60 protein-coding genes and 1 pseudogene (1 of these 61 only partly in view) are annotated in these 54420 nt (G+C 69.3%); 25 read left to right on the forward strand and 36 right to left on the reverse strand.

The window, feature by feature from the left end; translation table 11 throughout:
- From V7D63_RS06985 to V7D63_RS06995, 3 genes and pseudogenes are all read left to right on the forward strand, one after another.
- Window positions 1-209: pseudogene (locus V7D63_RS06985) on the forward strand (F0F1 ATP synthase subunit beta); the annotation flags it as partial.
- A 3-nt stretch (window positions 210-212) separates the two neighbouring features.
- Window positions 213-482 carry an ATP synthase F1 subunit epsilon gene (locus tag V7D63_RS06990; RefSeq protein ID WP_333591545.1) on the forward strand — a complete coding sequence of 90 codons (270 nt, stop codon included), beginning with the start codon at window positions 213-215 and terminating at the stop codon, window positions 480-482.
- A 140-nt stretch (window positions 483-622) separates the two neighbouring features.
- Window positions 623-946, forward strand: a complete 324-nt coding sequence (locus V7D63_RS06995; protein ID WP_333591546.1) for a DMT family transporter — start codon at window positions 623-625, stop codon at window positions 944-946.
- 17 nt (window positions 947-963) lie between these two features.
- Here the strand turns inward: V7D63_RS06995 and V7D63_RS07000 are convergent, their stop codons facing one another.
- From V7D63_RS07000 to V7D63_RS07040, 9 genes are all read right to left on the reverse strand, one after another.
- The gene (locus V7D63_RS07000; protein WP_333591547.1) at window positions 964-1452 is read right to left on the reverse strand and encodes an RNA pyrophosphohydrolase; all 489 of its coding nucleotides are present in this window, start codon (window positions 1450-1452) and stop codon (window positions 964-966) included.
- 92 nt (window positions 1453-1544) lie between these two features.
- Window positions 1545-2747 (reverse strand): divergent polysaccharide deacetylase family protein, encoded by a 1203-nt coding sequence (locus V7D63_RS07005; protein WP_333591548.1) that lies wholly within the window; start codon window positions 2745-2747, stop codon window positions 1545-1547.
- Window positions 2748-2839: 92 nt separating this feature from the next.
- Complete coding sequence (locus V7D63_RS07010; RefSeq protein ID WP_333591549.1) at window positions 2840-4198, reverse strand: S41 family peptidase; 1359 nt, start codon at window positions 4196-4198, stop codon at window positions 2840-2842.
- 153 nt (window positions 4199-4351) lie between these two features.
- Window positions 4352-5419 (reverse strand): murein hydrolase activator EnvC family protein, encoded by a 1068-nt coding sequence (locus V7D63_RS07015; RefSeq protein ID WP_333591550.1) that lies wholly within the window; start codon window positions 5417-5419, stop codon window positions 4352-4354.
- On the reverse strand, window positions 5419-5883 hold the full coding sequence (rlmH, locus tag V7D63_RS07020) for a 23S rRNA (pseudouridine(1915)-N(3))-methyltransferase RlmH (protein WP_333591551.1): 465 nt from the start codon (window positions 5881-5883) through the stop codon (window positions 5419-5421). Before rlmH ends, V7D63_RS07015 begins: the two co-directional genes overlap by 1 nt.
- A 46-nt stretch (window positions 5884-5929) precedes the next feature.
- Complete coding sequence (gene rsfS / locus V7D63_RS07025; RefSeq protein ID WP_333591552.1) at window positions 5930-6328, reverse strand: ribosome silencing factor; 399 nt, start codon at window positions 6326-6328, stop codon at window positions 5930-5932.
- A gap of 116 nt (window positions 6329-6444) precedes the next feature.
- Window positions 6445-7044 (reverse strand): nicotinate-nucleotide adenylyltransferase, encoded by a 600-nt coding sequence (locus V7D63_RS07030; protein WP_333591553.1) that lies wholly within the window; start codon window positions 7042-7044, stop codon window positions 6445-6447.
- 118 nt (window positions 7045-7162) lie between these two features.
- Window positions 7163-8224: a GTPase ObgE gene (gene obgE / locus V7D63_RS07035; protein WP_333591554.1), complete on the reverse strand. Its 1062-nt coding sequence runs from the start codon at window positions 8222-8224 to the stop codon at window positions 7163-7165.
- A gap of 43 nt (window positions 8225-8267) precedes the next feature.
- Window positions 8268-8720, reverse strand: a complete 453-nt coding sequence (locus V7D63_RS07040; RefSeq protein ID WP_333591555.1) for a COG3650 family protein — start codon at window positions 8718-8720, stop codon at window positions 8268-8270.
- A 105-nt stretch (window positions 8721-8825) separates the two neighbouring features.
- Here V7D63_RS07040 and V7D63_RS07045 point away from each other — a divergent pair, with 105 nt between their 5' ends.
- Window positions 8826-9965: a DNA cytosine methyltransferase gene (locus tag V7D63_RS07045; RefSeq protein ID WP_333591556.1), complete on the forward strand. Its 1140-nt coding sequence runs from the start codon at window positions 8826-8828 to the stop codon at window positions 9963-9965.
- On the opposite strand, the gene V7D63_RS07050 is transcribed toward V7D63_RS07045, so the two are convergent.
- The 11 genes from V7D63_RS07050 to V7D63_RS07100 form a co-directional block, all read right to left on the reverse strand.
- Entirely contained in the window at window positions 9962-10237 is a 276-nt protein-coding gene (locus V7D63_RS07050; protein WP_333591557.1) for a hypothetical protein, read from the reverse strand. The two genes, V7D63_RS07045 and V7D63_RS07050, sit on opposite strands and share 4 nt — an antisense overlap.
- 22 nt (window positions 10238-10259) lie before the next feature.
- Window positions 10260-11153: an acetyl-CoA carboxylase carboxyltransferase subunit beta gene (locus V7D63_RS07055; protein ID WP_333591558.1), complete on the reverse strand. Its 894-nt coding sequence runs from the start codon at window positions 11151-11153 to the stop codon at window positions 10260-10262.
- A gap of 68 nt (window positions 11154-11221) precedes the next feature.
- Complete coding sequence (trpA, locus tag V7D63_RS07060; RefSeq protein WP_333591559.1) at window positions 11222-12052, reverse strand: tryptophan synthase subunit alpha; 831 nt, start codon at window positions 12050-12052, stop codon at window positions 11222-11224.
- 8 nt (window positions 12053-12060) lie between these two features.
- The gene (locus V7D63_RS07065; protein ID WP_333591560.1) at window positions 12061-12573 is read right to left on the reverse strand and encodes a hypothetical protein; all 513 of its coding nucleotides are present in this window, start codon (window positions 12571-12573) and stop codon (window positions 12061-12063) included.
- Window positions 12570-13784: a tryptophan synthase subunit beta gene (trpB, locus tag V7D63_RS07070; protein WP_333591561.1), complete on the reverse strand. Its 1215-nt coding sequence runs from the start codon at window positions 13782-13784 to the stop codon at window positions 12570-12572. The genes V7D63_RS07065 and trpB overlap by 4 nt, the downstream gene beginning before the upstream one ends.
- A 32-nt stretch (window positions 13785-13816) precedes the next feature.
- Window positions 13817-14455, reverse strand: coding sequence for a phosphoribosylanthranilate isomerase (locus tag V7D63_RS07075; RefSeq protein WP_333591562.1), 639 nt, complete (start codon window positions 14453-14455; stop codon window positions 13817-13819).
- Window positions 14452-14868, reverse strand: a complete 417-nt coding sequence (locus tag V7D63_RS07080) for a type II toxin-antitoxin system VapC family toxin (protein ID WP_333591563.1) — start codon at window positions 14866-14868, stop codon at window positions 14452-14454. The genes V7D63_RS07075 and V7D63_RS07080 overlap by 4 nt, the downstream gene beginning before the upstream one ends.
- Entirely contained in the window at window positions 14865-15122 is a 258-nt protein-coding gene (locus V7D63_RS07085; RefSeq protein ID WP_333591564.1) for a type II toxin-antitoxin system Phd/YefM family antitoxin, read from the reverse strand. Before V7D63_RS07085 ends, V7D63_RS07080 begins: the two co-directional genes overlap by 4 nt.
- 92 nt (window positions 15123-15214) lie before the next feature.
- On the reverse strand, window positions 15215-15946 hold the full coding sequence (locus V7D63_RS07090) for a 16S rRNA pseudouridine(516) synthase (protein WP_333591565.1): 732 nt from the start codon (window positions 15944-15946) through the stop codon (window positions 15215-15217).
- A complete protein-coding gene (locus V7D63_RS07095) occupies window positions 15943-16842 on the reverse strand; it encodes a class I SAM-dependent methyltransferase (RefSeq protein WP_333591566.1) in 900 nt (299 codons plus the stop codon). The genes V7D63_RS07090 and V7D63_RS07095 overlap by 4 nt, the downstream gene beginning before the upstream one ends.
- 7 nt (window positions 16843-16849) lie before the next feature.
- Entirely contained in the window at window positions 16850-18025 is a 1176-nt protein-coding gene (locus V7D63_RS07100; protein ID WP_333591567.1) for an acetyl-CoA C-acetyltransferase, read from the reverse strand.
- A gap of 223 nt (window positions 18026-18248) precedes the next feature.
- Between V7D63_RS07100 and trhA the strand changes: the two genes are divergently transcribed.
- From trhA to V7D63_RS07140, 8 genes are all read left to right on the forward strand, one after another.
- A complete protein-coding gene (trhA, locus tag V7D63_RS07105) occupies window positions 18249-18959 on the forward strand; it encodes a PAQR family membrane homeostasis protein TrhA (protein WP_333591568.1) in 711 nt (236 codons plus the stop codon).
- Between the two features lie 60 nt (window positions 18960-19019).
- The gene (gene phaR, locus V7D63_RS07110) at window positions 19020-19646 is read left to right on the forward strand and encodes a polyhydroxyalkanoate synthesis repressor PhaR (protein ID WP_333591569.1); all 627 of its coding nucleotides are present in this window, start codon (window positions 19020-19022) and stop codon (window positions 19644-19646) included.
- An 8-nt stretch (window positions 19647-19654) separates the two neighbouring features.
- Complete coding sequence (locus tag V7D63_RS07115) at window positions 19655-19960, forward strand: hypothetical protein (protein WP_333591570.1); 306 nt, start codon at window positions 19655-19657, stop codon at window positions 19958-19960.
- A gap of 248 nt (window positions 19961-20208) precedes the next feature.
- On the forward strand, window positions 20209-20547 hold the full coding sequence (locus V7D63_RS07120; RefSeq protein ID WP_333591571.1) for a hypothetical protein: 339 nt from the start codon (window positions 20209-20211) through the stop codon (window positions 20545-20547).
- Between the two features lie 59 nt (window positions 20548-20606).
- A complete protein-coding gene (locus tag V7D63_RS07125) occupies window positions 20607-21857 on the forward strand; it encodes a TolC family protein (RefSeq protein WP_333591572.1) in 1251 nt (416 codons plus the stop codon).
- A 32-nt stretch (window positions 21858-21889) separates the two neighbouring features.
- Window positions 21890-23017 carry an efflux RND transporter periplasmic adaptor subunit gene (locus tag V7D63_RS07130; protein ID WP_333591573.1) on the forward strand — a complete coding sequence of 376 codons (1128 nt, stop codon included), beginning with the start codon at window positions 21890-21892 and terminating at the stop codon, window positions 23015-23017.
- Between the two features lie 2 nt (window positions 23018-23019).
- Entirely contained in the window at window positions 23020-26241 is a 3222-nt protein-coding gene (locus tag V7D63_RS07135) for an efflux RND transporter permease subunit (protein WP_333591574.1), read from the forward strand.
- A 53-nt stretch (window positions 26242-26294) separates the two neighbouring features.
- Window positions 26295-27206, forward strand: a complete 912-nt coding sequence (locus V7D63_RS07140; RefSeq protein ID WP_333591575.1) for a cation diffusion facilitator family transporter — start codon at window positions 26295-26297, stop codon at window positions 27204-27206.
- A gap of 96 nt (window positions 27207-27302) precedes the next feature.
- Here the strand turns inward: V7D63_RS07140 and V7D63_RS07145 are convergent, their stop codons facing one another.
- Window positions 27303-27728, reverse strand: a complete 426-nt coding sequence (locus tag V7D63_RS07145) for a hypothetical protein (protein ID WP_333591576.1) — start codon at window positions 27726-27728, stop codon at window positions 27303-27305.
- Window positions 27729-27859: 131 nt separating this feature from the next.
- Entirely contained in the window at window positions 27860-28585 is a 726-nt protein-coding gene (locus V7D63_RS07150) for a glycosyltransferase family 2 protein (RefSeq protein WP_333591577.1), read from the reverse strand.
- Window positions 28586-28641: 56 nt separating this feature from the next.
- Here V7D63_RS07150 and V7D63_RS07155 point away from each other — a divergent pair, with 56 nt between their 5' ends.
- Both V7D63_RS07155 and V7D63_RS07160 read left to right on the forward strand, forming a co-directional pair.
- The gene (locus V7D63_RS07155) at window positions 28642-30303 is read left to right on the forward strand and encodes an ArnT family glycosyltransferase (RefSeq protein ID WP_333591578.1); all 1662 of its coding nucleotides are present in this window, start codon (window positions 28642-28644) and stop codon (window positions 30301-30303) included.
- Complete coding sequence (locus tag V7D63_RS07160; protein WP_333591579.1) at window positions 30300-31226, forward strand: hydroxymethylglutaryl-CoA lyase; 927 nt, start codon at window positions 30300-30302, stop codon at window positions 31224-31226. The genes V7D63_RS07155 and V7D63_RS07160 overlap by 4 nt, the downstream gene beginning before the upstream one ends.
- 7 nt (window positions 31227-31233) lie before the next feature.
- Here the strand turns inward: V7D63_RS07160 and V7D63_RS07165 are convergent, their stop codons facing one another.
- The 3 genes from V7D63_RS07165 to putA form a co-directional block, all read right to left on the reverse strand.
- The gene (locus V7D63_RS07165) at window positions 31234-31899 is read right to left on the reverse strand and encodes a class I SAM-dependent methyltransferase (protein WP_333591580.1); all 666 of its coding nucleotides are present in this window, start codon (window positions 31897-31899) and stop codon (window positions 31234-31236) included.
- Between the two features lie 93 nt (window positions 31900-31992).
- Window positions 31993-33462: a hypothetical protein gene (locus V7D63_RS07170; protein WP_333591581.1), complete on the reverse strand. Its 1470-nt coding sequence runs from the start codon at window positions 33460-33462 to the stop codon at window positions 31993-31995.
- 57 nt (window positions 33463-33519) lie between these two features.
- On the reverse strand, window positions 33520-36645 hold the full coding sequence (putA, locus tag V7D63_RS07175) for a bifunctional proline dehydrogenase/L-glutamate gamma-semialdehyde dehydrogenase PutA (RefSeq protein ID WP_333591582.1): 3126 nt from the start codon (window positions 36643-36645) through the stop codon (window positions 33520-33522).
- Window positions 36646-36761: 116 nt separating this feature from the next.
- Here putA and V7D63_RS07180 point away from each other — a divergent pair, with 116 nt between their 5' ends.
- Window positions 36762-37847, forward strand: a complete 1086-nt coding sequence (locus tag V7D63_RS07180; RefSeq protein WP_333591583.1) for a glycosyltransferase family 4 protein — start codon at window positions 36762-36764, stop codon at window positions 37845-37847.
- A 162-nt stretch (window positions 37848-38009) separates the two neighbouring features.
- Here V7D63_RS07180 and V7D63_RS07185 read toward each other — a convergent pair whose 3' ends face one another.
- The 3 genes from V7D63_RS07185 to phyR all read right to left on the reverse strand — a co-directional run bounded on the left by V7D63_RS07185 (window position 38010) and on the right by phyR (window position 40516).
- Window positions 38010-38417, reverse strand: a complete 408-nt coding sequence (locus V7D63_RS07185) for a MaoC family dehydratase (RefSeq protein WP_333591584.1) — start codon at window positions 38415-38417, stop codon at window positions 38010-38012.
- Between the two features lie 13 nt (window positions 38418-38430).
- Entirely contained in the window at window positions 38431-39450 is a 1020-nt protein-coding gene (locus tag V7D63_RS07190; RefSeq protein ID WP_333591585.1) for an NADP-dependent oxidoreductase, read from the reverse strand.
- Between the two features lie 271 nt (window positions 39451-39721).
- The gene (gene phyR, locus V7D63_RS07195) at window positions 39722-40516 is read right to left on the reverse strand and encodes an anti-anti sigma factor/receiver protein PhyR (protein ID WP_333591586.1); all 795 of its coding nucleotides are present in this window, start codon (window positions 40514-40516) and stop codon (window positions 39722-39724) included.
- Window positions 40517-40723: 207 nt separating this feature from the next.
- Between phyR and nepR the strand changes: the two genes are divergently transcribed.
- From nepR to rplS, 9 genes are all read left to right on the forward strand, one after another.
- A complete protein-coding gene (gene nepR / locus V7D63_RS07200; RefSeq protein WP_333591587.1) occupies window positions 40724-40912 on the forward strand; it encodes an anti-sigma T factor NepR in 189 nt (62 codons plus the stop codon).
- Window positions 40909-41511, forward strand: coding sequence for a sigma-70 family RNA polymerase sigma factor (locus tag V7D63_RS07205; RefSeq protein WP_333591588.1), 603 nt, complete (start codon window positions 40909-40911; stop codon window positions 41509-41511). The genes nepR and V7D63_RS07205 overlap by 4 nt, the downstream gene beginning before the upstream one ends.
- Before the next feature lie 3 nt (window positions 41512-41514).
- Window positions 41515-43284, forward strand: a complete 1770-nt coding sequence (gene phyK / locus V7D63_RS07210) for a sensor histidine kinase PhyK (RefSeq protein ID WP_333591589.1) — start codon at window positions 41515-41517, stop codon at window positions 43282-43284.
- A gap of 59 nt (window positions 43285-43343) precedes the next feature.
- Window positions 43344-43481, forward strand: a complete 138-nt coding sequence (locus V7D63_RS07215) for an entericidin EcnA/B family protein (RefSeq protein ID WP_333591590.1) — start codon at window positions 43344-43346, stop codon at window positions 43479-43481.
- Between the two features lie 130 nt (window positions 43482-43611).
- Complete coding sequence (locus tag V7D63_RS07220; RefSeq protein WP_333591591.1) at window positions 43612-45276, forward strand: MFS transporter; 1665 nt, start codon at window positions 43612-43614, stop codon at window positions 45274-45276.
- Window positions 45277-45280: 4 nt separating this feature from the next.
- Window positions 45281-46492 carry a DUF418 domain-containing protein gene (locus V7D63_RS07225; RefSeq protein WP_333591592.1) on the forward strand — a complete coding sequence of 404 codons (1212 nt, stop codon included), beginning with the start codon at window positions 45281-45283 and terminating at the stop codon, window positions 46490-46492.
- Between the two features lie 19 nt (window positions 46493-46511).
- Window positions 46512-47960 (forward strand): NAD-dependent succinate-semialdehyde dehydrogenase, encoded by a 1449-nt coding sequence (locus tag V7D63_RS07230; protein ID WP_333591593.1) that lies wholly within the window; start codon window positions 46512-46514, stop codon window positions 47958-47960.
- 38 nt (window positions 47961-47998) lie between these two features.
- Window positions 47999-48703 carry a tRNA (guanosine(37)-N1)-methyltransferase TrmD gene (gene trmD / locus V7D63_RS07235; protein WP_333591594.1) on the forward strand — a complete coding sequence of 235 codons (705 nt, stop codon included), beginning with the start codon at window positions 47999-48001 and terminating at the stop codon, window positions 48701-48703.
- 35 nt (window positions 48704-48738) lie between these two features.
- Window positions 48739-49164 (forward strand): 50S ribosomal protein L19, encoded by a 426-nt coding sequence (gene rplS / locus V7D63_RS07240; RefSeq protein ID WP_333591595.1) that lies wholly within the window; start codon window positions 48739-48741, stop codon window positions 49162-49164.
- A 53-nt stretch (window positions 49165-49217) separates the two neighbouring features.
- Here the strand turns inward: rplS and truA are convergent, their stop codons facing one another.
- Window positions 49218-49958: a tRNA pseudouridine(38-40) synthase TruA gene (gene truA, locus V7D63_RS07245; RefSeq protein ID WP_333591596.1), complete on the reverse strand. Its 741-nt coding sequence runs from the start codon at window positions 49956-49958 to the stop codon at window positions 49218-49220.
- A gap of 12 nt (window positions 49959-49970) precedes the next feature.
- Between truA and V7D63_RS07250 the strand changes: the two genes are divergently transcribed.
- Window positions 49971-50210, forward strand: a complete 240-nt coding sequence (locus tag V7D63_RS07250; protein WP_333591597.1) for a hypothetical protein — start codon at window positions 49971-49973, stop codon at window positions 50208-50210.
- On the opposite strand, the gene fmt is transcribed toward V7D63_RS07250, so the two are convergent.
- The 7 genes from fmt to V7D63_RS07285 form a co-directional block, all read right to left on the reverse strand.
- Window positions 50202-51137 carry a methionyl-tRNA formyltransferase gene (gene fmt / locus V7D63_RS07255; protein ID WP_333591598.1) on the reverse strand — a complete coding sequence of 312 codons (936 nt, stop codon included), beginning with the start codon at window positions 51135-51137 and terminating at the stop codon, window positions 50202-50204. The two genes, V7D63_RS07250 and fmt, sit on opposite strands and share 9 nt — an antisense overlap.
- 122 nt (window positions 51138-51259) lie before the next feature.
- On the reverse strand, window positions 51260-51493 hold the full coding sequence (locus V7D63_RS07260) for a hypothetical protein (RefSeq protein ID WP_333591599.1): 234 nt from the start codon (window positions 51491-51493) through the stop codon (window positions 51260-51262).
- The gene (def, locus tag V7D63_RS07265) at window positions 51493-52056 is read right to left on the reverse strand and encodes a peptide deformylase (RefSeq protein WP_333591600.1); all 564 of its coding nucleotides are present in this window, start codon (window positions 52054-52056) and stop codon (window positions 51493-51495) included. The genes V7D63_RS07260 and def overlap by 1 nt, the downstream gene beginning before the upstream one ends.
- A gap of 71 nt (window positions 52057-52127) precedes the next feature.
- A complete protein-coding gene (locus V7D63_RS07270; RefSeq protein WP_333591601.1) occupies window positions 52128-52526 on the reverse strand; it encodes an acyl-CoA thioesterase in 399 nt (132 codons plus the stop codon).
- Entirely contained in the window at window positions 52523-53083 is a 561-nt protein-coding gene (locus V7D63_RS07275; protein ID WP_333591602.1) for a hypothetical protein, read from the reverse strand. Before V7D63_RS07275 ends, V7D63_RS07270 begins: the two co-directional genes overlap by 4 nt.
- Window positions 53084-53087: 4 nt before the next feature.
- A complete protein-coding gene (locus V7D63_RS07280; RefSeq protein WP_333591603.1) occupies window positions 53088-54257 on the reverse strand; it encodes a polysaccharide biosynthesis/export family protein in 1170 nt (389 codons plus the stop codon).
- Between the two features lie 77 nt (window positions 54258-54334).
- Window positions 54335-54420, reverse strand: the 3' end of a protein-coding gene (locus V7D63_RS07285) for a glycosyltransferase family 4 protein (RefSeq protein WP_333591604.1). The gene runs 1174 nt beyond the window's last position; 86 of the gene's 1260 nt are visible here — the last part of the coding sequence; its start codon lies beyond the right edge, outside the window; its stop codon occupies window positions 54335-54337.

Raw genomic sequence — 54420 nt, forward strand, 5'->3', positions numbered from 1 at the left:
TCCAGCGCTTCCTGTCGCAGCCCTTCTTCGTGGCCGAACAGTTCACCAACTCGCCGGGCAAGTTCGTCGAGCTGGCCGACACCATCCGCTCGTTCAAGGGCATCGTGGCCGGCGAATACGACCACCTGCCGGAAGCCGCCTTCTACATGGTCGGCGCCATCGAGGAAGCGGTCGAGAAGGCCCAGAAGCTGGCCACGGACGCCGCCTGATCCATGGCCGGGAAACTCTCCTTCTCTCTCGTGTCGCCTGAACGCGAGGTCTTTTCGGGCCTCGTGGATCAGGTCGACGCGCCCGGCGCCGAGGGCGACTTCGGCGTCCTGGCTGACCACGCCCCCTTCATGACCGCCCTGCGCGAAGGCGTGGTGACGGTCATCGACGGTGGTTCGCGTCGCCGCTTCGAGGTGCACGGCGGCTTCGCCGACGTCACCCCGGCCGGCCTGACCATCCTGGCCGAACAGGCCTCGGAATTGACCGAGGCTTGAGACCCGTCGGCGGCTTGACCCGTCGCCACGCGGTCCTAAATTCATCGCAAGACGAGGCCACGTCCTCGCTCCCGCCCAGGCCCTGAGGTCCGGCGGGACCAAGTCCGGGACGGCCCGGCCCTTTGCAAGGAGGGCCGACCGTGGCCTGGATTCTTCTCTTTCTCGCCGGCCTGTTTGAAGTGGTCTGGGCCTATCTGATGAAACAGTCGGCGGGCTTCACCCGGCTGTGGCCGACGCTGGCCACCTTCGCCACCATGTTCGTCAGCTTCGGCCTGTTGTCGGTGGCGATGAAGACCCTGCCTCTGGGCACGGCCTACACCGTCTGGACCGGCATCGGGGCCGTGGGCGCCTTCATCGTCGGGGTGACGGTGCTGGGCGAGCAATTGTCGGTGATGCGGGTGACGGCGGCGGTGCTGATCGTCGCGGGCCTGGTGCTGATGAAACTGTCCGGCGACGGCCACTGAGCGCCGGACGCGGCGGATCAGCCCTCGGCCAACATCCGAGCCAGGCCCGTGAAGGCGGCGACGACCTGTTCATAGGCCGGGCGCTTGAACGGCACGATCAGGTCGCAGGCCTCGTCCAGACGGCCCCAGCGCCAGGCGTCGAACTCGATCTCGTCATGGGCGTCTAGGTCGATCTCCGACTCTTCACCCGTGAAACCGTAGGCGAACCATTTCTGTTTCTGCCCACGCCAGCCGCGCGCGGCCTTGGAGCCGATGTAGTCGGCCGGGAAGTCATAGGCGATCCAGCCGGGCGTGGCGGCCAGAAGCTCGACCGAGCGGACGCCGGTTTCTTCATGCAGTTCACGACGGGCGGCGGCCTCGAAATCCTCGCCCTCGTCGACGCCGCCTTGCGGGAACTGCCAGCCGTGCGGGTCTTTGGTTCCGGCCCGGCGCCCGTACCAGACCCGCCCGTCACGGTGGAACAGGACGACGCCGACGTTGGGGCGGTGCTGGGAGAGGTCGGTCATGGTGAGGCTTAGGTCTTAGAGAGCAGGGCTTAGGGCGTAGGGAGAGAAGCGAGTGCAGGCCCTAAGCCCTACTCCCTAAGCCCTACCCCCTTCTACCGTCCCGGCCGGGCCGTGATCGCCGACGCTGGGGCCAGTTGCAGGCCGCGCGCGTCTAGACCGGCGGTCCAGCGGGCGGCGGCCTCGACCGTCACTGGATAGCTGAAGCCGGTCCCCAGGGCCTGGCCGCGCGTCTTGGCGGCGGCCTCCAGGGCGTTGAGCTGGCCCATGATGGCGGCGGGGGTCTGGCTCTCGTCGATGATGCGGTCGGCGCTGGCGCGGGCGAAGGCGCCGGGCCGCCGCCGCATGGAGCCGTCGTCCACGAAGCTCAGACCGCGCTGGCGCAGCACGGCCAGGAAGGCGTTCATGCCGCTGTCCGAGGGCGCGAACCGGTCGCCCAGATAGTTGGTGACGCCGAAATAGCCGGTGGCGCGGCCCAAGAGCCAGGCCATGCGGGCCTGGATCTCATCGGGCGTCGAGGCGGCCAGCAGGGTCTGCGGGCCGGGATCGATCGTGTCGGGATAGCCGGTCGGCTCCATCGGGATCTCGATCATCACCTCATGACCCTGGGCGCGGGCCAGGTCGATCCAGCCTTGCAGGCCCTCGGCGTAGGGCACGAAGCTGAGGGTCACCTCGGCGGGCAGGCGCTCGATGGCGGCGCGGGTGGTGACCGCGTTCAGGCCCAGGCCGCCGACGATCAGCGCCACGCGCGGCTTGCCGTTGGAACGGAAGGGCCGGGCATAGGCCACGGCGGGGCTGCGGCCGTCCGGCGCGATGACCGGCAGGGGACCATTGGGTCCCGGCTGGCTGAGACCCGCGATCGGCGCGGCGGGCAGGGGCGACGCGGCCTGGCGCGGGGCGGCGACGGCCGCGCCACCGGCCATGGTGGCGCCGTCCGGCAGGGTGATCAGGGCCTCGCCCCCGGCCGCCCCCGCTAGGGCCGGATCGCCGGTCCCGGTCAGGTCCTGATACAGGTCCATGGCGCCCATGGAGAAGGCCTCGAAACCGGTCGGGGCAGGGGCCGTGGGCGCGGCGTCGCGCTTCAGGGCCACGCGGGCCGAGGGCGCGCCGGCGCGCGGGTCGCCCAGCACCACGACGAACAGGGCCACGGCCGCCAGCAGGAACAGGCCCGCGGCGCCGACGATGACCGGCGGCTTCCTGACCAGCGCCTTCAGCGCGCCGGGGGGCAACAGCGGGCCTTTCGGCGCGGGCGGCGCGCCGGCGGCGGCGGCGAGAGCGGACTGGCGTTTGGCGAACATGGGCGTACGGACGGACCTCTTGCGAGGTCAGTGTGCGGCAGCCCGGTTAAGAAAGCCTAACGGGCCGTTCACCACGTTGGACGTGGCGGCGCCTAGTGTTCGGCGGCGGGTTCCGTCGTGGTCTCGGGCGCGTTTCCGTCGATGACGATGTCGGCGCCCGGCGCGGGCAGGCGCGCCAGGTCGCCGCCGACGCGCAGCACCTCGAAGGCCCGTTCCAACTGATAGTCCTTGTCGGTCGGATAGTTCGCGCCCGGCGCCTCGTGCGCGGCGTGCGGCCCGCGCCGCTCGGCCCCGATCGAGGCGTCCAGGGCGGTGGCGTAGGCGGCTTCCGAATAGACGAAGTTGGAGCGCGAGATGATCCGCGCCTCGGCGGCCGAGCGCGACACCTCCAGATCCGGCTCGATGCCGATCTTCTGGATCGAACGGCCCGACGGCGTGTAGTAGCGCGCCGTGGTCATATACAGGGCGCCGTCCTGGCCGCCCCGCAGCGGGAAGACGGTCTGGACCGATCCCTTGCCGAAGCTGGTCAGGCCGACCAGGGTCGCGCGCTGATGGTCCTTCAGCGCCCCGGCCACGATCTCGGACGCCGAGGCCGAGCCGTAGTTGATCAGCACCACCATCGGCTTGCCGCCGGTCAGGTCGCCGGCGGTGGCGGCGTAGCGTTCGATCTGATCGGGACGGCGGCCGCGCTGGCTGACGATCTCGCCGCGCTCCAGGAAGGCGTCGGACACGGCGATGGCCGCGGGCAACAGGCCGCCGCCGTTGTTGCGCAGGTCCAGCACATAGCCGGTGATGTTCGGGTTCTCGCGCCGCAGCCGTTCGATGACCGTGGTCAGCTCCGTGCCCGTGTTCTGGTTGAAGCTGGAGACGCGGACATAGGCCAGGTCGCCTTCCAGCCGTCCGGTGACGGAATCGATGCGGATCACGTCACGGACCAGATCGACCTCACGCGACTCGGCGCCGTCGCGCAGGATCGTCAGCTTGACCGTCGTGCCCGCCGGGCCGCGCAGCTTGTCCGACACCTGGGAATTGGTCATGCCGGCGGTGTTGACCCCGTCGACCTGAGAGATGACGTCCCCGGCCTGGATGCCGGCCTTGACCGCCGGACCGCCATCCATCGGCGAGACCACCTTGATCAGGCCGCCCTCGGAGGTGATGACGATGCCGACGCCCGAATACTGGCCCTCGGTGCGCTCGCGCAGCTCGCCGTAGCCGGACGGCGGCAGATAGTCGGAATGCGGGTCCAGCGACGACATCATGCCGCGCAGCGCCGCCTCGATCAGCTTCTTGTTGTCGACCGGGACGACATAGGCCTGTTCGACCGCGCCGACGATGTCGCCGAACATCTCCAGCATGCGGAAGGTTTCGTTGCGGGGCGTCTGGCTCTGCACCGCGACGGCCGATCCGGCCAGCGCCAGCACGGCGGCGCCGACGACGAGCGATTTGCGCATTCGATCTCTTTCTTGGGTCCGGCGGGACCGACAGGCGGGCATCAGGCGAGGCGGTCGCGGCTGAATCGTGGCCGCGACGCCCCATGCGTCGATAAAATCAGCGTCGGGCGGGGAAGGAAAGCGGATTCCCCGACCGCAGGTCTCACGCGGGCGTCACGACAGCCAGGGCGCGGGATCGATGGGCCGCTCGTCGCGGCGCAGTTCAAAATAGACCTCGCCGTCCGGGCCGCTGCGGCCCAGGGCCTGACCTTCCTCGACCCGCGACCCGGCCGCGACGGTCAGGTCGTCCAGGCCGGCCACGACGGCGCGCCAGCCAGGGCCGAGATCCAGGATCACCACCTGCCCCCACCCCGCCAGCGGCCCGGCATAGGCCACGCGCCCGGCGGCCGGCGCCCCGGCCATGCGCCGGTCGGCCCGCCAGCGCCAGCCGGTCGAGCCGCCGCCGAACGTCTGGGCCGGTTCGCCCGTCAGCGGCCGGGCCAGGCGCGTGCGTCCGGCGGGCAGGCTCTGAACGGTTTCGTCGGCGGCGTCCGGCACGGCGGTGTCGCCGCCCAACGCGTTCAGTCGCGCCTCCAGAACGCGCGCGGCCCGTTCGGCCTCGGTCGCCTCGGCCTTGAGCACGGCGGCCAGGGCGGCGCGACGCGCGCCCAGGGATTCGATCTCGGCCAGGCGGTCGCCCTGTTCGCTCTCGGCGGTCAGCAGGGCCTCGCTGGACAGGACGGCCAGGCGGCGGATGCGGACCAGTTCGTCCTGGCGGGCGCGAAGAGCGCGGACGCGCGCTTCGATCTGCGGCGCCATGGCCTTCAGCAGGATGGCGGCGCGCACCGTGTCGACCGCCCGGTCGGCGGGGACCAGCAGGGGCGGCGGCGGGCGGCGGCTCATCATCTGCAAGGCCGACAGCATCCGCCCCTGACGCCCGCGTTCGCGGGTCAGTTCGGCGACCAGGGCCGCCTCGCGCGCGGCCAGTTCGTTCAGCCGGGCGCGCTGAGCCTGCATCCGCGCGTCGCCGCCGTCGGCCTCGGCCCGCAGGGTCGCCAGCCGCGCCTCAAGGCCCGCGATCTCACGCCCCGCTGCGGCGGCCTCGGCGCGCAGACGCCGGGCGCGCACGGTCTCGTCGCGATACTCGGCCTCCAGCCGACGCACCTCGGGGGCGGGGGACTGGCGCCCGACGGCGGGACCGGCCGCCAGGACCAGGATCAGGATGGGAAGCAGGGGGCGCATCAGTCCCGATGATAGGGCGATCCGGCCAATATGGTCACCGCTCGATATAGCTGTTCCGCCAGCATCGCCCGCGCCAGGGCGTGGGGCCAGGTCTGGGGACCGAAGGCCAGGGTCGAGGCGGCCGCGTCCCGCAGCCGCGCGTCCAGCCCGTCCGCCCCGCCGATGGCGAAGACCACGCGCCGCTCGCCCCGGTCGCGCAGCTCGGCGACGTGATCGGCGAAGGCGCGGCTGGAGAAGGTCTTGCCGCGCTCGTCGCAGGCGATCAGATGCGCGCCCTCGGCGGCGGCCAGGATCAGCTCGGCCTCGGGCGCCTTGCCCGGCTTGCGGGGGTCCAGGTCGATCAGCTCCAGCGGGCCGAGGCCCAGGGCCTTGCCCGCCAGGGTGGCGCGCCGGGCGTAGTCGTCGGCCAACGCCGCCTCGGGTCCGCGACCCGGCTTGCCGATGGCGATGATGGAGAGCTTCATCTTTGTGGCCCTAACGCTCGCGACGCGGTCGCTCGCTGCTTGAGGGCTAGACGCGGCTGTCGACGCGGTGGCCGCTGTCGACCGACCAGATCTTCTCGATGTTGTAGAAGCTGCGGACTTCCGGGCGGAACAGGTGGATGACCACGTCGCCCGCGTCGATCAGCACCCAGTCGCAGTGCGGCAGGCCCTCGACCCGCGCCTTGCCCAGACCGTGGTCCTTCAGCGTGCGCAGCAGGTGGTCGGCCAGGGCGCCGACATGGCGGTGCGAACGGCCCGAGGCCACGATCATGGCGTCGGACATCGGCGACTTGCCGCGCAGGTCGATCAGGACGATGTCCTGGGCCTTGTCCTCGTCCAGCTTGTTCAGGATGGCCTGTTCCAGCGGCGTGCCGCCGGTCGGCAGGGGGGCGCCGTCTTCGGTGTGGATGGACCCGGTCGGCTCCATCTCATGCGCCGTGTCGGAAACGGCGGCGTCATGCGCGTCGTGCGCGGGCGAGGGGGTCAGCTTACGGCTCCGAAGGACATACTAAAGCGGCTCCTTAGCACGGACGGGCCTGAAGGTCACGCCGAGGCGGCGGCGCGCCGGATGGCGGTCGAGGACTGGTGGTTCAGCGGCGCGGTCAGATAGGTCCAGCACGGCGCCTCGCACTCGGGCAGCAGGCGCGCCCGTTCGGGCGACAGGCGGGCGCGGGCGAAGCGGGCGGCGGCGGGCGCCGTGCGGCTGTCCAACAGCGATCCGGGCCGGGCCACCACGGCCACCGGCATCAGACGCATGATGTCGGTCCAGCCGCGCCAGTGGTGGAAACTGGCCAGATTGTCGGACCCCATGACCCAGACGAAGCGCACGCCCGGATAGCGGTCGGTCAGGGCGCGCAGGGTGTCGATGGTCCAGACCGTGCCCAGCCGCGTCTCGACGTCCGACACGACCATGCCGGGCGCGCGGGCCATGGTGCGGGCCGACGCCATGCGCGCGGCCAGGGGCGCGGTTTGGGCGGCGTCCTTCAGCGGGTTCTGCGGCGAGACCATCCAGACGATGCGGTCCAGCTCCAGCCGCTGCATGGCCGTTTCGGCGACGTGCAGATGGCCTTCGTGCGCCGGATTGAACGAGCCGCCGAACAGGCCGACCCGCATGCCGGGGGTCAGGGCCAGCCCGTCACGCACCCCGCCTGGTCGGGGGCCGAAGCGCCTGGGCGCGGGTCCGGCGTGGAAGAAAGACAAGTGGACGAGGCTCGCGCGGGCTTATGCTCAATGCGGACCTATCACGGGGCGATGCGCCAGCCTAGGGCCGCCAGCCGCCGGGGGTTTCGACCACGGTCGCTTCGTCGTCCTCCGCCGGAGCGGTCTCGCCGCGGGTCTTGCGCACCTCGGCCCAGGCGGCGCGCAGCAGTTCTGGCACGCCCTCGCCCGAGACGCCCGACACCAGCAGGGGGCGATGGCCGCAGGCGGCCTGAAGCTCGGCGGCCTTTTCCTCGCGCGCCTCGGGGGTCAGGGCGTCGATCTTGTTCAGGGCGACGATCTCGGGCTTTTCGCCAAGGCCGCCGCCATAGGCCTCCAACTCGTGGCGGATGGTGGCGTAGGCGCCCGCCACGTCGTCCTGGGTTCCGTCGACCAGATGGATCAGCGAAGCCGAGCGTTCGACGTGGCCCAGAAAGCGCGTGCCTAACCCCGCGCCCTCGCTGGCGCCTTCGATCAGGCCGGGGATGTCGGCGATGACGAAGCGTTCCGAGGGGCTGAGGTCCACCATGCCCAGATTGGGCGTCAGGGTGGTGAAGGGATAGTCGGCGATCTTGGGCCGGGCCGCGCTGACGGCGGCCAGGAAGGTCGACTTGCCGGCGTTGGGCAGGCCCGCCAGACCAATGTCGGCGATCAGCTTCAGCCGCAGCCAGATCCACCGCTCCTGGCCCTCCTGGCCCGGATTGGCGTGGCGCGGGGCCTGGTTGATCGGACCCTTGAAGCGGTCATTGCCCCAGCCGCCGTTGCCGCCCTTCAGCAGCAGTTCGACCTTGCCGGGCGCATCCATGTCCAGAAGGACGGTCTCTTTGTCTTCATCCAGCACCTGGGTGCCGACGGGGACCTTCAGCACCACGTCCTCGCCCTTGGCTCCGTGCATGTTGCGGCCCTGGCCGTGGGCGCCGGTCTGGGCCTTGAAATGCTGCTGATAGCGGAAGTCGATCAGGGTGTTCAGACCGTCGGCGGCCTCGATCCAGACATCGCCGCCCCGCCCGCCGTCGCCGCCGTCGGGACCGCCGTTGGGAATGAATTTCTCGCGCCGGAACGACACCGAACCGGCGCCGCCGTTGCCCGAGCGGATGTAGATCTTGGCCTGGTCGAGGAACTTCATCGCGGGCTTATGGCTGAAGACGACGGCGATTTACAGGCAGTGGTTACTGCACCGGCCCGGACTCGCCCGCGCCCATGACGGCGGCGGTGGTGGCGGCGCAGCCCTGCAGCGTCTCCTCGCCGATCACCACGCGCGCGGTCAGGGGATAGGTGCGGTCGCTCATGCCGTCCGAACATTCGGTGGCGATCAGGGTGATCTCCAGCTTGTTCCCTTGCACGGTCTGGGTCGTATAGGCCGCCACGGTGCCGGTGATCGTCGGGCCGGGGTTGGGCGCGGTCTGTTCGGGCCGGTCGACGCCCGAATATGTGATCCCGGCCGGGGCGATGTCGACGCCCCAGAACGGTTCGGTGCCCAGGGCGCGCACCGGCTGGCCCAGGTCGACCCCGCCCAGCACGGGCGGCGGCGCGGGCGGTTCGGGCCGGTCGGGACCCTGTGCAGGCTCCTGGGTGCAGGCGGCCAGCAGGGCCAGGACGGCGAGGGCGGGGATCAGGCGCATGGACCGAGGCTCCGATTTGCCGCGCATGGAAGGGGCGGCCGACGCGCGGGTCAAGAGCGTTCCATCGGGGGCGCCAAGAGACGCGGACTGCGCTAGCCTGTGCGCATGTCGAATCGATCCGCCCCGACAGCGTTCGAATTCTTCGCCGGCGGCGGGCTGGCGGGGTTGGGGCTGGCCGCCGGGGGGCGGGGGTTCCGCACGGTCTTCGCCAACGACCTGTGCCCGGCCAAGGCGCGCGGTTTCGCCGCCAATCACGACGTGGCGCCGGTGGTGGGCGACGTCTGGGACCTGACACCCGCCGATCTGCCGGGCCGTCCCGATCTGTGCTGGGCCTCCTCGCCCTGTCAGGACGTGAGCCTGGCGGGCGCGCGCGGCGGGCTGGAGGCGCGGCGTTCGGGGGCCTTCTGGGGCTTCTGGCGGCTGATGCGGGGGCTGGACGCCGAGGGGCGCGGCCCGCGCGTGGTGGTGGTCGAGAACGTCATCGGCCTGCTGACCTCGGGCGACGGCGCCGATTTCGCCGCCGTCTGCACGGCCATGGCCGAGGCGGGCTATCGCGTCGGGGCGCTGGAGATGGACGCGGCCCATTGGCTGCCGCAGTCCCGGCCGCGCCTGTTCATCGTCGGCGTGCGCGGCGACGGCGCGCCCGAAGGGACCGGGCCGGACGCGGTCTTCCATTCCGCGCGGCTGGTGGCGGCCCATGCGCGATTGCCTGGCGTCGCGAAGGACGCCTGGGCCTGGTGGCGCCTGCCCGCGCCGCCGCGCCGCAATCTGGATCTGGAGGCGGTGTTGCAGCCGGACGCGGCGGTCGACTGGTTCGCGCCGGACGAGACCCGGCGGCTGCTGACCCTGCTGGCCCCGCTGCATCGCGCACGGCTGGACGCCGCCGTCGCCGCGGGCCGCCGGACGGTCGGGGCGGCCTTCCGCCGCGTGCGGGTCGAGCGCGGCGAAAAGGTCCAGCGGCTGGAGCTGCGCTTTGACGGCCTGGCGGGCTGTCTGCGCACGCCGTCGGGCGGCTCGTCGCGCCAGTATGTGGTCGTGTGCCAGGACGGCGCGGTTCGCGCACGGCGGCTGACGGGACGTGAATGCGCGCGGCTGATGGGGGTGGGCGACGACTATGTGCTGCCGTCCTCGCAGAGCGCGGCGCTGAAGCTGATGGGCGACGCCGTGGCCGTGCCGGTGGTGCGCGCCCTGACCGAGGGACTGTTGTCGCCCGCGCTGGGCGACGGCGCGGAGCGGGCGGCCTAACCCTCTTCCCGATCCTCACGGCCGGGGTCCAGGCTGTTGTCGACGCGGTCGTCCCAGCCCTCGCGGCTGGATTTGAAGGCCAGGGCCATCAAGACCCAGGCCAGGCCGCAGGTTCCGAACAGGCCCAGGCCCAGGGCGATCCAGCCGTGGATCGTCATGTCCGCCCCGCCCAGGACGTCGGTCCAGACCCAGCTCAGGCCCAGGGTCGCCACGGCCGCGATCAGCAGGGCCAGAAGCAGGCTCAGCAGGAAACGGGCGACCTTGGACGGCACGGCGGCTCCTCCTCGCTCAGCCTCAGGCGGCGCGTGCGCGTCCGTCCATCAGCATGGACAGGATGCGGCCCAGGATGACCGGCATTTCGGCGCGGGTGACGACCCGGTCGACCATGCCCTTTTCCTGAAGATATTCGGCGCGCTGGAAGCCGGGGGGCAGTTTCTCGCGGATGGTGGCCTCGATCACGCGCGGGCCGGCGAAGCCGATCAGGGCGCCCGGCTCGGCCAGGTGCACGTCGCCCAGCATGGCGTAGCTGGCCGTCACCCCGCCGGTGGTCGGGTCGGTCAGGACCACCACATAAGGCAGTTTCGCCGCCTTCAGCTCCTGGATGGCCAGGGTGGTGCGGGCCATCTGCATCAGCGACAGGGCGCCCTCCTGCATCCGGGCGCCGCCCGCGGCGGTGAAACAGACCAGCGGCAGCTCGCGCTCGACCGCCGCACGGGCGGCGGCGATGAAGGCCTCGCCAGCCGCCATGCCCAGCGAACCGCCCATGAAGGCGAAGTCCTGGACGATGACCACGGTCTCGACCCCGTCGATCAGGCCGACGCCGATGGACATGACGTCGCGGGCGTTTTGGGCCTTGCGGGCGGCGGACAGGCGATCCTTGTACGGCTTGCCGTCCGAGAATTTCAGCGGGTCTTCGACGACCTCGGGCGTGTCGATCGCCTCGAACTCGCCGTCGTCGAAGGTGTAGCGCAGGCGCGCCTGGGCGCCGATGCGCATGTGGCGGCCCGTGGGCGTCACCCACAGCGAGGTCTCCAGGTCCGAACGGTACAGCATCTCGCCCGTGTCGGGGTCCTTGACCCACAGGTTGTCGGGCGTGTCGCGTCGGCTGACGATCTTGCGAACGCCGGGGGCGAAACGGCTGAGCCAGCCTCCGCGTTGGCGTTCCTGCGGCTTGTTCTTATCGACCATGGGCGGGTCTCTAGAGCATTTCCGGGCCGGATGCGAAGCCTCTGGTCCCAGAACGATGCGGGTTTGGGTCAGGCGGTTCGCGTGACGCGCGCATCCCGGACGGCGTCGCCCAGGGTCTTCACGCGATCCAGAACGCGGCGGACGGGATCGGCGTTCTGCGCCAGCGCCGCCGCCACCTCGTCGACTAGCACCGAACCGGCCACCACGGCGTCGGCGACCTGGGCCACCTGGGCGGCGCGTTCGGGCGTCTTGATGCCGAAGCCGACGGCGACCGGCAGGCCCGAGGCCTGGCGAACCCGCTCCACGGCCGGGGCGACCGAACCCGCGTCGGCCTCCTTGACCCCCGTCACGCCCGCCACCGAGACGTAATAGACGAAGCCCGAGGTGCGTTCGGCGATGATCTTCAGCCGGGCGTCGTCCGAGGTCGGCGTGGCCAGGCGGATCAGCGACACCTGGGCGGCGTCCAGCGCGTCGTTCAGCGGTCCCGCCTCTTCAGGCGGACAGTCGACCACGATCACCCCGTCCACGCCCGCCGCCGCCGCGTCGCGGGCGAAGGCCTCATGACCGTAGGTCTCGATCGGGTTCAGATAGCCCATCAGGATCAGGGGCGTGTCCATGTCGCCGTCGCGGAAGGCGCGGGCCAGGTCCAGCGTGCCCTTCAGCGTCAGACCGGCCTTCAGGCCGCGCAGGGCGGCGCGCTGGATCGGCGGCCCCTCGGCCATCGGATCGCTGAACGGAAAGCCCAGCTCGATGATGTCGGCCCCGGCGGCGGGCAGGCCGCGCAGAATCTCCAGCGCCTGGTCGCGCGTCGGGTCGCCGGCCATGACATAGGCGACGAAACCGGCGCGTCCGGCGGCGTTCAGCGCCGCGAAACGGGCGTCGATGCGGGCGGTGGTCACGGGCGCGCTTACTGGGCCGGAGCGGCCGCGGCCGCGGGGCGCGGGGCGCAGATGTTGCCGGGGATGGTCGCGAAACCCAGCCAGGCGGCCGATTCGGGCACGGCGGGCTTGGACGTGTCGTAGAAGGCGATCATCTGCACGCCGTCGCAGGCGCCGTCGCCGGTGCGCTTGATGAAGACGACGCGGTTGGCGTCGCCGTCGGCGACGATCCAGCCCATGCCTTGCAGCGAGGTGATGTAGGCCTCGGCCAGGGTCTCCATCTGACCCAGGGGCGCGGTGACGCAGAAGGCGCGTCCGGCCAGGTTGTGCAGATTGCCGCAATCGGGCGCGGCCGAGGCGCCGGTCAGGATCGGCGCCTCGGTCCAGGGGCGGCCCTGGGGCCGGGCGGCGGCGGCGGGCTGGGCCGCCGCCGGAGTCTGAGCCTGGGCGGGCGCGGCCGCCGCATAGGGCGTCTGGGCCATGGCGGCGCCGGTCAGGCCGAAGGCGGCGACGGCCGCGATCAGAAGGCTGTTGCTGTTCACAGTTCCACTCCCAGATGCTTCGCCACGGCGAAGATGTCCTTGTCGCCCCGCCCGCACATGTTCAGCACGACGTCGCCGCCCTTGCCCACTTCCCGCGCGATCTCGCCGACGCGGGCCAGGGCGTGGCTGGGTTCCAGCGCGGGGATGATCCCCTCCAGCTTCGAGCAGAGCTGGAAGGCCTCCAAGGCCTCGGCGTCGGTGGCGGCGCGATATTCGGCGCGGCCGATGTCCTTCAGCCAGGCGTGCTCGGGTCCGATGCCCGGATAGTCCAGGCCCGCCGAGATGGAGTGTCCCTCCAGAATCTGGCCGTCGTCGTCTTGCAGCAGATAGGTGCGGTTGCCGTGCAGCACGCCGGGGCGGCCGCCCTGGATGCTGGCGGCGTGATCCGGGCCGTCCAGGCCGCGCCCGGCGGCCTCGACCCCGATCAGGCGCACCCCCGCGTCCTCGATGAAGGGATGGAACAGGCCGATGGCGTTCGAGCCGCCGCCGATCGCCGCCACGCAGGCGTCCGGCAGTTTCTCCTTGCGGGCCAGCATGGAGGCGCGGGCCTCGCGGCCGATCACCGCCTGGAAGTCGCGCACCATGGCCGGATAGGGATGCGGTCCCGCCGCCGTGCCGATCAGATAATAGGTGTCTTCGACATTGGTGACCCAGTCGCGCATGGCCTCGTTCATGGCGTCCTTCAGGGTCGCCCGGCCGCTGGTGACGGGAATGACCTCGGCGCCCAGAAGCTTCATGCGGAAGACGTTGGGCTGCTGACGCTCCACGTCGGTCGCGCCCATATAGACGACGCACGGCAGGCCGAAGCGGGCGCAGACGGTGGCCGTGGCCACGCCGTGCTGGCCGGCGCCGGTCTCGGCGATGATGCGGGTCTTGCCCATGCGCATGGCCAGAAGGATCTGGCCCATGCAGTTGTTCACCTTGTGCGCGCCGGTGTGGTTCAGCTCGTCGCGCTTGAACCAGATGTCGGCGCCGCCGTGATGCTCCGTCAGCCGCTCAGCCAGATACAGGGGGCTGGGGCGGCCGACATAGTCGGTCAAAAAGCCGTCCAGTTCGGCCTGGAAGCTCGGATCGGCCTTGGCCGCTTCATAGGCCGCATCCAGCTCGTGGATCAGCGGCATCAGGGTCTCGGCCACGAACCGGCCGCCGTAGGGACCGAAGCGGCCCCGGGCGTCGGGCCAGACGTAGTCGTTGGGAAGCAGGGCGTTCACGGGCGAAGCTTTCACGCGGGGAGGCGTCGGAATTACGGCCGCCGCACCGCCTCCAGGAAGGCCGCGATACGGCCCGCGTCCTTAACACCGGGCGCGCTTTCCACGCCAGAGGACACATCGACCAAGGGCGCGCCGGTGACGCGGGCGGCCTCGGCGACGTTGTCGGGCGTCAGTCCCCCCGCCAGAAACCATGGCCGCTCGAACTGGCGGCCGGTCATCAGCGACCAGTCGAAGGCCGCTCCGACGCCGCCCGGCAGGACCGCGTCCTTGGGCGGCCGGGCGTCGAACATCAGGTGATCAGCGACCGGTTCCCAGTCGGCGGCGGCGGCGAAGTCCTCGGGGTTGGAGATCGGCAGGGCCTTGATCACCCCCGCGCCGGTCAACCGCCGCACCGCCTCGGCGCGATCCGGCGCCTCATGGCCGTGCAACTGAATGAAATCGGGCCGCACCTTCAGGCCGATCTCGGCCAATAGGACATCGTCGGGATCGACCGTGACGACGACCACTCCGGCCCGGCCGCGTGCGCGCTCAGCCAGGGTCGCGGCGGCGGCCAGCGACAGGTGGCGCGGACTCTTCGCAAACGACACCAGGCCGACATAGGCCGCCCCGCCGTCCAGGGCCGCGTCCAGCATCTCGGCCGTGGTCAGCCCGCAGATCTTGGCCCGTATCATGCGGACAAAACCACCAAGCCCAGACGCTCCGCGGCGCGCGCTTGGTTGATATCGAAGGTCGCGAAAGCCGTTCCTAGCCGCATTGCGATGGAGAGATGCAGGGCGTCCGGCGATCTTAACGACCGATCCCTAATCAAGAGCGCCCTAGCTTGGACAAGGTCGTCATTCTCAACCGCTTCCAGGCCGAATTCCTCCTGGACCAAACCCTGAAGCGCGGCCTCGGCTTGTTCAACCTCGGCCAAGCTCAAGCGCTGTTGCCGAAATTGCAGTCCGAGCGCGGAGCTGAACTCGGTCAAAACCCAGTGACTGACCACGATGTCATGACCTTGAACGAGCCAGCCTTCAACGGCGGCGGAATGGGCGTCGTCAGTCAGCAGCGCCACGACGGCGCTGGTGTCGAAATAGACGCTCAATAGCGCTCGTTCTCGCGCAATTCGCGGATCGTTTGGGATGCGTCTGTCGGAAGGCGCGGCTTGACGCGAATGCTGCGGAGCCAGTTCAGATCAACCGATTTCCGCTTCCCATGCGACGCCTTGGACGGATGCGCCGGCTCCAGATGCACGATGGGTTTTCCGCGACGGGTGATGGTCACGTCCTCGCCCGCCAGAACACGATCCAGCAGCCTGGACAACTGACCCCGAGCCTCTGCGACGGAATATTCGCTCATGCGGATAACATAGCCGTGTCGAGGGCTGTCAGCAATCTTGGGCGTCTAGAGGTTGCGGCTCGCATCTGTGTCTGTACGCCCCGCCCCCGCCGTCACGCGAAGACCGCCTCGATCTCTTCGGCCGTGGCCAGACGCCACTGGCCCGGCGCCAGGTCGGGCGGCAGGACCAGCCCGCCCAGGCTTTCGCGGTGCAGGGCCTCGACGTGGTTGCCGACGGCGGCGAACATGCGCCGCACCTGATGATAACGGCCCTCGGTCACCGTCAGGCGCGCCTCGGTCGGGGAGATGATCTCCAGCGTCGCGGGGGCCAGCGGCTTGTCCTCGCCCTCCAGCATCAGCGCGCCCGAGGCGAACAGGGCGGTCTCGGTCCCCGCCAAGGGACGGGCCAGGGTCGCGCGATAGGTCTTCTTCACATGCCGCTTGGGGCTGATGATCCGATGCAGCAGGTCGCCGTCGTCGGTCAGCAGCAGCAGGCCCGAGGTGTCCTTGTCCAACCGCCCGACGGTCGAGATCGCCGGGTCGCGCCGCCGCCAGCGGTCGGGCAGGACGTCATAGACCAGCGCCCCGTCCTCCTTGTGCGAACAGGTCATGCCCAGCGGCTTGTTGAGGATCAGCATCAGGCCCTGCGGCGGATCGACCGGGCGGCCGTCGACCGTCATCCGTCGCGGCAGGTCCGGCGTCACGGCGATGCGGGTCGAGGCGTCGGTGACGTCGACGCCGTCCAGCGCGACCCCGCCGACGCGCGCCAGCCGGGCGATCTCCTGGCGCGAGCCGTAGCCGAGCGAGCCGAGCAGCTTGTCCAGACGCGCGGTCTTGGCCTTCACCGCGTCGCCTCCAGCACCTTGTAGCCGCCCGCGTCGGCGACGGGCCTCATGCGTTTGAAAACGGCGTTGATCTCGTTCTCATAGGGCAGGTGACGGTTGGCGACGACCCATAGGACGCCGCCCGGTTTCAGCAGACCGGCCGCCTTGCGCACGAAGGCCTGGCCCAGTCGCCGGTCCTCGGCGCCGCCGTCGTGGAAGGGCGGATTGGCGACGACGAAGTCCAGATCGCCCGTGTCCGGCAGAAGCCGGGCGTCGGCCCAGTCGAAGGCCGCGCGCGGATCGTCGATGTTGCGCCGGGCCGCCTCGACAGCGCGCCGGTCCAGGTCGACCAGCCGCAGGGCCGTCACCCTGGATGAGACCAGCACGGCGCGCGCCAGGGCGCCCCAGCCGCAGCCCAGATCGGCGCCTGCGCCGGCCAGTTCCGGCAGATGTTTCAGCAACAGGGCGCTGCCGGGATCGACCCGGTCCCAGGCGAAGACGCCCGGCTGGGTCCAGGCGTCCAGCGTCGCGATGCGGCGCGGGCCGCCCGCCGTGACCGCCTCGTCCAGCCCCGTGAGCGTCTCAGGCCGCACGGCGAGGGCGCGGCGATGATGGGCCTTGGCCGTCTCCTCGAAGGTCAGGCCGAACGCCTGCAGCTCCTTCTTCAGACGCGAACCGCCCTTGTCCTTGGGGGCCATGACGTCCAGCCGCCCGCCGGGCTTCAGGGCGCGCAGGGCCAGAGCCAGCGTGTAGCGTCGCTCCACCACCCCGGGCGGGGCATAGATCATGGCCGTCTCGACCGAGCCGGGCGCCAGGTCTTCCAGCGCGGCCGAACCGGGGATCAGGGGCGAGGTCTGGGCCGCCCCCGTCGGCGGCTCGAACACCGCCGGCGGGCGGCCGTAGAGAATGCTTGTCACCGAGGCGTCAGGCCCGCTCGACGCACAGGGCCACGCCCATGCCGCCGCCGATGCACAGGGTGGCCAGACCCTTCTTCGCATCCGAGCGCTTCATCTCGTGCAGCAGGGTGGTCAGGATGCGCGCGCCTGAAGCGCCGATCGGATGGCCGATGGCGATGGCCCCGCCGTTGACGTTGACCTTGGAAGCATCCAGCCCCAGCTCGCGCAGCACGCACAGGCTCTGGGCCGCGAAGGCCTCGTTGGACTCCACCCGGTCCAGGTCGGCGACGGTCCAGCCCGCCTTGTCCAACGCCTTCTTGGAAGCCGGGATCGGACCCGTGCCCATGATCGCCGGATCGACGCCCGCCGTGGCCCAGGAGGCGATGCGGGCCAGCGGCTCCAGCCCGCGCGCCTTGGCCTCATCGGCGCTCATCAGCACCAGGGCGGCGGCGCCGTCGTTCAGGCCCGAGGCGTTGGCGGCGGTGACCGAGCCGTCCTTGGCGAAGGCGGGACGCAGCTTCTCCATGGCTTCGAGGGTGGCGCCGTGGCGGATGTATTCGTCCTTGTCGACGACCACGTCGCCCTTCTTGGTGCTGATCGTCACCGGCGCGATCTCGGCGTCGAATTTTCCGGCCTTCTGGGCGGCCTCGGCCTTGTTCTGGCTGGCGACGGCGAAGGCGTCCTGGTCGGCGCGGCTGATGTGGTCGCGGTTGGCGATGTTCTCGGCCGTCTGGCCCATGTGATAGCCGTTGAAGGCGTCCCACAGGCCGTCCTTGATCATGGTGTCGGTGAAGCCGACGTCGCCCATCTTGGTCCCGTTGCGCATCTGGGCCGCGTGGGGCGCCTGGCTCATGCTCTCCTGGCCGCCCGCGACCACGATCTTGGCGTCGCCCAGGGCGATCTGCTGATAGGCGATGGCGACGGCGCGCAGGCCCGAACCGCAGATCTGGTTCAGGCTCCAGGCCGGGGTCTCGATCGGCAGGCCGGCCTTGATCGAGGCCTGGCGCGCCGGGCCCTGGCCGGTCGCGGCCTGAAGCACGTGACCCAGGATGACCTCGTCCACCTCTTGCGGCTTCACGCCCGCGCGTTCGACGGCGGCCTTGATGGCGATCGCGCCCAGGTCGGCGGCGCTGAGACCGGACAGGGCGCCCAAGAATGAGCCGACAGGCGTGCGGGCGGCGGAAACGATGACGACGTCGGTCATGAGAAGCTCCGGGAGAAAGGCCTCAGATAGCGCGACGCGCGGCAGGCCGGAAATCAGCACCGGGTGAATACGCTCCGCGCCCGCCGCCCGCAAATCCGCCTGTTGCCGAATCGTCGCACCGGCCCGCGAACAACGCCGAATATCGTCCGTGTTCAGCGGATAGTCATCCAGCTTGCCTACATGTTTACGGGAACGATCACGCGCCTTCCGGTTTGGAGAAACCATGCTGAACGCGATGAAGAAGCTGTCCGCCCGGGTCTGTGTCGCCGACGCCCTGGACATGATCGAGCACTATACGTCTCGCGCCGAGCGGCTGGCCGACCTATGGGTGCATCTGATCGGCTTGGTTCTGGCCGGGATCGGCGGGATCGTGCTGGCGGTGCTGGCCGTGGTTTACGGCGGGATCGGCACGGCGGTGTCGACGGCGGTCTATGCATTGTGCCTGATCGCCATGCTGTCGGCCTCGACCGTGTACAATCTGACCCGGCCGTCGCCGGTGCGTCCGGTGCTGCGGCGGCTGGACGAGGCGGCCATCTTCCTGATGATCGCGGGCAGCTACACCCCTTTCACGACCCAGCGGTTCGAGGGTTGGTGGGCCATCGGCTTCACCCTGCTGGTCTGGGCCATCGCCCTGGGCGGCGTGGGGGCCAAGCTGGTGGCGCCGCGCATCTCGGACGGGTTCTGGAGCGCGATCTACGCCCTGTTCGGCTGGCTGGCGGTGATCGCCCTGAAGCCGATGCTGGACACGGTGCACCCCATCGCCCTGACCCTGCTGGTCGCGGGCGGGCTGATCTATACGGCGGGCGTCTTCGTCTTCATCAGCCCCAGGGTGAAGTTCCGGCGCGCCATTTGGCACGGTTTCGTCGTGACCGGAGCGGGCGTCCACTGGGCGGCGGTGCTGGTCGGCGTGGTGCTGGCGCCGGCGGCGGCCTGAAGAACGGCTGGCGCATCGGGCCGTGCTGCGGGATAAGGGCCGGGTCGCAACAGAACGAGCATGGGCGTGGCTGACAGGAAATCCGAAGGCGGCAAGACCGGCGACGGCGTCGTGATCATCAAGAAATACGCCAACCGGCGGCTCTACAACACGGCCACCAGCGCCTACGTCACCCTGGACGATCTGGCGGGCATGGTCCGCGAGGGGGTCGAGTTCCAGGTCTTCGACGCCAAGACCAATGAGGACCTGACCCGCCAGATCCTGACTCAGATCATCTTCGAGGAGGAAAGCCGGGGCGAAGCCCTGTTGCCGGTGCAGTTCCTGCGTCAGTTGATCGGCTTCTACGGCAATCCGGTGCAGGGGGTCCTGCCCAGCTATCTCGAAATGTCGCTGGAGAATTTCACCCGCCAGCAGGAACAGTTCCGCGGCCAGATGACCAAGGTGCTGGGCGCCACGCCCGGCGCCGGGATCATGGATGAGGCGATCAAGCGCAACATGGCCATGTTTGAACAGGCCATGCGCATGTGGCCCGGCATGACCCCGGCCCAACGCGCGGGCGAAGCGCCCCATGGCGCGTCCCAGACCGCACCCCAGAGCACGCCCAAGGCCTCGGACCCGCTGGACGAGATGCGCCGCCAGATGGATGAGATGCGCGCCCAGATCGACCGCCTCGCCGGGAAGGGCTGAGGGACCGGATGGACCAGGACGAACAGCGCAAGGGTGAACGCCGCCTGGTCCAGCGCCGGGGAAACAGCCGCGACCTGGTTCCGCTGGACGCCCCGGCCGAAGGCGCCGCCCGCCCGGCAAGCCCTGCCGCCCCCAAGCCGTCCGCCGACCCGGCCTTTTCGGTCCAACTGATGGGCCAGGATGGACAGAAGCGCGGCCTGAAGGGCGGGGCGCCGGTGCTGGACGCGGCCCGCTCGACCTATCTGGGCCGGGAATATTCGGGCGCGAAAGAGCGGCGCCCGCCCGCCGGAAAGACCACCAAGACCGAGATCTGACGCCGACGCCGTGACCGGCACGGGGCTTGCTGGAGCGAGGGAAGACCGTCGCTTCCCGGAACGCTCATGCCCCAGTTTCTCTCGCTCGCCGCCCGTGTCTTCGACGTCACCGTCGTGGCCCTGATCTTCACGGCGTTTTCCTGATCGCTTCATTCTCCCTCGCCGAGGTTGAGCCAAGACCTCGACGTCATGTCGGCTGCGTCATGACGTCAGTGACTTTCTGTCGTCAAATCTGATACGAGGCGGTGATGACGTTCGGCATGGCGAAAATTCGGTGGGTGACGGCGCTCTTTGCGCTGCTCGTCGCCATGTTCGCCCTGGCGCCCATCGCCGAGGCCGCCGAGTGCGGCGTCGAGCCGCCTTCGGCGCATCAGATGATCACCAGCGATCAGGATCATGAGCCGGACCCACAGCCGGTCCACGGCGCCTGCTCGCATGGTCATTGTCATAGTGCGGGATCGGCGGCGACGTCCGATCCCTCGCTGCGGGCGCCGTGTCTGACGGCGAACGCCGTGCTCGCCCCGCCGATGGACGACATGCGCGTCGCGCATGCGCCTGACGGCCTGGAGCGCCCTCCCAGAGCCTGACGCGACGTTCGCGCCGAATGACGGCGCACGCTCTCGTCACACCTCTGGAAAGATGAACCATGACATCCCTACATCGCCGTCGGCCGCGGTTCGCGGTCGGTTGCGCGTGGGCCGCGTTCGCGGTCCTGATCGCCGGTCCCGCGTGGGCCGATCCCGCTCCCGCGTTCGAGACCCTGCTCGACCGCATCGGATTGACCCCGTCCGCCGTTGAGGCCGAAGCCCTGCTCGACGCCGCCGAAGCGCGGGTGCGGCAAGCCGCCGTCCGGCCGAATCCCACGCTGGGACTGGAGGCGGAGAACGCCTTTGGCCGAGGTTCCTTCAGGGGCTACGCCAATGCCGAGACGACCCTGTCGTTCAGCCAAGACCTGGAATTGTGGGGCCGTCGATCGGCGCGTGTCGGCGCGGCGCGCGCCGATGCGGGCACGGCGGCGCTTCGCCGCGACCAGGCCGCGGTCGAGGCGGCCGCGAGACTGGCCCTGGCCTATGCCGAGGCGGAGGCCGCCGAGCGTCGCGCCGACCTCGCCGCCGAGGCCCTGACCGTCATCATCGCCGACACGCGCGCCGCCCTGGCGCTCGTCGAGGAGGGCCGCGAACCCCTGCTGCGCGGCATTCAGGGCGAAAGCGAAGCGGCCGCCGCCAAGGCGAGCCTCGATGAAGCCGAGGCGGAGCGGGACGCGGCCTTCGCGCGGCTGACCGCCATCGCCATGCTGTCGACGCCCGTGACCTCGATCGAAACGAGTCTGATCGACCGCACGCCTTCGACGACCGTCGGCGCGTCCGTGTCGCCCCAGGTCCGGGTGGCCGAGGCGGAACGGTCGGCGGCCGAGACGCGGATCGCCGTCGAACGCGTTCGCGCGACGCCCGATGTGACGGCGTCCGTGGGCGTGCGTCGTTTCGAGGAGAAGAATGAGACGGCCTTGATCTTCGGTCTCAGCCTGCCGCTGCCGCTGTTCGACAGGAACCGGGGAAACATCGAGGCGGCCCAGGCCGACTTCCGTGCGGCCGACGCCCGACTGGTCAGCGCGCGGCAGGACGCCGAGGCGGATCGCAATGCGGCCCAGGCCAGGCTTCGCGCCTCGGCCAGCCGGGTATCCGCGGCGGACGCCGGGGTGACCGCCGGCGAGGAGGCCTATCGGCTTTCGCGCATCGGATTTGAGGCCGGCCGCATCTCGCAGCTCGAACTGCGGTCCTCACGCACCGCCCTCATCACCGCCCGCAACGGCGCCGTGGACGCCCGTCTGGCGCGTGTCCGGGCCGAGATCGACCTCGCGCGCCTGCAAGGCCGCCTTCCCTTTGGAACCGCTCAATGAACCGCTTTCCTAAAATCAATCGACCCTGGCTCATGGCCGGGGCCGCCGTCATCGTGCTGGCCGCTGGCGGTGCGATCTACGCCGTCACCCGGCCCTCGCCGCCGCCGCCCGCCGCCGAAGCCGAAGCCGGCCATGCCGAGGAGGCGAGCGCCGAGGGCGAGGTCGTTCTCACCGACGCCCAGATCGAGGCTGCGGGGATCGGCGTGGTTCCCGTCACGGCCGGAGGCGGCGGCGAGACCCGCCTGTCGGGTCGCGTCGAGCCGATGGTCGACGCCCGCGCCGCGGTCGCCGCTACGGTGAGCGGACGGGTCGAACGCGTCCTGGTCGCCACGGGGCATTCGGTTGGCGCCGGACAGGCGCTCGCCGTTCTGGTCAGCGGCGACGCCGCCAGCCTGCGCGCCGACGCCGACGCCGCCCAGGCCAACGCCGTGGCCGCCCAGCAAGCCCACGCCCGCGAGGAAAGCCTCGCCGATCAGGGGGTGGTCGCCCGTCGCGACGCGGAGATCGCCCATGCCCAAGCCCTCGGCGCCGAAGCCGCCGCGCGCGCTGCGCGCGCGCGCGCCGCGGCCGCGGGCGCGCCCAACGCCGCCGGCCGGGTCAATGTCACAAGCCCGATCTCCGGGGTCGTGACCACCGTGCGGGTCGGGCCGGGCGGCTTCGCCGCCCAGGGCGAGGTGATCGCCGAGGTCACCAATCCGGCCCGGGTCGAGATCGTGTTCAACGCGCCGCCGGCCTTGGCCGCGCAGGTGCGCACCGGCTCGTCGATCCGCGTCCAGGGTTCGGCCGGAGAGTTCGAGGCGCGAGTGACCGGCGTCGCCGCCGGGGCGGGCGCGCAAAGCGGAGCGACCATTATCCGGGCGCATCCGATCGGGACCGTGCTTCCGCCGGCGGGGTCCGCCGTCACGGGGGCGGTGGTCACCGGCGAGGCGGCCGGCGGCATGACCGTGCCGTCCGAAGCCGTCCAGACCGTCGAGAACGCCGCCGTGGTCTTCGTGCGCACGCCCACGGGCTTTCGCATGACGCCCGTCCTGGCGGGGCGTTCGGCCAGCGGCCGCACTGAGATCCTGCGGGGCCTGTCGGCGACCGACCGCGTCGCGGGGGCGAACGCCTTCCTGCTCAAGGCCGAAATGGCCAAGGGCGAAGCCGAGCACGGTCACTGATCATGTTCAAAGCCCTGATAGAAATCTCCGTCCGCTTTCGATGGTTCGTGGTCCTGGTCACGGCGCTTGTCGCCGCCCTGGGGCTGTTGGAGCTGACGAAGCTTCCGATCGACGCCGTGCCGGACATCACCAATCGGCAGGTCCAGATCACCACCGTCGCTCCGGCGCTCGCGCCCGAGCAGATCGAAAGACAGGTCACCTATCCGCTTGAGACCGCCATGGCGGGCATCCCCGGTCTGACCTCGACCCGATCCCTGAGCCGCAACGGCTTCAGCCAGATCACCGTCATCTTCACTGATCAGACCGACATCTATTTCGCCCGTCAGCAGGTCGCCGAGCGCATGGCCCAGGCGCGCGAGAACCTGCCGGAAGGCGTCGAGCCGAGCCTGGCGCCCATCACGACGGGACTGGGCGAAGTCCTGATGTGGACGGTCGACTATAAGCCGTTCAAAGCCGCCAACATCGCCAAGCCCGGACAGGCCGGATGGCAGGCGGGCGGCGGCTATCTGACGCCCGAGGGCGATCTCCTGACGACGCCTCAGGCGCGTGCGACCTATCTGCGCACCGTCCAGGACTGGATCGTCGCGCCGCAGATGCGCACGGCGCCGGGTCTCGCGGGCGTCGACACGGTCGGCGGCTATGTGAAGGAGTATGCGGTCAGGCCGGACGCGGCGCGGATGTCGTCCTACGGTCTCAGCCTGAACGACCTGATCCAGGCCCTGGATCGCGCCAACACCCAGGCCGGGGCCGGCTATGTCCAACGGGCGGGTGAGGCGTTGACGGTTCGCACCGACGCCCTGGCCTCGACCATCGAGGACCTGGCCCAGGCGCCCGTGGTCAATCGCGGCAATCTGGTCGTTCGTGTCGCGGACGTCGCGACCGTGGAGATCGGCCAGGCGCCGCGTCTCGGCGGCGCCAGTCGCGACGGGCACGAGGCCGTGCTCGGCACCGCCCTGATGATCGCGGGCGGCAACAGCCGCACGGTGGCGCAGGCGGCGGGCGAACGTCTCGACGCCATCCGCTCGACCTTGCCGCCCGGCATAGAGGCCGTGACGGTTCTGGATCGCAGCGCCCTGGTCAACTCGACCATCGCGACCGTGGCCCGCAACCTGACCGAAGGCGCCCTGCTGGTGATCGTCGTCCTGTTCCTGTTGCTCGGGAACATCCGCGCCGCCTCCATCACGGCCCTGATGATCCCGCTCAGCTTCCTGTTCGCGGTCATCGGCATGAACCGCTTCGGCATCAGCGGAAACCTAATGAGCCTGGGCGCCCTCGATTTCGGCCTGATGGTCGACGGCGGCGTCGTGGTCATCGAGAACACCCTGCTGTTGCTGACGCAGAGGCGGGCGGCCCTGGGCCGAATGCTGACGCGGCGCGAGCGTCTGGACGTGGCGATCCTGTCGGCCCGCCAGATGGTCAAGCCGGCGGCCTTCGGCCAGTTGATCATCCTGTTGGTCTTCACCCCCCTGCTGATGTTGGAGGGGGTCGAAGGCAAGACCTTCGTGCCCATGGGCGCGACGGTCATGCTGGCCCTGGTCGGCGCCTTCATCTTCTCCTTCACCTTCGTCCCGGCGATGACGGCGTTGCTGGTGCGTGATCCCAAGACCGTCCACCTCGACAAGGACGGTCACGCCGAGGAGCATGAGACCTTCATCCTGCGCTTCGCCCGTCGCTGGATCGAGCCGGCGATCCGCGCGGCCGTCGGCCACGCGCGCATCGTCATCCTGTCGGTCGTCGGCGCCCTCGTCGTCGGCGGCGCCGCCTTCTCGACCCTGGGCCGGGAGTTCATCCCGACCCTCGACGAGGGCGACATCGCCATGCAGGCCCTGCGCGTGCCCTCCGCCTCGCTGGAGCAATCGCTGGCGATGCAGATGGCGCTCGAACGGGCCATCAAGGCGCAGCCCGAGGTCGAGACCATGTTCTCGCGCACGGGCACGGCCGAGGCCGCCGTCGACCCCATGCCGCCGAACATCTCCGACAGCGTCATCGTGTTGAAGGACAGGAAGGACTGGCCCGACCCCAACCTCGAAAAGGAGGAACTGCTCGAACGCATCGAAACGGTCGCCAGTCGTCAGATCGGCAACAATTTCGAGTTCAGCCAGCCGATCGAGCTGCGGTTCAACGAACTGATCTCGGGGGTCCGCACCGACCTCGCCGTCCTGGTCTATGGCGACGACTTCGACACCTTGCAGAGGGTGGCGGATCAGGTCGCCGGGGCCTTGCGCGAAACGACCGGCTCGGCCGATGTCCGCGTCGAGCAGGCGTCGGGCCTGCCGACCCTGACCGTCACGGTCGACCGGTTCGCGGCGGCCAATTACGGCCTGTCCGCCGCCGACATCTCGGAAACGGTCTCGGCCGCCATCGGCGGCGCCGAGGCCGGACGCATCTTCGAGGGTGATCGTCGGTTCGATGTCGTCGTCCGTCTGCCGGACGAGACCCGTAACGATCCGGCGAGCCTCGCGGCCTTGCCGATCGTCTCGCCCTCGGGGGTGATCGTGCCCCTGTCCTCGGTCGCGCGCATTCAGATCGCCGAGGGACCGAACCAGATCAGCCGCAATGACGGAAGCCGGCGCATGGTCGTCCAGGCCAACGTCCGGGGCCGTGACCTGGGCGGCTTCGTCACGGATGCGCAAGGCAGGGTCGGCGAGATCACCCTGCCGCCGGGCGTGCGCCTGGACTGGGGCGGACAGTTCGAGAACCTGAAGCGGGCCGAACAACGCCTGGGCCTGGTCATCCCGATCGTCTTCGTCCTGATCGGCGTCCTGCTGTTCATGGCGCTCGGCTCCTTCGCCGAGGCCGGTCTGGTGTTCGCCTGCGTGCCTTTGGCCCTGGTCGGGGGCGTTCTCGCCCTCGTGCTTCGCGGGATGCCGTTCTCGGTCTCGGCGGCGGTCGGCTTCATCGCCGTCTCCGGCGTCGCCACCCTGAACGGCCTGGTGCTGATGCAGGCCATCCGCGAGCGGCTGGCCGCCGGTCTGGCGCCACGCGAAGCGGCGATCGAAGGCGCCTTCAGTCGGCTTCGCGCCGTGCTGACCACGGCGCTGGTCGCCATCGTGGGCTTTATTCCGATGGCCTTGGCCCACGGCGCCGGTGCGGAGGTGCAAAAGCCCCTCGCCACCGTCGTGATCGGCGGTCTGTTGACCGCGACGGCCCTGACCCTGCTGGTCCTGCCGACCTTCGCGGCCAAGGCCGTCAAGCACAGGTCGTCGGAAGGCATGGACGACTGACGACAACGAGGCCCGAGTCCGAGACTCGGGCCTCATCATTTCCAGAGGACGCCATGTCTGCCCATTCCCACGCCGAAGGCGACAAACATGACCACGCCGCCGGGGCGAACGCCCGGCAACTGACCATCGCCCTGGTGCTGACCGGCGCGTTCCTGGCCGTTGAGGTCGCGGGCGGCCTCTATTTCAACAGCCTGGCGCTGCTGTCCGACGCCGCCCATATGTTCACCGACACGGCGGCCCTGGCGCTGGCGCTGACGGCCATTCACATCGGCAAGAAGGCCGCCGACGACAGGCGCACCTTCGGCTATCGCCGCTTTGAAATCCTGGCCGCCGCCTGCAACGCCGTGCTGCTGTTCCTCGTCGCCGGCTATGTTCTCTACGAGGGGATCAAACGCATTTTTGAACCCGAGCCGGTCGGGTCCATCGGAATGCTGGCGGTGGCGGCCGTCGGCCTGATCGTCAATCTCATCGCGATGCGGGTGCTGGCCGGCCGCAAGGACGCCAGCCTGAACGTCAAGGGCGCCTATCTGGAGGTCTGGGCCGACATGCTCGGCTCGCTCGGCGTCATCGTCGCCGCCATGGTCATAACCCTGACGGGCTGGCGCTGGGTGGATCCTATCGTCGCCATCGCGATCGGCCTGTGGGTCCTGCCCCGCACCTGGGTGCTGCTGCGCGACGCGACCCATATTCTGTTGGAAGGCGCGCCGCGCGGTCTGGTCCTGGCCGAGGTCAGGGCCGCCATCCTCTCCGTGCCGGGCGTCGCCGACCTGCATGACCTGCATGTGTGGATTTCAGGCGCCGACCAGTCGAGCGGCACGGTCCACCTGGTGCTGACGGACGGCGCGGATGCGGACCATGTCCGGCGTGAGACGGCGACGATGCTCGAAACCCGCTTCGGGCTTCACCACACCACGATCCAGACCGAAGTCACGTCGTGTGACGACCCCTCCGAACTGCATGCCTAGGCGGCCGGCCGGAGCGGCGCGATCGAGGTTCCGCCCGCCTCGTCGCCCGCCCGCCTTGCCACGCGGAGTCGTTTCAGCCGTCCTCGCCCAGAGGGGTCAGGCTCCGCCGAAATCCAGGTCTTTGCGGGCCGAGATGATCGTCACGATGAACCCGGCCAGGACGTCCAGCATGACCATGGTCACGATCAGGAAGAAGGTCGAGGTGGCGAAGCCGCGCACCAGCAGGAACTCGACCAGGCAGACCACAAACAGGATCATCGACAGGGCGTGATTGACGATCGCCACCTTCTGACTCGACGTCGATTTCAACAGTTCAAAGAACAGCAGGATCAGCGATAGGAACAGGATCAGGTCGCCCGATCCGACGTTCCAACTGGCGCCCGAAGCCATGGGCAGCGAGAACATCGGCTCGCGCAGGGCGGCGTCGGCCGCCACCACGCCGGCCCCGGACAGGCCGTTGGTCAGCACCACGATGTTGTAGAGCACCACCGGAATCAGCAGCAGCGGCAGGGCGATCAGCATGGGTCGATCCTTCGCGACACGCGGCGTCGGAACAGCCGCGCTTGTTAACCCTGAATACCCCCGTTCGCGCCCTGCCGCTACGTCCGCTCGCGCTCCAGGCGAATTGGCCGAGGCGGCCGCCGGGCCGCGGCTCAGAACTCGTTGATCGATCCCGGCTGACGCGACCGGGACTTCAGCCACATCACGCCCATCAGGTCCGAGAACGACGCCGTCAGCCGACCCCAGTTGGTGTATTTCGAGCGGCCCGTCTCGCGGTGGCGGTGATCGACGTCGAGATAGCGGTTCTCATAGCCCTCGCGGATCGTCAGGGCCGGCAGATAGCGGTGCACGTGATCGAAATAGGGCAGGCGCAGAAAGACGTCGCGGCGAAAGGCCTTCAGCCCGCAGCCGGTGTCGTCGGCGTCGTCCTTCAGCAGCCGCTTGCGGATGCGATTGGCCCAGCGCGAGGCCCAGCGCTTGGCCTCGCTGTCCTGGCGCTTGGCGCGGCGGCCGCCGACCAGGGCGACGTTCGGCGGGGCGGCGATCAGGGCGTCGGCCAGTTTCGGCGCGTCGGCGGGCGGGTTCTGGCCGTCCCCGTCCAGCGTGACCACGACGGCTCCGCGCGCCGCCAGCACGCCGGTGCGCACGGCCCGGCTCTGGCCCGCATTGGTCGAATGGCCGAGCACCCGCAGGGTCGGCAGCTCGCCCATCAGGGCGCGCAGCTCGGCCAGGGTCGCATCCTTGGAGGCGTCGTCGACGAAGATCATCTCGTACGATCGTCCGGCGAAGGCGGCGGCGATTTCTCGTGCCAGGGGACCTGCGGCGCCGGCTTCGTCATGCACGGGGACGACGACGGAGATGTCGGGGATGTCTTCCATGCGCCGATCTCTAGCAGCGGCTGACGCCCGGGAAAACGCCGTGGTAGGAAGACCGGATGAACCGACCTGATCTCGACCGGCATATCCAAGGCTGGCGCGGCCCCGTGATGGCGGCGCTGGTGGCCCTGATCGCGGGTCTGCCGGGTCTGTTGCTGATGCCGCCGCTGGACCGCGACGAGAGCCGATTCGCCCAGGCCACCGCCCAAATGCTGGAGAGCGGCGACTTCGTCGACATCCGCTTCCAGGACGAACCGCGCTGGAAGAAGCCGGTCGGCATCTATTGGCTGCAGGCGGCGGCGGTTTCGGCGACCTCCAAGGTCGAGAACCGCGACATCGCGCCCTACCGCATCCCCTCGCTTCTGGCGGCCATGATCGCGGCGGCGGCCTGCGCCTGGGTGGGCGCGGCCCTGTTCGGGGCGCGGGCGGGCTTTCTGGCGGGCGCCATATTGGGCGGCTGTTTCCTGCTGTCGACCGAGGCCGGGATCGCCAAGACCGACGCCGCCCTGTGCGCCGCGACCACCGTCGCCATGGCCGCCCTGGCGCGTCTCTATATGGCCGCCCGCGCGGGCGAGAAGGGCGCGCGGCCGCACAAGCTGATGTTCTGGAGCGCGCTGGGCGTCTCGGTCCTGATCAAGGGACCGATCGGGGTGCTGGTCGCGGCCCTGACGATGATCGCCCTGTCGCTGTGGGACCGGGACTGGAAGTGGATCAAGGGGCTGGGTTGGGGCTGGGGCCTGCCGCTTCTGGCCCTGATCGTCGGGCCGTGGGCCATCGCCATCACCATCGCCACCGACGGCGGCTTCTGGCGCGAGGCGATCATGGGCGATCTGGCGCCCAAGGTGGCGGGCGGCCATGAAAGCCATGGCGCACCGCCGGGATACTATCTGCTGGCCGCGCCCCTGCTGTTCTTCCCGGCGGCCCTGATGCTGCCCGCCGCCCTGTCCGGGGCGTGGAGCCGGCGGGCCGAACCGGCGATCCGTTTCCTGATCTGCTGGCTGGTTCCGGCCTGGCTGATGTTCGAGCTGACGCCGACCAAGCTGATCCACTACACCCTGCCGACCTTCGGGGCGCTGGCCCTGCTGGCCGCCGCTGCCCTGACCCAGCCGATCGGCGCGGTTTCACGGCGCGCGGGCGCGCTCTTGGGCCTGTTCGCGGCGGGTCTGATCTGTCTGATCGTGCTGTACGGCCTGACCCATTTCGGCACCTCGACGGCCCAGACCTGGGCGGCGATCACCATGTTGGGCGCGGTCGGCGCGGCCTTGTTCGGCGGTTTCCTGCTGCTGAACCGAGCGGCCGTCACGGCGGTGCTGTTCGCCCTGGCCTTCGGCGTCGTCTCGCATGCGGCCCTGGCCGGAACCATACGTCAGTTGCGGCCCCTGTCGGTCTCGGTCCAGTTGGAGAAGGTCCTGCGCGCCGCCGAGCTGCACCCGGACCAGGGCCGCACGCCGGGACCGGTGGCGATCACCCGTTTCCATGAACCCAGCTTCGTCTTCCTGACCGGAACCACGACCCAGTTGACCGACGCCGCGGGCGCCGCCCAGGCTCTGGCCGAAGGCCGTCCCGCCGTCGTCGAGGGCGCGGACGACGCGGCCTTCCGCCTGGCCGCCGCCGCGCGCGGCGTGACCGGCCGCGCCGTGGGCGAGGTGCGGGGTCACAACTATTCAACCGGCGACGACGTCGATCTGACCGTCTACGCCCCGCCCGGAGCCGACCGATGAAGCCGTTCATCGAAATCGTCGAGGTCGGTCCCCGCGACGGCCTTCAGAACGAGAAGGTCGTGCTGGAGCCGGCCGTCCGCGCCGATCTGGTGCGGCGGCTGGAGACGGCGGGCGCGCGCCGCATCGAGGCGGTCAGCTTCGTCCATCCCAAATACGTGCCCCAGATGGCCGGCGCCGAAGAGGTGATGGCCGAGCTGCCGCCCGCCCAGGGCCGCAGCCGCATCGGCCTGGTCCTGAACGGCAAGGGCTATGACCGCGCCCTGGGCACGGCGTTGGACGAGGTCAATATGGCCCTGAGCGTCACCGACGGCTTCGGTCTGAAGAACCAGGGCCTGACGGTCGACCAGCAGGTCGACATGCTGGCCGCCGTCATCGCCGGGCGGGCCAACGCCGGAGCCGAGTCCGGCGCCGCGCCGAAACTGTCGGCCACCCTGTCGTGCGTCTGGGGCTGCCCGTTCGACGGCGAGGTCGGCGTGGAGCAGGTGTCCGACCTGGTCGGCCGGATTGCGGCCTTGGGCGTGCGCGAGATCGCCCTGGCCGACACCATCGGCGCCGGGGACCCCTGGGCGGTGACCCGCAAGGTCGAGGCGGCGCGGAAGGCCGCGCCCGACGCCGCGCTGCGCCTGCATTTCCACGACACCCGCAACACCGGCCTGGCCAACGCCCATGCCGGGATCGAGGCGGGCGTCACCGTTCTGGACGCCTCGGTCGGCGGCATCGGCGGCTGCCCCTTCGCGCCCGGCGCCACGGGAAACATCGCCACCGAGGATCTGGTCTATATGCTGGAGCGTGCGGGTTTCGAGACCGGCTATGATCTCGACGCCCTGATCGGAACGGCCCGCTGGATCGGCGAAAAGATCGGCCGCCCCGCGCCGAGCGCCCTCAGCCGGGCGGGCGGCTGGCCGAAACGTCTGAACGCCTGACCCCAGTTCAGGCCGTCTTGCGCGTTGCCAGACGGCGCTCGATGTCCTCGCGACGCCACAGGACGAAATAATGGTCGCCGTAAATCGGCGTGGGCAGCGAGAAGGGAGCCGCCTCCAGGTCGAGATGGCGCGAGGCGTGCGATTGGCTCCGATCCAGTTCGACGTTCTCGAAGCCCTTATTGGTGGTCAGCAGCAGGTATTTCGGCTTCGAGGCGACGATATTCTCGAGCGCCGCCCAGACGTCGCCCAAAGCGAGATGATTGAACATGTCTTTGGAGAAGACGAGGTCGGCCCGGGCCGGGGACTTCTGGGTGATGTCCAGAACCTCGAACCGGCGACCGGGGAATTTTGCGCGGTTCTCGGCGACCAGAGCGGGCACCACGTCATAGCCGACGTAGGCTACCTCGGGATGGGCGTCGAGGTACAGCGGCATCCAGTTGAAGTCGCCGCAAGGGATGTCGGCGATTGAGCGAATGCCCAGTTCGTCGGTGAAGCGGTTCAACAACTCCATGGCGTGGCGAACCTGCCCGGACTCGCGTTCGGACCCCAGGCCGGACACCGACTCTTCAGACTGCCACAGCCGTTGCTCGTAGACCTCAGTGAAACGCGCGCCGAGATCGACGCCGTCGCGCGTCTTGTCGCCGAACAACAGCGAAGCCAGCCGATCCCACATCACTCGATCTCCTCTGACTCGCTGTGACCGGCGCGTCTCTAACATCCGGGATCGGGCCGGAGAAGTGCGCTCTAGACCAATCTTCGTCCGGCGCTATGGAGCGATGTAGGCGCCCGTCGCCGCGACCCGGACGCCGGTGGTCTGCGGGTAGTAGGCGAAGACGATGTCGGCCGCATTGGCGTGGCGCACAAAGGTGCTTTGGAAGACCCGGGGCTGATCCGTGAGGTTCGCCGTGATCGCCGTCTGGGCGATAATCGTCGCCGAACTGTCCCGTTGCATGATGACGATGTTCACTGCGCCCGTCGCGGACGACGGGTTCACCGTCCAGAGCATGGCACCGAACTTGTAGGTTGTTCCTGCTCCCGGAGGCGCCGGAATGACCTGATAATAGTCGCCTGCCGGGAACGCCGAGATTTCCATTGTTCGGACGCAATTCCCACCGCTCTCATAGGGCTGTGACGCGGCGGTTCCAGAATAATAGCCGAGCGTTATCGGTGCGGGGGAGTTGAACACTGCCCAGCCCGTATCCGTGCAGGTGCCTTTCGGTGCCCCCGAGTACGGCCCGCCGATGTGAGTGTTCTGGAGATAGTTGGTCGATGTGTAGAGCGGATCGACCGGCCACCTGAGGACAAGTGGATCTGAAGACGATGCGCCATCAGGATCCCATGCGCCGCCGGAAGGCTGGATCAGGGTCGTCCAGTTTCTGCAGTCATTGAGGTAGTAGGTCGCTCCCCGCATGCTGACCGTGTGGCTCATGCCCGGGCAACGCGAGAGCAGGGACGTCGCCAGGGCGGACCCCGGCGCCGTTTGTCTCCACGACTCCCAGCGAGTGAAGCCGTATTCCTGCGTGAAGAAGCTGATCTCCAGGTCACCGAATGCACCATTGTTGTAAACCCAATGGTAGCTGGCCAAGGTGTCCAGAGTGCGATTCTTGGTCGGATCGGACGTCGAAACAACATAGGTGTAGGTCGAATACCTGTTCCACTCAACTATGCTGCCATTGACCGATATGGATCCGGGACAATCGGGAGCGAATTCGGTATCAGAATAGTCCCATCCATAAGAAAAGGCAGAAGAGGTATTCGGGAACAGGCGCCAGCCTTTGGTCTCGCAACCGGCGGTCCACCAGGGAGCCCAATAGGTTCCGCTGTCGCCCGTCCCCCGGAAGAACACATAGCTGCTGTCTGCCCCCATGATATTATACCCACCTCTCCATGTGTAATGGGGCTGGTTGGGGAACAGAGAATCGATATTGTAATCTTGGGTGAAGAAATAGCTATTTGCTGCTAGCGTTTGACCACTCGTACTCGCAAGAGGAAAACTATCACTTATCTGATAATTTCCCGTATCAATCTTGTGATAAGGCAGGGGCTCGCCCACTTGCAGCTTCCGCCGGCTCGAAGGACATGACACAGGGTCCGCGAAATAGGGCGTATTGCTGCCGTCCACGCAGACCATTTGCACGAGATAGTCGGTCGGGACCTGCGCTCGGGCAGGTCGGGCGTCGGCCCAGACAAACAGTGCAAGGCCGGATGCGACTGTAGCGAACGCTCTCGTGCTCATATTTCCCTCCCGCTTTGAGGGAGGCACGCTAACATTGCATCCTTGAGGGCGTAACCCCTACAGGTTCAACAACGCCGGGTCTCCGCCCTGGGCGGAAATGTTGTTCGAGATGGCTTTTTCGGCCGCGAAGCGGATCAGGCTGTAGGGGCCGCCCGCCTTGGGACCGGTGCCCGACAGGCCCTCGCCGCCAAAGGGCTGGACGCCGACCACCGCGCCGATGATCGAGCGGTTGATGTAGACGTTTCCGGCCGGGACCAGGCGCGTCACCTCCTCGGCGAAGGCCTCGATGCGGCTGTGCACGCCCAGCGTCAGGCCATAGCCGCGCGCGGCCAGCTTGCTCGCGACCGTCTTCAGCTCCTTGGGGTGATAGCGGCAGACGTGCAGGACCGGGCCGAACACCTCGCGCTCCAGATAGTCGGGGGTCGGGATCTCGGCGATGGTCGGGGCGAAGACATGACCCTTGTCCGCCTCGGCGGGCAGGGCGGCGCGGGCGATGATCCTGGCGTCGCCTTCCAGCCGCTTCAGATGCGCGTCCAGCATGGCCTTGGCGTCGGCGTCGATGACCGGGCCGATGTCGGTCGAGGGATCGGCCGGATCGCCCAGCACCTGGGCCGCCAGGGCGCCCTTCAGCCCCTCGATCAGGGCGTCGGCGGAATCGTGCGGCACATAGAGCAGACGCAGGGCCGAGCAGCGCTGCCCGGCCGAGCCGAAGGCCGACAGGATGACATCGTCGATCACCTGTTCGCGCAGGGCCGTGGTGTCCACGAACATGCCGTTCAGCCCGCCCGTCTCGGCGATGAAGGGGATGATGGCGCCCGGCCGCGCGGCCAGGGCGCGGTTGATCGCCGCCGCCGTATCGGTGCCGCCGGTGAAGGCCACGCCGTCGATCAGCGGATGCGAGACCAGGGCCGCGCCCACCGTCTCGCCGCGCCCCGGAACCAGGGCCAGCAGATCCGGGTCCAGACCGGCCTTGTAGAACAGGCGCACCGCCTCGGCGGCGATCAGCGGCGTCTGTTCGGCGGGCTTGGCCAGCACGCCGTTGCCGGCGGCCAGGGCCGCGCAGACCTGGCCGGTGAAGATGGCCAGGGGGAAGTTCCACGGGCTGATGCAGGCGAACACGCCCCGGCCGTGCAGGACCAGTTGGTTGATCTCCCCCACCGGGCCTTCCAGCGTCCTCGGCCCGCCGAAGTCACGCTCGGCCAGCATGGCGTAGTAGCGGCAGAAGTCGGCGGCCTCGCGCACCTCGGCGACGCCGTCGTTCAGCGTCTTGCCGGCCTCGCGGCTGAGCAGGGCGACCAGGCGGTCCAGGTCGGCCTCCAGGGCGTCGGCCATGGCGCGCAGCACCGGCGCGCGGCCCGCGCCGCCCTTGCGGTCCCAGGCGGTCTGGGCGCGGTGGGCGGTCTCGGCGGCGGCGTCCAGGTCGCCCAGGGACGCCTCGGACACATGACCCAGCAGGCGGCCGTCCCACGGACTGCGGACCTCTTGCGCATTTTCACCGGCGCGCAGCTTGCCGCCGATGATGGGACCCGAGGTCAGGGTTTCGGAATCCGCCTTGGACAGGGCGGCGGCGTGGCGCTCGCGGTCGGAGCCTTGCGAATAGTCGCGGCCCAGCGAGTTTTGGCGGTCCATATAGATGTCCTTGGGCGTGGGGATCTTGGCGTGACGGTCGGGGTGCGCCTCGACGGCGGTGATGGGATCGGCGGCGACGGCGGATGCGGGCACCCGCTCGTCCAACAGGGCGTGGACGAACGATGAGTTGGCGCCGTTCTCCAGCAGGCGGCGGACGAGGTAGGGCAACAGGTCCTCATGCCCGCCGACGGGGGCGTAGGCGCGCACCGTGACCGGGCCGAAGGCGTCGCGGGCGGCGTCGTACAGGGCCTCGCCCATGCCGTGCAGGCGCTGGAACTCGATCTTCACGCCCGCGTCCTTGGCCATCTTGTGCACGGCGGCCAGCGAATGGGCGTTGTGGGTGGCGAACTGGGAATACAGATACGGCGCGGCCGCGATCATGGCCTTGGCGCACACCAGATAGTTCAGGTCGGTCGCCGCCTTGGTGGTGAAGACCGGATAGTCGACGCGTCCGCCGATCTGGGCGCGTTTGACCTCGGTGTCCCAATAGGCGCCCTTGACCAGGCGCACCATCAACCGGCGGCCGCTGGTCCTGCCCAGTTCGGCGACGCGGGCGATCACCTCGGGTCCGCGCTTCTGATAGGCTTGGACGGCCAGGCCCAGCCCCTTCCAGTCGCCCAGTTCCGGCTCGCGCGCCAGGGCGTCCAGCAGCTTCAGCGACAGCGCCAGGCGATCCGCCTCTTCGGCGTCCATGGTGAAGTTGATGTCGTGTTTCGCCGCGATCAGGGCGAGGCGCCTTACGCGCGGATAAAGCTCGCTCCAAACACGGGCCTCGTGCGTCGCCTCATAGCGCGGCGACAGGGCCGACAGCTTGACCGAGACGCCGTGGCCGGCCTCGGGGCCCTGGCCCTTGGCGGTCTTGCCCACCGCCTCGATGGCCTCGGCGTAGATGCGCTCATAGCGTTCGGCGTCATGGGCGGTGCGGGCGCCCTCGCCCAACATGTCGAAACTGCACAGCCAGTCCTCGCGGTCGGCGCGTTTCAGAGCCGCGTCGATGGTGCGGCCGACCACGAACTGCTCGCCCATGATCTTGACGGCGGTGGCCACGGCCTGGCGGATCACCGGCTCGCCCAGCCGCCCGGCGATGCGTTTCAGAAAGCCGGGCAGGTCGGTCTTGGCCTGGTCGTCGGCGTCGACCAGCTTGCCCGTCAGCATCAGGCCCCATGTCGAGGCGTTGACGAACAGGCTGTCGGACTGGCCCAGATGGCTGGCCCAGTCGGCCGAGCCGATCTTTTCGGCGATCAGCCGGTCGCGGGTGTCCTCGTCGGGCGTGCGCAGCAGGGCCTCGGCCAGGCACATCAGGGCCAGGCCTTCGCGGGTGCCCAGCGAGAATTCCTGCAGGAAGCTTTCGACCACGCCCTGTTTCTTGACGCTGGCCCGCGCCCGCTCGACCAGGTCGATGGCCTGGTCCAGCACCGCCTTGCGGCCGTTCCCGTCCAGCGGGACGTTGCCGAGCAGGGCGCGCACCACGGCGGTCTCATCGGCGAATTTGCCGTGATCCAACGCGTCCCAGTCCTGGGTGAGGGCGACGGGCGGGGCGACGTATGCGTTCATGGCGCGCCTCTTAGACCCTTCCGCGACGGAACGGGAGAGGTCATCGCCGCTCTCGCCATCGTCACTTTGAAGCGCTAGAGCATCCTGCTGATCAACGGCGAGGTTCTGCGCCCTCCATGCGTATCGTTCTGGCCACCGACGCCTGGGAGCCCCAGGTCAACGGCGTCGTCCGCACCCTGACCAAGACCGTGGGCGAATGCCGCGCCATGGGCCATGAGGTCGAGGTCATCGAACCCAGCCAGTTCAAGACCATTCCCTGCCCGACCTACCCGGAGATCCGCCTGGCCCTGGGCGCGGAGGAAGAGATCCGCGAACGGCTGCGCGCCTTCGAGCCGGAGGCGGTGCATATCGCCACCGAAGGTCCCATCGGCATCGCCACGCGCCGCATCTGCGTGGAATGGAAACTGCCGTTCACGACCAGCTATCACACCAAATTTCCCGAATATGTCTCGGCCCGGTTCCCGATCCCGGTGGGGGTCGGCTACGCCTATATGAAGTGGTTCCACAAGCCGTCGGGCCGGTTGATGGTCGCCACTCCGACCCTGCGCGACGAATTGGTCGAGCACGGCTTCCGCAACGTCTCACCCTGGTCGCGCGGCGTCGACACGGACCAGTTCAACCCCGACCTGCCGCGCATCTATGACGAACTGGGCGGCAAGGACTGGCCCCGGCCCTTCTTCCTGAACGTCGGCCGGGTGGCGGTCGAGAAGAACATCGAGGCCTTCCTGGAGACCGACCTGCCGGGCACCAAGATCGTCGTCGGCGACGGTCCCGCCCGGGCCGAGCTGCAAGAGAAATACCCCGAGGCGAAATTCCTCGGGGCCAAGTTCGGCGATGAGCTGGCGCGCTGTTTCCGCGACGCCGACGTCTTCGTCTTCCCGTCCTGGACCGACACCTTCGGCCTGGTGATCCTGGAGGCCATGGCCACCGGCACGCCGGTCGCCGCCTATCCGGCGCACGGGCCGATCGACATCATTCCGGGATCGAACGCGGGCGCCATCGACGACGATCTGCGCACCGCCTGCCTGAAGGCGCTGGAGATGGATCGCGCCGACGTGCGGGCCTATGCCGAGAAATTCAGTTGGCGCGCCTCGGCCGAACAGTTCGTCGAGAACCTGGAACCCTATCCCGAGGCGGAGGGCGGCAAATTCTGGCGGCGTCTGCGCCGGATCGCACGTCTGCGGCGGCGGGCCGCAGCGTAACATAATTCCCTTCTCCCCTTGGGGGAGAAGGTGGCTCGCGGAGCGAGACGGATGAGGGGTAAGCCTGATCCGTCCCGGATGTCAGTCGACCAGCCCGTCTGACACAGCCCCCGCATCCGAGCGCCTTTGGCGCCCACCTTCTTCCCCGAGGGGAGAAGGGAACTACCTGCGGGTCAGCACCGTCCGCATCAGGCAGGAAAAGACCAGGCGGCCGCCTTCGTCCAACAGGTCGTGCTGGGCGATGACGATGCCCTTTTCGTCGCCGACCGGGTCCTTGCCCATCACCGTCAGCCGACCGCGCAACAGCTCGCCCACGGGCGGATTGCGCATGAAGCGCAGGCCGTCGACGGCCAGCACCTTGGTCTGCGCCCAGCCGGCGGCCTTTTCGGAGGCCAGGCGGCTCCACAGCGCATAGACCATGGCGTCGGGCGCGCCATAGGCCGGGTCCCAACCGGGCGCGAACCGCTCGATGAAGACGTCCAGCGACGCCTGATCGACGGCGCAGGCGCCCAGGGGCACCACCTGGCCGACGCCCAGGTCTTCAAAATGGACGTTCAGGGATTCGCTCATCGACCTTCCCGGATCAGGCGGGTTCTTCCGACACCCGCACCAAGAGCTTGCCGTCGTGATCGCCGGTGAACAAGCGGTTCAGCGAGGTCAGGGCGCCCTCCAGCCCGTCGTCGACATGCGCCTTCCACTTCACCTTGCCCTCGGCCAGCCAGGGACCCATTTCGGCGACCATCTCCTTGGCGCGCGGGGCGTAGTCCAGCACCAGGAAGCCCTGGACGTGCATCCGATGGGTGATCAGCCGGGCGAAGTTGGGCGAAGGCGGCATCCGCGTGGCGTTATAGGCCGAGACCATGCCGCACACGGCCATGCGCGCGCCGATGTTCAGCCGGTTCCAGACGGCGATCATGATGTCGCCGCCCACGTTCTCGAAATTGAGATCGACGCCGTTCGGCGCCAGCCGGTCCAGGGCCGCGCCGACGTCTTCGTTCTTGTAGTCGATGGCGGCGTCGAAGCCGAGTTCGTCGGTCAGCCAGGCGCATTTCTTGGCGCCGCCGGCGATGCCGATGACCCGCGCGCCCCTCTGTTTGGCGACCTGGCCGGCGATGGAGCCGACGGCGCCGGCGGCGGCGGAGATGACCATGGTCTGGCCCGGCGTCGGCTTCAGCACGTCGGTGACGCCGAAATAGGCGGTCATGCCGGTCATGCCCATGACCGACATATTGGCCGTCAGCGGCAGGCCCGGCGCGCGATGCACGCGCGACACCGCCGCCTCATTGACCACGCCGTAGTCGGCCCAGCCCCCGGCGGCCGTCGAGACGATGTCGCCCACGGCCCAGCGGCCCGATTTCGTCTCCTCGACCACGCCCAGGGTCAGGCCGCGCATCACGTCGCCCAGACCCACCGGCGGCAGATAGCCCTCGGAATCGTTCATCCAGGTGCGGTTGGTCGGGTCCAGCGACAGATAGATGGTGCGGATCAACACCTCGCCGTCCTTCAGATCGGGCAGGGGCGAGGCGACCAGCTCCAGATCGCCGTCCTGGATGTCGCCTCGCGGCCGCTGACGCAGCACCCACTGACGGTTCATCCGGCTCATGGCGGCCTCCACAATTGCTTTCGGGCGTTTTCTTTCTGGACGCGCATAGGATCGAAGGCGCGCGGCCGTGTCGAGGGGCGGGCGAAGAAAAAGGGCGGGCCGTGAGACCCGCCCTTGAAGTGGCGTCATCGAGAATGAGGCGCGGAGGCGGCTGACCGGCTGCGGCCGGTCTCAAGTCGGGGGGCGTCGCCGTCTCCGCGAACCCGATAACCGGCGAGGCGGACCAAGGTTCCCGAACCAGGCGAAAAAATCACGGGCCGGAGGCGGGGCGTCACGCGGCCCGTCTGCGCCCCGCCGGGTGGAAGAACAGGGCCTGGCTGATCGCCGCCTTCACCGTTTCCGGCTGGAAGGGCTTGGTGATCAGGAAGGTCGGCTCGGGCCGTTCGCCGGTCAACAGCCGCTCGGGGAAGGCGGTGATGAAGATGACCGGCACGTCGAACCGTTTCAGGATGTCCTTGACCGCGTCGATGCCCGACGACCCGTCGGCCAGTTGGATGTCGGCCAGCACCAGGCCGGGCCGGTCGTGGGCGACGGCGGCGACGGCCTCGTCGTGAGTGGTGGCGGTGGCGACGACCGTGTGGCCCAGTTCACGCACCAGGCTTTCGATGTCGGCCGAGATGATGGCCTCGTCCTCGATGATCAGGACGTCGGTGGCCAGTTCGGCGTCGATGTCGGCCTGGGCGTCGGCGATCAGGCGTTCGACCTCGGTCGGGTCGGCGTCCAGGATCTGGCTCGCCTCGGTGGGGGTGAAGCCCTCCAGCGCCGTCAGCAGGAAGGCCTGGCGCGAGCGCGGGGCGATCCGCATCAACCGCCGCGTAGCCTCGTCGCGAACCTCGCCGCCGCCGGTCTCCTCCAGTTGCGCGCCGGTCGCGGTCCAGATGGAGTGAAAGACGTGATACAGGGCCACGCGCGGCGTCATGTCCGGCGGCAACTGCCGGTCGCCGGCCGCCAGCGCCTCCAGCGCGACGCGGACATAGGCGTCGCCCGACGTCTGATCCCCCGTCAGAGCGCGCGCATAGCGGCGCACATAGGGCAGGTGCGGTGCGAGTCTGGCCAGAAGGCTCATGTGGATCGTCCCCGACGTAAGCGGCCGCGCCCCGCTTGCGCGGAACGTCCTACCGTCAAGCTCAACGCCCCGTCCCCGTCGCGGTTCCCGGCGCCTTAGCAAGCTTGAGCATATTTTTCACCCGATCCAGGAACCGCCGCCTCTTTTTGGCGTTGCAGGCTCGGAGTATGGGCCGAAGGGACAATTCGGGGTGGCGACGTCCGACTGATGGCGAACGAGAGCGAGAGACGGCGCAAGCCGGATGGCGGACCCGCGCTGGAAGAGGCGCGTCTGAGGCAACAGGCCATCGGCGTGAGACTGCGCCACCTCTTCGACGAAGTGGTCAACGAACCGGTGCCCGACGAGTTCCTGGACATCCTGAGACGCGCCGACGAGAAACGCGGTAGCGGCGCATGAGCGAGGGTCCCGCGGCCAAGCCCCCGTCTTCCGACGACGAAGGCTTCAAACGCGAGCTGGTGACGCTGATCCCCCATTTGCGGGCCTTCGCGCGCACCCTGACCGGCGATCCGACCGCTGCCGACGACCTGGCCCAGGACGCCATGATGAAGGCCTGGGACGCCCGCGCCAGCTATCAGATGGGCACCAATATGAAGGCCTGGACCTTCATGATCCTGCGCAACCAGTTCTATTCCGAGAAGCGCCGCTCCTGGCGCCAGTCGCAACTGGATCAAGAGGCCGCCGAACGCACCCTGGTGGCCGTCGACGACCCCGAGGCGCCGGTGGCCCTGGACGAGCTGCGCCAGGCCCTGAAGACCCTGCCGGAAGAACAGCGCGAGGCCCTGATCCTGGTCGGCGCCGGCGGTTTCGCCTATGAAGAGGCGGCCGAGATCTGCGGCTGCGCCGTCGGCACGGTGAAGAGCCGGGTCAGCCGCGCCCGCAAGGCGTTGCTGGCGACGCTGGAGCGCGGAGGCTACGATCGTGACGGCAAGTCGGCGGGCGACGCCATGCGGACCATCCTGGGCGAGGCCGACCGCCTCAGCGGCCGACAGGGCTGAGGCATGATGGGTCTGGGGCGGTCGCTGGGCCGCGGCCTGGCGCGGCCCAGGTTCCAAGGCATTCGTTTCCGGCTCGGCGTGGCCATGGCCTTCGCCCTGCTGCCGGTCATCGCCCTGTCGATCGTCCAGATGCAGACCGGTTTCCGTAAACAGGCCGAAGACCGCGCCCAGTCGCTGCAACTGGCGGCCAGCCGCGCCTCTCTGTCGGCCAAGGCGCGGTTGGACAGCACCGTCGTTCTGCTGGACGCCCTGACGCCCGAGACGCTGGGACCCTATTGCGGGCCGCGCCTGACCGCGCTGGTTCAGCGTCTGGACGGCTACATCGCCCTGTACCGCATGTCCGCCACCGGCGAGATCGTGTGCAGTTCGCGCGCCCCTCTGACGACCACCACGTCCGCCGCCGTCCGCGCGCGCGCCTGGTTCCAGCGCGTGCGGGCCGGAGAGCATTCGGTCATCGCCCGCGCCGCCTCGACCCGGCCCGCCGACGCCCCCGCCGTGATCGTGGCGGTGCGGGCGGAACGGCCCATGGGCCGGTTCGACGGCGTCATGACGGCGTCCATTCCGCTGGAGAGCCTGCAGCCCGACGTGGCCGATCCGGCCCTGCCGGACGGCGCCCAGGCGGCCTTGACCGACGCCCAGGGCAACATCCTGGTCTCGACCGACCCGGCGGCCTTCGCCCTGAAGGACGGGCGGCTGGGCGGCTGGATCGCCCAGGTCCGCGCCGAAAGCGTCGGCGCGGATCTGTTTCAGGCCAGGACCGCCTCGGGCGAGCGCCGGGTGTTCAGCGCCGCCGCCCTGACCGGGCGCGACGTCTATGTGGTGCTGTCGGCGCCGTCGCCGGGCCTGTGGTCGTGGGCGGTGCTGAACCCGATCAGCAATCTGCTGCTGCCCCTGGGCGCCTGGCTGACCGCCTTCGCGGCCGTCATGCTGGTGTCCGAGCGGGTCGTGGTGCGCTGGCTGCATTATCTGGAGCGGATCGCCGCCATCTACGCCAAGGGCCGGTTCACCATCCGACCCGTGCAGGCCGTCCACGCCCCGACCGAGATCCGCGTGCTGGCCGGCACCCTGGACGATCTGGCCGAGACCATCACCACGCGTGACAAGGCCCTGTTGGACGCCCTGACGGAAAAGGACGCGCTGATGCGCGAGATCCATCATCGGGTGAAGAACAATCTGCAGATCATCTCGTCCCTGCTGTCGATGCAGCAGCGCACGCTGCGGGACGCGCCGGCCAAGGCGGCCATCGGCGACACGCGCCAGAGGATCGCGGCCCTGGCCCTGATCTACCGCACCCTCTATCAGAGCGCCGATCTGCGCTATGCCGACGCCCAGGTCTTTCTCAGCGACCTGGTCGGGCAGTTGGTGGCGAGCGAGGCCCTGCGCGGGCCGCTGGTGACCAGCTCGGTCCAGGCCGACAGTCTGATCATCGACCCCGACAAGCTGGCGCCCCTGGCCCTGTGGCTGGTCGAGGCCGTGTCCAACGCCCAGAAGCACGCCTTCGCCGGGCGCGGCGGGCGGTTGCAGGTGCGCTTCACCGTCCAGGGCGAGACCAGCGTGCTGGAGGTCGAGGACGACGGCCCAGGCACCTCGGACGATCAGGCCCAGGGTGTGGGCCGCACCCTGATGGGCGCCTTCGCCAAACAGCTGCGGGGCGAGGCCGAACTGGTTCCCGCGCCGGATGGAGGCACCATCGCGCGCATGGTCTTCGCCACGCCGGAAGCCGTCGCGCCCGCCGATCCGGCCGACGTGATCCGCGCGGAGGCCGGAACCTGAACCGGCCCGCGCCGTTCTGTCTTTGACGTCGCCTCCCCGCGGCTGACAGGAGCCTAACCATGCGCAAGCTGTTCGTTCTCTTCGCCGCCGCCGCCGCCCTGACGACGGCGGCGTGCAATACGATTTCGGGCCTGGGGCGAGACGCTTCGGCGGCCGGGTCCGCCGTCACCGGCGCCGCCGAGAACGCCAAGAACTGACCCTGTTTCGGGCTGGGTGATCGAAGGTCCCGTCGGTTCGTCCGGCGGGGCTTTCGCTTTTTTGAACCGCCGCTAGTCTCCCCGCCCACAGCGCCCGTCAGAGGCGCGGGCGAAATCGCGGGGAGGCGAGATGGCCGAGGCGGAAAAGAAGGCCCAAGACAAGGCTCCAGGCCTGAAGACGGTGGTCGGGGCCTCGGCGGCGGGCACGGCCTTCGAGTGGTACGACTTCTTCATCTTCGGGTCTCTGACGACCATCATCGCCAAGCATTTTTACGCCGACGTGGGCGAGGCGACCTCCTACATCCTGGCCCTGCTGACCTTCGGCGTCGGCTTCGTGGTGCGGCCGCTGGGCGCCCTGGTGTTCGGCTGGTTCGGCGACCGAACGGGACGCAAGACCACCTTTCTGGTGACCATCACCTTGATGGGCCTGGCCACGGTGGCCATCGGCCTCTTGCCCGACTACGGCCAGATCGGCATCGCCGCGCCGATCCTGCTGTTGACCATGCGGGTGCTGCAAGGCTTCGCCTTGGGCGGCGAATACGGCGGGGCGGCCATCTATGTGGCCGAGCACGCCCCGCCCAAGAAGCGCGGCTTCCTGACCGGCTGGATCCAGACCACCGCCGCCTTCGGCCTGATCGGCGCCCTGTCGGTCATCCTGATCACGCGCCAGATCCTGGGCGTCGAGGCCTTCGACGCCTGGGGCTGGCGCATCCCGTTCCTGCTGTCGGCCCTGCTGCTGACCATCTCGCTGTGGATCCGGCTGAAGCTGAACGAAAGCCCGGCCTATCGCCGCATGGAGGAAGAGGGCGGCGAGCGTCGCGCGCCCTATAAGGAGGCCTTCCTGACCTGGAAGAACGGCCGCTTCGTGCTGTTGGCCCTGTTCGGCATCATGATCGCCCAGGGCGCGGTCTGGTACTGCGGCTATTTCTACACCCGCTTCTTCATGGAGCGGGTGCTGAAGGTCGATGTGGCGACGGTGGACCAACTGGTCCTGGCCGTGACCGTGGCCTCGGCGGGCCTGTACGTCTTCTTCGGCTGGTTGTCGGACAAGGTGGGACGCAAGCCGGTCATGCTGTTCGGCATGATCCTGGCCCTGGTCTCCTTCTTCCCCGGTTTTCACGCCTTGACCCGCGCCGCCAATCCGGCCCTGGCCGAGGCGCAGGCCTCGGCGCCCGTCACCGTCGTCGCCGACCCCGCCACCTGCGCGGTCCAGTTCGATCCCGTCGGCAAGACCGCCTTCACCAGCAGTTGCGACATCGCCAAGAGCGTCCTGTCCAACGCTGGGATCGGCTATTCCAACATCGCGGCCGAGCCGGGTTCGCTCGCCCTGGTCCGCATCGGCGGGAGCGAGGTCGCCTCGGTCGAGGGCGCGGGCATGGACCCCGCCGCCCTGAAGGCCGCCCGCGCCGACGTCGAGACCCGCGTCAAGGCCGCCCTGGTCGAGGCGGGCTATCCGGCCAAGGCCGATCCGGCGCGGCTGAATTTCTGGCTGACGTTCGGTATATTGATGATCTTCATCGTCGCGGCCACGGCCCTGTACGGACCCCAGGCGGCGGCCCTGGTCGAGCTGTTCCCGACACGGGTGCGCTATACGGCCATGAGCCTGCCCTACAACATCGGCACCGGCTGGATCGGCGGCCTGCTGCCCGCCGCCAGCTTCGCCCTGGTGGCCTGGTCGGGGAACATCTATTTCGGCCTGTGGTACGCCATCGTCTTCACCGCGGTCGCCGTGGTCGTCAGCCTGATCTGGCTGCCCGAGACCAAGGACCGAGACCTGGACGCCATCGGGACCTGAGCCGGTGAGCGAGGCCGCGCCCGTTCCATCGGCCCAGCGGATCGCCGCCGTCGATGTGGTGCGCGGCCTGGCCCTGTTCGGCGTGCTGCTGATCAATCTGCTGTGGCACGCCGACATCGTCATTCCCGGCCGGGTTCTGGCGCGCCTGCCGACGGCGGACATCGACGCCTGGCTGGGCCCGGTGCTGCGTTGGCTGTGGCAAGGCAAGGCCCAGGCCCTGTTCAGCCTATTGTTCGGCTTCGGCTTCGCGGCGATGATCGACCGGTTGGAACAGCGCGGCGCGCCCGCCGACCGCCTGTATGCGCGACGGCTTTCGGTGCTGCTGGTCGTCGGGTTCGTCCACCTCTTTTTCGTCTGGTTCGGCGACATTCTTCACAACTACGCCCTGGCGGGGTTCGGCCTGTTGCTGCTGCGCCGGGCGCCGACGCGGGTGCTGGTCGGACTGGGGCTGGTTTTGTCGCTGTTCAGTTTTCTGGCGGCCGACCTGTATCTGGCCGGGCGCCCGGCGCTGGATGCGCGTCTGGCCGAGGCGGATCGCTGGGGCCGCGCCGCCCGCTGGGCGATCTGGCAGGGGGGCGACTACGGCCGCTATGTCGCGAACATGATCGAGGCGGTCTGGCGTGAATATCTGAGCGCGCCCCTGTTTCCGGCCCTGACGGCCACGGCCCTGGGGCGTTTCCTGCTGGGTGCGGCGATCTTCCGCGCCGGTTGGCTGGCCGAGCCGGAGCGCGCGCGGCGGTTGGCGCGGCGCGGCCTGGCCTGGCTCTTGCCGGTCGGCCTGATCCTGGCCGGGGTTCATCCCTTGATCGAGGCGGCGGGCTGGCCGGCGACCGACGTCCAGCGCGATGTGATCGGCCTGGTCGATCAGGCAGGCCAACTGGTCCTGGCCCTGGCCTGGGCCGCCGCCGCGGTCTGGCTGGTGCGCGGCGGGTTCGAGAAGGCCCTGGCGGCGGTGGGTCGGATGGCCCTGACCAACTATCTGATGCAGAGCCTGGTCTATCTGTTCGTGCTCTACGGCTTTGGCCTGGGCTGGTTGAAATACGATGGCGCGACCTTCGCCCTGTCGCTTGCGCTGGCGGTGTTCGCCCTCCAGATCGGGTTCAGCCTGTGGTGGCTGGCGCGGTTTCGGTTCGGTCCCGCCGAATGGGTGTGGCGAACCCTGACCTATGGCCGGGCGCCGCCGCTGCGTCCGCGCGTTGAGGATGCGACCGTTTGATCCTGAAGGAGGCTCCGTCATGGCCGATCCCCGCGCTGCCGGATTGAAACTGCTGCGCCAGCACGCCCTGATCGCGGGCGAGGCGGTGACATCGGCCAGGACCCTCGTCGTCGACGACCCGGCCACGGGCGAGACGCTGGGTCACGTCCCCGCCCTCGACCCGGCCGAGGTCGAACGCGCGGTCCAGGCGGCCCATGACGCCTTCGCCGACTGGTCCCGGTCGGACCCGCACCGGCGCGCCGCCTTTCTGCGCGCCTGGGCCGGGCTGATCGACGACAATGTCGAGGGTCTGGCCGCTCTGATGGCGTTGGAGAACGGCAAGCCCTTCGAAGAGGCCAAGGGCGAGGTCGCCTACGCCAACGGCTTCATCAAATGGTTCGCGGGCGAGGCCGAACGCCTGATCGGCGAGACCCAGGACAGCCCCCTGGGCCATGTCATCCTGACCTTCCGCGAGGCGGTGGGTCCGTGCGCCCTGATCACGCCGTGGAATTTCCCGGCCGCCATGCTGACGCGCAAACTGGGTCCCGCCCTCGCTGCCGGCTGCACGGCGGTGGTCAAGCCCGCGTCCCAGACCCCGTTCACGGCCATCGCCCTGGCCGAACTGGCCGATCAGGCGGGCCTGCCCAAGGGCGTGCTGAACGTCGTCACCGGCGACGCGGCGGCCATCGGCGGGGTGCTGACCGCCTCGCCCCTGATCCGCAAGCTCAGCTTCACCGGCTCGACGCCCGTGGGGCGGATGCTGGCCGAACAGTGCGCCCCGACCCTGAAGCGGGTGTCGATGGAGCTGGGCGGCGCGGCCCCCCTGATCGTCTTCGCCGACGCCGACATCGACCTGGCCGTGGCCGAGACGATCAAGGGCAAGTTCAGGAACTCGGGCCAGACCTGCGTCTGTCCCAACCGGGCCTATGTTCAGGCGTCGGTCGCCGAAGCCTATGCCCAGAAGCTGGCCGCCGAGGTGGCGAAAATCCCGGTCGGCCCGGCCTTCGAGCCGGGGGTCAAGGTCGGTCCCCTGATCGAGGACAAGGCGCTCGACAAGGTCGAGGATCACCTGAGGCGCGTCGTCGCCTCGGGCGGACGCGTCCTGACGGGCGGGAAACGGCATGCGCTGGGCGGCCGCTTCTTCCAGCCGACGGTGACCCTGGGCGGCGACGACGCCCTGTTCCGGCGCGAGGAGACCTTCGGTCCCCTGATCCCGGTCTTCCCGTTCGATACGGAGGCCGAGGCGCTGGGCAAGGCCAACGACAGCGACTTCGGCCTGGCCTCCTATGTCTTCACCCGCGACCTGGACCGGGCCATGCGGATGGGGCGCGGCATCGCGGCGGGGATGTGCGGGATCAACACCGGTCTCATCTCCACCCCGGTCGCCCCGTTCGGCGGGGTCAAACAGTCCGGCTATGGCCGCGAAGGCTCGATCCACGGCATCGACGAATATGTGGACGTCAAACAGGTGACGCTGGCGCTGAAATAGGTCCGCCCGTGCATGCAAATGCGCTATGAGCCGCCGCCATGACCCCCGTCGCGCCCTATGCCGTCACCGTGCTGACCATGTTCCCCGAGGCCTTTCCGGGACCGCTGGGCGTGTCGTTGATCGGCACGGCCTGGCGCGAGAGAAACCTGTGGTCGCTGGAAACGGTGGACATTCGGGACTTTTCGACAGATAAGCGCGGCTTCCTGGACGACACCCCCGCGGGTGGCGGTCCTGGAGCCGTGCTGAAAGCAGATGTTGTGGCCCGGGCTGTCGACAGCCTGACGGGTCCCAAACGGCCGCTTTTGTACATGAGCGCCCGGGGAAGGCCCCTGACCCAGGCGCGCGTCAAGGACTGGGCCAAGGCCGACGGAATCGTCGTGTTGTGCGGCCGGTTCGAGGGGGTGGACCAACGGGTGCTCGACGCCCGAGGGTTCCAGGAGGTCGCCGTCGGCGACGCGGTTCTCGCCGGCGGCGAGGCGGCGGCGATGGTGGCGATCGAGGCGTGCGTAAGACTGATCCCCGGAGTGCTCGGCTCAGGCGAAAGCCTGTCGTCCGAGAGTTTCGAGGACGGGCTTCTGGAGCATCCGCAGTACACGCGACCGCGGACGTTCGAGGGGCTTGAGATTCCCGAGGTCCTGCTGTCGGGCGACCATAAAAAGGTCGAACGGTGGCGTCAGGAACAGCGGGAGACGACCACGCGGGAACGGCGTCCAGACCTCTGGGCCGCTCGCCCCGCCAAATGACAGCTAAAGGGCGCTAAAGCCCGAGGAGAATAGATATGAATATCGTTCAGCAGCTCGCTGCCGAAGAAAAAGCCCGCGTCCTGGGCGACCGCAAGATCCCGGAATTCCAGCCCGGCGACACCCTGCGCGTCAACGTCAAGATCAAGGAAGGCGAGCGCGAGCGCGTTCAGGCCTTCGAAGGCGTCTGCATCGCCCGTGACGGCGGCGGCGTGAACGAGACCTTCACGGTCCGCAAGATTTCCTTCGGCGAAGGCGTGGAGCGGAAATTCCCCATCCTGTCGCCGAACATCGAATCCATCGAGGTCAAGCGTCGCGGCGTGGTGCGTCGCGCCAAGCTGTACTACCTGCGCGACCGTCGCGGTAAGTCGGCCCGCATCGCCGAGCGTCAGACCGCCCGCGCGCCCAAGGGCGCCGTGGTGCCGGAAACCGGCAAGGTCGAGACCCCCGGCGACGAGGCCTGATCCCAGGCTTCAGACCCGATCTGAATGACGAGGCCCCGGAGCGATCCGGGGCCTCAGTCGTATTGGACCCCGGTCAGATACAGACCGTCCGACGGCGCCACCGGCCCGCAGGCGGCGCGGTCGCGGGCCTCGAGCGCGGCCTTCAGATCATCGGGCGTCCAGCGGCCCAGACCGACCTGAACCAGGGACCCGGTCATCGACCGCACCTGACGATGCAGGAAGCTGCGCGCGGCGAAATGCAGGTGCGCCTCTTCGCCGACCCGTTCGACACGGGCGACGTCCAGCGTCTTCACCGGGCTGGCCGACTGGCAGCCGGCGTCGCGGAAGGTGGTGAAGTCGTGCTGTCCGACCAGGTGCGCCGCCGCCGCGTTCATCGCCGCGACGTCCAGTTCGCCCTTCACGTGCCAGACCCGCCCCCGATCCAGCGCCGGGCGGCCGGGACGGTTCAGGATGCGGTACAGATAGCGTCGGCCGACGGCGGAGAAGCGCGCGTGCCAGTCGTCGTCCACGACCGCGCAATCCAGGATCGCCGTCGCTTCCTGGATCATGTGGGCGTTCAGAGCGTTCATCACCGTGCGCGCGGGCCAGGCCTTCTCCAGGTCGAAGCTGATCACCTGACCCGTCGCATGGACGCCGGTGTCGGTGCGCCCAGCCGCCGCGATGCGCACGCTCTCGCCGCAGAAGGCGGCGATGGCGGTCTCGATCGCGCCCTGGACGGTCGGCTGATCCGCCTGGGCCTGAAAGCCGTTGTAGGCCGAGCCGTCGTACTCCACGGTGGCGCGATAACGAGGCATTCGGAGATTCCCATGACGGTCATCAAGAGCTTTCAGCGCCTCGACCGACGGACGTTCAAACTACAACCGACCCAAGTGATTGGTCACTATGGGACCTTTGGTGATGGAGCGCACCGAGTTCTGCAAATCGATACGCTTGGCTCCGACGTGCGAGAAAAGCCGAGAAAGCAGAGTCAAACGATCCAACTCACACGCGATAGCGCCGAGCAACTGTGGTTGTTGCTCGGAAAAGAGTTCGGCTTTTCAAAATAGGATCGCGCCCGGCGTGATGGGAAAGCCGCGCAGCATCTCCTGGGCCGACTGGGCGCCCTTGCCCGCCCGCTGAACCCGGATCAGGCGCACCGCGCCCCCTTCGCCGTCTTGGCCACAGGCGACAGTCAGGGCTTCGTCCAGCACCGCTCCCGGCGGGCCCGATCCGTCCGCCAGGGCCGACATCAGCGCCTTGACCCGCACCGGACCCTCTGGCGAGGGCGCCTCGAACCAGGCGCCGGGGAAGGGGGACAGGCCCCGGATATGGGCGTCGACCTGGGCCGCCGGCCGGGTCCAGTCGATGCGGGCCTCGGCGGGGGTGATCTTTTTGGCGTAGGTCGGTTCGCCCGCCTGTTCCGTCTCGGTCGCCGCGCCGCGTTCGATGGCCGCCAGGGCGCGCGGCCACAGGGCGGCGCCCACGGTCGCCATGCGGTCGCCCAGGGAGGCGGCGGTGTCGTCGGCGCGGATCGGCAGGACCTCGGACAGCAGGATCGGTCCCTCGTCCAGGCCCTCGCTCATGCGCATGATCTGGACCCCGGTCTGGGCGTCTCCGGCCATGACGGCGCGCTGGATCGGCGCCGCCCCGCGCCAGCGCGGCAGTAGGGAGCCGTGAAGGTTGAAACAGCCCAGGCGCGGCGCCTCCAGCACTTCGCGCTTCAGGATCTGGCCGTAGGCGACCACGCAGGCGGCGTCCAGGTCCAGGCTCTGGAAGGTCTCGATCGCTTCGGCCGCCTTCATGGATTCGGGCGTGAAGACCGGCAGGCCCATGGTCTCGGCGAAGGCGTGGACGGGCGAGGGCGTCAGCTTCTGGCCCCGCCCCTTGGGGCGTGGCGGCTGGGAATAGACGGCCGCGATCTCGTGCCCGGCGGCGATCAGCTCGGCCAGGGACGGCACGGCGAATTCAGGTGTGCCCATGAAGGCGAGGCGCATTGGCTGATCCCGGGCTGCTCCGCCCTCAAATAGCGAGCGGCCGCGCCGCGAGCGTTAGGGCAAACAAGAAAGCCCCTCAAATAGCGAGCGGCCGCGCCGCGAGCGTTAGGAGGCGTAAAGTCTTAGTCCCAGCGCGTGAAGACGCCGCCGCCTTCATCCCATTCGCCGCCGGCGTCCAGCACGTCATCGAAGTCCAACAAGCGGTCGATCAACAGGCCGGCGATCACGCCCATGGCGGCGACGCCGACCAGGGTGGCGATCGAGGCCACGCCGACCTTCTCACCGCGCGTCAGGCGACGGCGGCCCGAGGCGTCTATGACGCGGTTGAAGCCTTTTTTCATGCGGCGACGAGGCATCAGGCGGCCATCCGGGCGTGTTTCTTGACCTTGGCGACGGCGCGTTCGCGTTTCAGCCGCGACAGGTGGTCGATGAACAGCACGCCTTCCAGGTGATCCATCTCATGCTGGATGCACACGGCGTACAGGCCCTCGGCCTCTTCCTCGACCGCCTGGCCGTCGTAGTTCAGATATTTAATCCGCACCCGGGCCGGGCGTTCGACGGCGTCGTAATATTCCGGCACCGACAGGCAGCCCTCTTCGTAGGAGAACAGTTCGTCGGACGTCCAGGTGATCTCGGGATTGACGAAATAGCGCGGATTGCGGCGCCTCTCTTCGTCCTCGGCGCCCTCTTGAGCCTCGCCTTCGACCTCGCCGTCGCCCAGGTCCATGACGATGACGCGCTTCAGCTCGCCGACCTGCACGGCGGCCAGGCCGATGCCGGGCGCGGCGTACATGGTCTCCAGCATGTCGTCCATCAGGGCGCGCAAGGGCGCGTCGACGCCCGAGACGGGCGCGGACACCTGCTTCAGGATCGCCGTGTCGGCGGCGTTGTCGACGGTCAGGATGCGACGGATGGCCATGGCCGGTCAGGTAGGGCCGGGCGCGGCCGGGGTCAAGATTTCCCAGTGTCGCGGTCGGGTATCGGGCGCGATCAGGGCAGGGGCCGCGGCTTGTGGTCCTCGTCGATGGCGACATAGGTGAAGACGCCCTCGGTCACCCGCACTGGGGCCGCGCTGGCCTGATTGCGCGAGCGTTTCCACGCCTCGACGTGAACCCGGATCGAGGTCCGGCCGGTTTTCAGGATGCGGGCGTAGATCGACACTTCGTCGCCGACGCTGACCGGCTGGTGAAACACCATGCCGTCCAGGGCGATGGTCACGCAGCGGCCCTGGGCGCGTTCGAAGGCCGGGGTCGCGCCGGCCAGGTCCATATGGGCCAACAGCCAGCCGCCGAAGATGTCGCCCTCGGGGTTGGTGTCGGCGGGCATGGCGATGACGCGGCCGACGGGTTGGCCCTGCGGTGCGATGGTTTCAGATCGGGAATCGGTCATGGGCGCGATTTAGGGGTTCGTCCGCGCCCTGTCGACGCGGGCGGACGCAGCGACAGGCGCGAGGCGGCGCGCAGGGTCTGGGCGTCCTTCAACGCCTGCCAGCCTTCGCCCAGCGTCAGGGCGGCGGCGACATCCTCGGCCACAGCGCCTTCGCGCAGCCGCCGCCGCAACGCCGCCACCCCCGCCAGCAGGCGCGCCGCCTCGACCAGTCTGGGTTTGCGCGTCTCATGCGCGCCGATGTCCTCCAGCGCTCCGTGCCGCCAGCCCTTCTCGGGGGGGCGGGCCAGGACCAGGGCGAAACGCTCCTCGGCGCTCAGCCGCTCGGCCACCCAGCTCCAGCGCGCGGCGCGGGGACCCTTGCGATAATGGCCGCGCCGGGTGGGCAGGCCGTGCTCGGCATAGACGGCCAGGGCTGTCGCCTCGATCCGGTCCAGCCGCAGCGACAGGGCGTCCGGCTCGGGCGTCAGGCGTTCGGCCCCGGCGAACGGGTCGGCCGCGGGGGCGTCGGCGGTCTCGCGCCGTCGTCGCCCGAACAGGCCGCGCCAGCCCCCCGTCATGGCCCTAGTCGATGTTCAGGGCGCTGGTGACCGAGATGTCATAGACGACGCGAGTGATGGTCTGGACGAATTCGAAGAATTTCCGCGCCTCGGCCGTGCCCGAACGGGGGGCGTAGACGATGTCGTCCGGCTGGATCATGAAGTTCGAGGCGATGAAGAAGCCCGACGTCTCGGCCAGGTTCAGTTGATAGACCACCGGCACGCCGCGCGGCGTCGCCGCCTGGGTGATTCCCAGGGCCTGGGCCACCTCGGGCCGCTCAAAGCGGAAGACCATGACCCGTCGGGCGTCGGCCTGGTTGGAATCCAGTCCGCCGGCCCCGCCTAGGGCGCCGGTCAGGCTCAGGGGACCGGGCGTCATGTCGTTCTGGCGCACGGCGCCCAGGGCGCCGAAGGTCGAATAGCGGCGCGGACGATAGGTGACGTTGACCACGTCGCCGCGCATCAGCCGGACGTTCTCGTTGAAGTCGGTCGAAACCACGCTGAGCGGGGCCGAATAGGTGCGTCCGGCGCGCTGGATGTTGACCACGGCGTCCTCGACCGCGCGGGTCGCCCCGCCGGTCGCGGCCAGGACGTCCAGGATGCGGTCGCCGCTGAGACCCAGGGGCGCGCGGCCGGGCTGGCGCACCTCGCCCAGCACGGTGACGGTGTTGGAGTTGTTCTGGGCCACGGCGACCATGACCTGGGGGTTGCCGACCTTGCCCAGCAGGGCGCGGCGAATGGCCTCCGAGGCCTGGGGCGGGGTCATGCCCGCGACGCGGATGCGCCCGGCGAAGGGGATGCCGACCGAGCCGTCGCGGTCCACCACCACGGCGGGCAGATTGCCGGACGCGCCCTGCACGCCAGCCGCGCTGGAGTTGGCGCTGCCGGACGATGAGCCGCGGCCGAACAGGGCGCCCGAGGGTTCAAACACCGACACGGCCAGGGCGTCGCCGACGCCGATGATGTCCAGCGGGGCCTCGCTGGTCGCGTCGGCCAGGCTGCCCAAGAAACGGGGCGGGATCGTCTTGATCTGCTCGCTGACGCCATAGTCCAGATTGACCAGGGCGTAGCCGCCCAGGGCGTCGGGCGCCGCGGCCCCCCGGTCCACGGCCCGGCCCGACGGCCCGTCGCGCGGCAGGGTGGAGCAGCCGCCCAGGGCGGCCAGGATCATCAAGGTCAGGATGGAACGCGACATGCGGCCTCGGGTGTTCGCTCGGCCCCTTGCTTAATCGCCTTTCCGGCGAGGGACCAGTGGCGCGACGAAGGTTCGTTTCAACGCCGCCGTTTCAGCGCCGTCCGCACCGTCTCGAAATGGTCGTCCCAGGTCGGAGCGGCATAGGGCTGGGGCGCCTTGGGCG

It is taken from the genome of Brevundimonas sp., assembly GCF_036732845.1.
Classification (GTDB): Bacteria; Pseudomonadota; Alphaproteobacteria; order Caulobacterales; family Caulobacteraceae; genus Brevundimonas.

Excerpts from the sequence above, each read along its gene's own strand:
- V7D63_RS06990 (WP_333591545.1), top strand. The coding sequence starts at position 213 with ATGGCCGGGAAACTCTCCTTCTCTCTCGTGTCGCCTGAACGCGAGGTC.
- V7D63_RS07000 (WP_333591547.1), bottom strand. The coding sequence starts at position 1,452 with ATGACCGACCTCTCCCAGCACCGCCCCAACGTCGGCGTCGTCCTGTTC.
- V7D63_RS07005 (WP_333591548.1), bottom strand. The coding sequence starts at position 2,747 with ATGTTCGCCAAACGCCAGTCCGCTCTCGCCGCCGCCGCCGGCGCGCCG.
- V7D63_RS07010 (WP_333591549.1), bottom strand. The coding sequence starts at position 4,198 with ATGCGCAAATCGCTCGTCGTCGGCGCCGCCGTGCTGGCGCTGGCCGGA.
- V7D63_RS07015 (WP_333591550.1), bottom strand. The coding sequence starts at position 5,419 with ATGCGCCCCCTGCTTCCCATCCTGATCCTGGTCCTGGCGGCCGGTCCC.
- rlmH (WP_333591551.1), bottom strand. The coding sequence starts at position 5,883 with ATGAAGCTCTCCATCATCGCCATCGGCAAGCCGGGTCGCGGACCCGAG.
- rsfS (WP_333591552.1), bottom strand. The coding sequence starts at position 6,328 with ATGGAGCCGACCGGGTCCATCCACACCGAAGACGGCGCCCCCCTGCCG.
- obgE (WP_333591554.1), bottom strand. The coding sequence starts at position 8,224 with ATGAAGTTCCTCGACCAGGCCAAGATCTACATCCGCTCGGGCAACGGC.
- V7D63_RS07040 (WP_333591555.1), bottom strand. The coding sequence starts at position 8,720 with ATGCGCCTGATCCCCGCCCTCGCCGTCCTGGCCCTGCTGGCCGCCTGC.
- V7D63_RS07045 (WP_333591556.1), top strand. The coding sequence starts at position 8,826 with ATGTCGAATCGATCCGCCCCGACAGCGTTCGAATTCTTCGCCGGCGGC.
- V7D63_RS07055 (WP_333591558.1), bottom strand. The coding sequence starts at position 11,153 with ATGGTCGATAAGAACAAGCCGCAGGAACGCCAACGCGGAGGCTGGCTC.
- V7D63_RS07075 (WP_333591562.1), bottom strand. The coding sequence starts at position 14,455 with ATGATACGGGCCAAGATCTGCGGGCTGACCACGGCCGAGATGCTGGAC.
- V7D63_RS07085 (WP_333591564.1), bottom strand. The coding sequence starts at position 15,122 with ATGAGCGAATATTCCGTCGCAGAGGCTCGGGGTCAGTTGTCCAGGCTG.
- V7D63_RS07100 (WP_333591567.1), bottom strand. The coding sequence starts at position 18,025 with ATGACCGACGTCGTCATCGTTTCCGCCGCCCGCACGCCTGTCGGCTCA.
- trhA (WP_333591568.1), top strand. The coding sequence starts at position 18,249 with ATGCTGAACGCGATGAAGAAGCTGTCCGCCCGGGTCTGTGTCGCCGAC.
- phaR (WP_333591569.1), top strand. The coding sequence starts at position 19,020 with ATGGGCGTGGCTGACAGGAAATCCGAAGGCGGCAAGACCGGCGACGGC.
- V7D63_RS07115 (WP_333591570.1), top strand. The coding sequence starts at position 19,655 with ATGGACCAGGACGAACAGCGCAAGGGTGAACGCCGCCTGGTCCAGCGC.
- V7D63_RS07120 (WP_333591571.1), top strand. The coding sequence starts at position 20,209 with ATGACGTTCGGCATGGCGAAAATTCGGTGGGTGACGGCGCTCTTTGCG.
- V7D63_RS07125 (WP_333591572.1), top strand. The coding sequence starts at position 20,607 with ATGACATCCCTACATCGCCGTCGGCCGCGGTTCGCGGTCGGTTGCGCG.
- V7D63_RS07130 (WP_333591573.1), top strand. The coding sequence starts at position 21,890 with ATGGCCGGGGCCGCCGTCATCGTGCTGGCCGCTGGCGGTGCGATCTAC.
- V7D63_RS07135 (WP_333591574.1), top strand. The coding sequence starts at position 23,020 with ATGTTCAAAGCCCTGATAGAAATCTCCGTCCGCTTTCGATGGTTCGTG.
- V7D63_RS07140 (WP_333591575.1), top strand. The coding sequence starts at position 26,295 with ATGTCTGCCCATTCCCACGCCGAAGGCGACAAACATGACCACGCCGCC.
- V7D63_RS07145 (WP_333591576.1), bottom strand. The coding sequence starts at position 27,728 with ATGCTGATCGCCCTGCCGCTGCTGCTGATTCCGGTGGTGCTCTACAAC.
- V7D63_RS07150 (WP_333591577.1), bottom strand. The coding sequence starts at position 28,585 with ATGGAAGACATCCCCGACATCTCCGTCGTCGTCCCCGTGCATGACGAA.
- V7D63_RS07155 (WP_333591578.1), top strand. The coding sequence starts at position 28,642 with ATGAACCGACCTGATCTCGACCGGCATATCCAAGGCTGGCGCGGCCCC.
- V7D63_RS07160 (WP_333591579.1), top strand. The coding sequence starts at position 30,300 with ATGAAGCCGTTCATCGAAATCGTCGAGGTCGGTCCCCGCGACGGCCTT.
- V7D63_RS07165 (WP_333591580.1), bottom strand. The coding sequence starts at position 31,899 with ATGTGGGATCGGCTGGCTTCGCTGTTGTTCGGCGACAAGACGCGCGAC.
- V7D63_RS07170 (WP_333591581.1), bottom strand. The coding sequence starts at position 33,462 with ATGAGCACGAGAGCGTTCGCTACAGTCGCATCCGGCCTTGCACTGTTT.
- putA (WP_333591582.1), bottom strand. The coding sequence starts at position 36,645 with ATGAACGCATACGTCGCCCCGCCCGTCGCCCTCACCCAGGACTGGGAC.
- V7D63_RS07180 (WP_333591583.1), top strand. The coding sequence starts at position 36,762 with ATGCGTATCGTTCTGGCCACCGACGCCTGGGAGCCCCAGGTCAACGGC.
- V7D63_RS07185 (WP_333591584.1), bottom strand. The coding sequence starts at position 38,417 with ATGAGCGAATCCCTGAACGTCCATTTTGAAGACCTGGGCGTCGGCCAG.
- V7D63_RS07190 (WP_333591585.1), bottom strand. The coding sequence starts at position 39,450 with ATGAGCCGGATGAACCGTCAGTGGGTGCTGCGTCAGCGGCCGCGAGGC.
- phyR (WP_333591586.1), bottom strand. The coding sequence starts at position 40,516 with ATGAGCCTTCTGGCCAGACTCGCACCGCACCTGCCCTATGTGCGCCGC.
- nepR (WP_333591587.1), top strand. The coding sequence starts at position 40,724 with ATGGCGAACGAGAGCGAGAGACGGCGCAAGCCGGATGGCGGACCCGCG.
- V7D63_RS07205 (WP_333591588.1), top strand. The coding sequence starts at position 40,909 with ATGAGCGAGGGTCCCGCGGCCAAGCCCCCGTCTTCCGACGACGAAGGC.
- phyK (WP_333591589.1), top strand. The coding sequence starts at position 41,515 with ATGATGGGTCTGGGGCGGTCGCTGGGCCGCGGCCTGGCGCGGCCCAGG.
- V7D63_RS07215 (WP_333591590.1), top strand. The coding sequence starts at position 43,344 with ATGCGCAAGCTGTTCGTTCTCTTCGCCGCCGCCGCCGCCCTGACGACG.
- V7D63_RS07220 (WP_333591591.1), top strand. The coding sequence starts at position 43,612 with ATGGCCGAGGCGGAAAAGAAGGCCCAAGACAAGGCTCCAGGCCTGAAG.
- V7D63_RS07230 (WP_333591593.1), top strand. The coding sequence starts at position 46,512 with ATGGCCGATCCCCGCGCTGCCGGATTGAAACTGCTGCGCCAGCACGCC.
- trmD (WP_333591594.1), top strand. The coding sequence starts at position 47,999 with ATGACCCCCGTCGCGCCCTATGCCGTCACCGTGCTGACCATGTTCCCC.
- rplS (WP_333591595.1), top strand. The coding sequence starts at position 48,739 with ATGAATATCGTTCAGCAGCTCGCTGCCGAAGAAAAAGCCCGCGTCCTG.
- truA (WP_333591596.1), bottom strand. The coding sequence starts at position 49,958 with ATGCCTCGTTATCGCGCCACCGTGGAGTACGACGGCTCGGCCTACAAC.
- V7D63_RS07250 (WP_333591597.1), top strand. The coding sequence starts at position 49,971 with ATGACGGTCATCAAGAGCTTTCAGCGCCTCGACCGACGGACGTTCAAA.
- fmt (WP_333591598.1), bottom strand. The coding sequence starts at position 51,137 with ATGCGCCTCGCCTTCATGGGCACACCTGAATTCGCCGTGCCGTCCCTG.
- V7D63_RS07260 (WP_333591599.1), bottom strand. The coding sequence starts at position 51,493 with ATGCCTCGTCGCCGCATGAAAAAAGGCTTCAACCGCGTCATAGACGCC.
- def (WP_333591600.1), bottom strand. The coding sequence starts at position 52,056 with ATGGCCATCCGTCGCATCCTGACCGTCGACAACGCCGCCGACACGGCG.
- V7D63_RS07270 (WP_333591601.1), bottom strand. The coding sequence starts at position 52,526 with ATGACCGATTCCCGATCTGAAACCATCGCACCGCAGGGCCAACCCGTC.
- V7D63_RS07275 (WP_333591602.1), bottom strand. The coding sequence starts at position 53,083 with ATGACGGGGGGCTGGCGCGGCCTGTTCGGGCGACGACGGCGCGAGACC.
- V7D63_RS07280 (WP_333591603.1), bottom strand. The coding sequence starts at position 54,257 with ATGTCGCGTTCCATCCTGACCTTGATGATCCTGGCCGCCCTGGGCGGC.